Genomic DNA, 56,631 nt, shown 5'->3' with positions numbered 1-56,631 from the left:
CTCGGTTTCCTGGAAGCCGGCCGACTTGAGCGCCGTGACCTGCGTCTGCGTCAACCCACGATGAAGCGGCGGCGCCTTGCAACCTCCAAGCAGCATGCACAAAAGCAGCGCGCTGCCGACGCACAAGCGCCCAATGCCCACCGGATACGTGTTGTTCATCATTGACCCCTTCGATTGCACCCGCATCGCGAGCGCATTTTCAACCCACTGCCGCGGCCTCGCCCGCAGCGTGAAACGATGAACCTCAAGCCGCCCCCGCGACCCCTTCCGCCAGTTGCCACGAGCCTGGCCGGGCGCGCTTGGCGCGGTACATCGCGGCATCCGCCGCCCGCAGCAAGCCGCTCGCATCCGACGCGTGATCGGGATACAGCGCAACGCCGGCACTCATCATGGTGGCCACCACGCGGCCGTCGGACAGCTCGATCGACGGCGCCATGCCGGACAGGATCTCGTCCGCAATACGACACACGCTACCCGCTTCGCGCACGGCCGGCAGCATCACAGCAAATTCGTCGCCGCCCAGGCGGGCGACCAAGTCGGCTTCGCGCACCTGCGTGCGCAGCCGTGACGCGATGCCGATCAGCACCGCATCGCCGGCTTCGTGGCCGAGGCAGTCGTTGATTTCCTTGAAGCGGTCGCAGTCGAGATACAGGATCGCGACCCGCTGCCCCGTCACCCCGGCTTCGCCGAGGGCGATCGCGAGCCGCGATTCGAACTGCACGCGGTTGGGCAGCCCCGTGAGCGCATCGTGCGTCGCCTTGTGTTCGAGCGATGCGTTCTCGTCGCGCAGCGTGTTCTGCCAGTCTTCGAATTCGTCGAGCAGTGCATTGAAGTCGTCGCCCAGCTGGTTGAGCTCGGCAATCGCCACCGGCTCGACCCGCTGCGCGAACGCACGCTCGCGCCGCACCGCGTGGGCGACGCCGGCCAGCGCGCGCAACGGCGAAACGATGTTGCGCAGCAGGCGCTTCGAGCTGATATAGGCGCCGATCACGCTGACGGCCAGGCAACCGAGAATGCCGCCCACGCCGCCCAGCAGGAATCCGAAGAACTGATGGCCGCGGCCGCGCACGACGACGTGGCCGACGACGATGCCGTCATGCACCACCGGCGCCGTCACGGGCCCGGGCAGCGCAAGGTCGGCGACGACGCGCTCGAGCCGCGCGATCCCGCTGCCGGCGGGCAACTGCCACGTCGCGAACGGCTGGCCCTTGCTATCCGTGACCACGACCTGCGCGACGTCCTCGTCGCTGGCGATCAGCCCGATCGCCTCGGACGCCGCGACGCGGTCGCCAAACACGAGCGCCGCCTCGACCGTATAGCCGAGCGAGCGGGCCAGCAGGTTCAGGTTGTTGCCGGCATACGCACGCAACGCGATCACGGCCACCACGATCAACGACACGGCGGCCATCGCGACGGCGACGAACGCGAGGCGCAGGTGCGCGCGGCGCAGCACGCTTTGCAGCGTCGGGCGCGGCACGCGCGACAGGGAAACGGGCGGGGCGTGCCGTGTCATGGTGCCCCCGGCCGCCGCGCGAGATTGAGCACGTTCGGGTGCACGCGCACCCCGCTGCGGGCGACGGCGTCGAGATTGATGTCGAACGACACGCGTTCGCCGTCGACGTTGAGACAGAACATGCCGCCCGCGGTGCAGGATGGATCGTGTTCCGAAATCGTCAGCACCGGATGGCCGGCCACCGCAGCTCTCACGCGCGCTCTCTCATCTGCGCTCAGGTTGCCGAGATAGACGACGTCGCAGGCGATACCGAGCGCGGGATCGTCGAAGCGCACACGCTGCACGTCGAGCAGCGTCGAGCCGGCCTGCAGCGTGTCGGTCAGGCCGCGCGCATAGTCGGGCCGGCCCGTGACGCACAGATGCAGGCGAACGGGTGTCGTCGGCCAGTGGGTGAAGCTGACGATGCCCAGCACGACCTGACGCACGGCCGTGTCGTGTGACGCGTCAGCGGGATCGGCGGGGCTCGCGGCGGCAACGATGCGCACCGTGTCGACCGGATCGTCGGCGCCGGCGGAAGCGCCGGCGAGCATGGCCTGTGCCGCCCCCAGAACGCAAACGATTGCGACCAGGGCGTGGCGCAGCGGAGCGGTTCGGCCGGGGTAGCCGGGCGCCGTTCGCGCGGCGATTGCCGCCGCGCCCGCTGGCGTCGCTGCAGTCGCGAGACTGGCAGCCGACGCGCACACTTTCGCATCCATGATGGCAACATCCGCTGGCGTCGCTCCGGCGCTGCCTCCCGCCTCCCTCCATGCGCGTGCAGGCACCGAATTACGCGCATGATGGCTTCATCTTAGGTAAAAATTCGCATGACCAACCAGTGGGAAACACCCGCGAGAAGCGCTGGAAAGTATGCGGAATCGGCGCTGGGCGCGCGGACGTGTTTGCCGATGTCGATCCGGTGTCGACGGCGGGAAATTGATCAGCGGATTGGTGGCTCGTGCACGCCAAACTTCATACGTTCTGTCGCGCGATGTCACCGCCGCCCCATCGCAGTGAAGGCGTCGGGGACGTTGTTCGGGATGACGTGAAGACGCGGTGAACAACTACCGTTCGTCAGCGTCCTCGACGAAGATCTCGAACCACGCGTTCATCACGGCCCAGAAGTCCACGTGCTCAAGCTCGGTCGGACGTTCGTGCCACGCTATCCATCCCATCGGGTCGCCATCATCGGCCCCTTCGCTCGAATCGATGCACAGCCAATCGCCGCTGCCGTTATGAAACACGGCACGCACGAGATCCGGGTTCACGCCGAGCTTGCGCGTCTCGGCAGGTGTCAGGTCAAGCTTGTCCGTCAGCGCAGCCTGATCGGCGAGCGCCAGCGGTCCCATCGAATTCGCGGGAAAGAACGTCCAGCCGTCATGCACGTTTTGATGGAAAAGCCGCAGCGCTTCGGGCAGTGCGGCCCAGAACGGCGCATCAACCGGCGCCCGCTCGCGCAACGGCGCACGACCGATGAAGAAATTCAGGTCGTCGTGCTCGATCGTGTACGGATAGAGCAGCACGACGTCGCCGCCGTCGTAGCGGAACACGGCCGGACGCGCGAGCTTGTCGCGAAAGAACTGCGCGACGGCCGGCAATCGTTCGACGATGCCGGCCCACATCTGCACGAGCATGTCCGCCAGCACGTCGTCCGGCGCGGCGAGCAGCGCGCGCCACGCAGGCGGCACATCGACATCGGCCGGAATCTCGTGCGCCGCGAGCCAGACGCTGCCGCTCGCCCGGAAGCGCTTCAACTCCGCCGCATAAACCGGTGCGGTCAACTCGATCATCGCGTGTCACCCTCGAAGGCCGGAACCCGCGCATTCTACTGCCCGCGTCGTCGCATCGATCGCGAATCGTCGCGCCCAGGCCACCTGCCATGCGCGTCTTCTTGGTGCCCCACGCCGCCGCGAGTATGCTTGCAGTTCGCTAACCGTCATTCACCCCCACCGATGGATTTCGACGTCATCGTTCTCGGCGCAGGCATCGTCGGCGTATCGGCCGCGCTGCATCTGCAGGATCGCGGACGCAAGGTCGCCCTGGTCGATCGCGGCGCGCCCGGCGAAGGCACGAGCTTCGGCAACGCGGGGCTGATCGAGCGCTCGTCGGTCGAACCGTATCCGTTCCCGCGCAGCCCGTTCACGCTGATGCGCTACGCGCTGAACCGCTCGACCGATCTCTACTGGCACAGCGCGTCGCTGCCCGCATTCGCGCCCTGGCTGGCACGTTTCTGGTGGGAATCGGCGCCGCTGCGTCACGCGGCAGCGTCGCGCGACATGCTGCCGTTGATCGAGCGTTGCATCGTCGAGCACGACGCGCTGATCGCGCGGGCCGGCGCCGGCGAGCTCATCCGCGCAAACGGCTGGCTGGAAGCGTTCCGCACGCCGGCCGCATTCGAACGCGGCGTGGCCGACGCCGGACTCACCGCGCGCCGTCACGGGCTCGGCATCACGCCGCTCGATGCCGCCGCGCTGCTCGCGCACGAACCGAGCCTCGCGCCCGGCTTCTGCGGCGCGCTGCACTGGCTCGATCCGAAAAGCGTCGTCGACCCGTCCGCGCTCGTCAAAGCGTACGCCCACCTCTTCGTGCAAGGCGGCGGCACGCTGCTGACAGGCGATGCCGCGAGCCTCGATGCCCTGTCGCCGGGCTGGCAGGTCAGGACGCAGGACGGCATGGCCGCCGCGCCGGCCGTGGTCGTCGCGCTCGGCCCGTGGTCCGACACGGTGTTCGGCAAGTTCGGCTACAAGATCCCGCTGCGCGAGAAGCGCGGCTATCACATGCACTACGCGCCGTCCGCGCGCGGCGTGCCGTCGGCGCCGATCGTCGATCGCGAATACGGTTACGTGATCGCCCCGATGAAGCGCGGGCTGCGGCTGACGACCGGCGTCGAAATCGCGCGCCGCGGCGTACCGCCCACCGGCGTGCAGCTCGAACGCGCGGAACGCGTCGCGCGGCCGGTGTTCGGTTTCGGCGAGCGGCTCGACCCGCAACCGTGGCTCGGCTTCCGGCCGTGCACGCCCGACATGCGCCCGGTGATCGGCCCCGCGCCCGCGCATCGCGGGCTGTGGTTCGCGTTCGGGCACAACCATCACGGGCTGACGCTCGGCCCCGTCACGGGCCGCCTGCTGGCCGAGATGATGACGGGCGAAGCGCCATTCACGGATCCGACGCCGTATCGCGCCGATCGCTTCTGACCCGGCACCGCATCGACGCGCGCTCAGTCGAGCGCGCGGCCGAAGATGCGGATCACTTCGTCGAGATGTTCGGCCATCGCGCGGCGCGCGGCGTCCGGGTCGCGTGCGCGGATCGCATCGAGGATCGCGCGGTGTTCCTGTTCCGACCGGTGCGGCATGTCGTTCGGCATGTACAGCGACTGCAGCCGCTGGAACATCAGGTCGTACTTGTGCGCGAGCAACTGCTTGATCATCAGCGCATACGCGGCGTTGTCGCTCGCTTCCGCGATGCGGATATGAAACAGCCGGTCGCCCGGATGCGTGAGCGAGCCGCTGCGGTTGTCGTCCTGGTTGCGCAGGAACGCTTCGTGGATCCCTTCGATCTGCTCGTCCGAGCCATGCTTCGCGGCAAGCGACGCGGCTTCCGGCTCGATCAGCCGGCGCGCCTGCAACAGCGCGAACGGCGGGATTTCGGTATCGAGGTCGAGTGCGATGCCGAGTTCGGGATCGATCTCGATGATCGTGAACGGCGTGGCCTTCGCTGCGAGCTCGGGCGTGGGCTCGGGTGCGGCGGCCGTTTCGGGATGGCGCACCTTCACGCCGTCGCCGACACGCACGCTCACGAGGCCGCTCACTTCGAGCGCGATCAGCGCCTCGCGCACCGACGTGCGCGATACGCCGAACTGTTCGGCCAGTTCGCGCTCGGGCGGCAGATAGCTGCCCGGCGGAAAATCGCCGGACTCGATCATCGCACTGAGCTTGTCGGCGATCTGCTGGTAGAGACGGCGGTTCTGAATCGGCTGGATGGACATACGTTGATGCAGGTGATCGGTTTCGTTCCGGACGGTCTGACGAATCGAACAGACCGTTCGCGCCTATTTTATATGCCGCGCTTCACCGCGCCCGGCACCGCGTAGCAACGCGCCGCGGTACCGCCCCACAGCGCGTGGCGCTCGGCCGCCGACAGCCGCGATTCGGCCCAGCGTTCGACGATCGACGCGACTTCGTCATACGACGCGGCCAGCAGGCACACGGGCCAGTCCGACCCGAACATCAGCCGCTGCGGGCCGAACGCGTCGAGCGCCGCGTCGAGACACTGCTCGATATGCCGGACGTCCTTCCCGCGCAGGCCGCGCTTCCAGTCGGCTTCGGTCACGAGGCCCGACAGCTTGCACGCGACATGCGGCAGCGCGCCCAGCTCGCGCAACGCGGCGCGCCAGCGCGCGAGCGCGGTGTCGTCGCGCTCGAAATCGGCGAGCGCGGGCTTGCCGACATGATCGAGCACGAGCCAGTGCGCGTCGTGCCGCGCGCAGAATGCTTGCACGTCCGGCAACTGGCGCTCGAACACGAGCACGTCGTACACGTAGCCGTGCGCCTGCAGCCACGCGATGCCGCGGTTGAAGCCCGGCTCCGCGACGAACGCGCCGGCATCGGCTTCGTCCTGCACCTGGTGGCGGAAGCCACGCAGCTTCGGGCTGCGCCATTCGGCGATACGATCCGCGAGCTGGGGCGCGGCAAGATCCTCCCAGCCGACCACCGCCGCGATGCGCGCATCGTCGCGCGCGAGATCGAGCAGGAACGCCGTCTCGTCGCGCCCGGCGCGCGCCTGCACCGCGATCGACGCGCCGAGCGCCTGCGCATGCATCAGCGGCCATAGCGCGTCGGGCAGGTAGTCGTGCGCGAGCACCTCCATCCCGGTGCCGATCCACGGATAATCGGCGGCGCGATAGCGCCAGAAGTGCTGATGGGAATCGATACGCACTGCGCTCATGATGCCCTCGTGTCCGGTCGGCGCGGCGGCGGCGCGCGCCACCGCCGCTCGACGCAACGTTCAGTCGTACAACACCGCCGCGATCTTCGGATCGTCGATATTGGTCTTGTCGTACCAGTAGAAGCCGGTATCGATGACCTTCGGCAGCTTCTCGCCCTTGATCGCCTTCACGGCCGCCTCGACCGTCTTGTAGCCAATGCCGATCGGGTTCTGCGTGATCGCGCCGGCCATCAGCCCGCTGCGGATCGCGTCCTTCTGCTGCTTGCCGGAATCGTAACCGACGATCACGACCTTGCGCTTCATCTCGCGCACGCCGTTGACCACGCCGATCGCCGAGCCCTCGTTGGTGCCGAACAGCCCCTTGAGCTTCGGATACGCCTGCAGGATCGACTTCGTCACCTCGGTCGACTTCAGCTGGTCGCCTTCGCCGTACTGCACGGTCACGACCTGCACCTTCGGGTGCGCCGACTTCATCCGCTCGAGAAAGCCGTCGCGGCGGTCGATGCCGGTGCGGCTCGTCTGGTCGTGCGCGACCACGGCCACCTCGCCTTCGTCGCCGATCAGCGCAGCGAGCTTGTCGGCGGCGAGCGACGCGGCGGCCTTGTTGTTGGTCGCGGCCGTCGTGACCGGGATGTCGCTGTCCACGCCCGAGTCGAACGCGATCACCGGGATCTTCTCGGCCTGCGCCTTCTTCAGGAGCGGCAATGCGGCCTTGCTGTCGAGCGCCGCGAAGCCGAGCGCGGCCGGCTTCTTCGCGATCGCGGCCGACAGCATGTCGATCTGCTTGTCGACCATCGCCTCGGTTTCGGGCCCTTCGAAGGTCACCTTCACCTTGTAGTCCTTCGCGGCCTGCATCGCGCCCGCTTTCACGGCCTGCCAGAACTGATGCTGGAAGCCCTTCGAGATCAGCGGGATGTAGGTTTCCTGCGCCTGCGCGCCGGCCGTGACGCCGACGGCGAACGTCAGCCCGACGATTGCGTTCAACACCTTGCTCCTGATCACTTCGCGTCTCCTTTTTTCGTATCGACTGGAACGACTGGAACGCCGGCCGGAACCGGCGATGAAGCACATGCCTGCGTGAATGCGTGCGTCAGCGGCGCCGCCGGCGCAGGATGTCGACGTAGACGGCGAGGATGATGATCACGCCCGTCACGACCGTCTGCCATTCCTGCGCGACCGACATGATGCGCAGGCCGTTCGTCAGCACGCTCATGATGAACGCGCCGATGATCGTGCCGACGATGCTGCCCGCGCCGCCCGACAGCGACGTGCCGCCGATCACGACGGCCGCGATCGCATCGAGCTCGTAGCCCTGCCCGAGCGCGGGCTGCGCCGAATTCAGCCGCGACGCGATCAGCAGCCCGGCGATCCCGCACACCGCACCGCTGAACGTGTAGACCGCGATCTTCCACGCATCGACGTTCACGCCCGACAGCCGCAGCGCTTCCTCGTTGCTGCCGAGCGCGAACGTGTAGCGGCCGAAGATCGTGCGGTTCAGCACGATCGACGCGCCGATCGCGACGAGGAACAGGATCAGCACCGCGTTCGGAATCGGCAGCGCGGGAATCAGGTTGCCGATCAGCGAATCCTGCGCGATCGACGTGAAGCCCGGCGTGTCGTTGAAGTAGATCGGCCGCGTGCCCGAGATCACGAGCGACAGCCCCTTGAGCAGCATCATCATGCCGAGCGTCGCGATGAACGGCGGCACCTTCATCTTCGCGATCACGAAGCCCGATACGCTGCCCGACAGCGCGCCGAAGAAGAGCGCCGCCAGGATCCCGAGCGGCAGCGGCATGCCCCAGTTCGTCAGCACGACGCCGGCCATCACCGCGCAGAACGTCATCAGCGTGCCGACCGACAGGTCGATGCCCGACGTGATGATCACGTAGGTACACGCGACGGCCAGCACGCCGTTCACCGCGGTGGCCTGCAGGATCGCGACGAGGTTGTCGACTTCGAGGAAGTTCGGCGACGCGAAGCTGAAGAACACGATCAGCAGCACGAGGCTCGCGAACGCGAGCAGCTTCTGGCGCGCGGCCGGGTTGAAGAAGCGGGCTTTCAGGCTCGCTGCCGCGGCCGGCGTGTCGCCGGGCGCGAGAGGCGGAACGGGATGCGTATCGTTGGACATGATCGTAGGGGTTGAATCAGGACAATATGGTCGACTCGCGCTGCGTCGCGAGCTGCATGATCTTTTCCTGCGTGGCGTCGGCCGCGCGCAATTCACCGGTCACGCGCCCTTCGCACATCACGAGAATCCGGTGGCTCATGCGCAGCACTTCGGGCAACTCGGACGAGATCATCACGATCGCCTTGCCTTCGGCGGCGAGTGCGTCGAGCAGCTTGTAGATCTCGCTTTTCGCGCCGACGTCGATGCCGCGCGTCGGCTCGTCGAAGAACAGGATGTCGCAGTCGCGCAGCAGCCACTTCGCGATCACGATCTTCTGCTGGTTGCCGCCCGACAGCAGCCGCGCCGGCTGCGCGACCGACGGCGTGCGGATCGCGAGCTGCCGCACGTACGATTGCGCGGTGTCGCGCAGCGCGCGCGCATCGAGGAACACGCCGCGGCGCACGAAGCGGCGCAGGCTCGACAACGCGATGTTGTTCTGCACGTCCATCCCGACCGCGAGCCCGAAGTGCTTGCGATCCTCGGACAGGTAGCCGATGCCGTGCTTCACCGCATCGGCCGGCGTACGGATCGTCACGGTCTTGCCATGCACGCGGATCTCGCCCGCGTCGACCGGGTCCGCGCCGAACACCGCGCGCGCGACCTCGGTGCGGCCCGCGCCCATCAACCCGGCGAAGCCGAGAATCTCGCCGCGTCGCAGCGTGAAGCCGACATCGCGGATCGCCCGGCCGCGCGACAACCCGCGCACTTCGAGCGCGACGTCGTTCGCGGACGTATCGGGCGGCGTGCGGAATTCGGTCGCGAGCTGGCGGCCGACCATCATCGCGATGATCGTGTCCATCGACGTGTCCGCCATCGGCACGGTCGCCACGTACTTGCCGTCGCGCATCACGGTCACGCGATCGGCGATCTGGCGCAGCTCGTCCATCTTGTGCGAGATGTAGACGATGCCGACACCGTGCGCGCGCAGGTCGCCGATGATGCGGAACAGCTCGGCGATCTCCGCGTTGTTGAGCGCGGCGGTCGGTTCGTCCATGATCAGCACGCGCGAGTCGAACGACAGCGCCTTCGCGATCTCGACCATCTGCTGCTTTGCCACCGTGAGCCGGCCGACCGGCGTGCGCGGATCGAGATCGAGCCGCATCCGCTGGAAGATCACGGCCGCGTCGCGATTCAGCTTGTCTTCGTCGACGAACACGCCGAAGCGGCCGCGCGGCTCGCGGCCGATGAAGATGTTCTGCGCGACGCTCAGGTGGTTCATCAGGTTCAGTTCCTGATGGATGATGCCGATCCCGAGCGCCTGCGCGGCGCGCGGATCGGCGATCTCCACCGCGCGGCCGTCCATCCGGATCTCGCCTTCGTCGCGCTGGTAGACGCCCGCCAGGATCTTCATCAGCGTCGACTTGCCGGCGCCGTTCTCGCCCATCAACGCATGCACTTCGCCGGCACGCAGGTCGAAACGGCAGTCGTCGAGCGCCTGCACGCCGGGGAAGCGCTTGCCGATGCCGGTCAATGCGATCAGCGGCGGTGCGGGGTTCGGGCTCAGGTCGGGTTGCATGGATCGCCGCCCTCAGCTGATCGCACGATCGAGATGCGTATAGCCGCCGTCGACGAACAGCCACTGGCCCGTCGTGTGCGATGCACGTTCCGACAGCAGAAACACGGCCGTATCGGCGATTTCGTCGGCCGTCGTGAAACGCTTGCCGAACGGCACCTTGCCCGCGATGCCGGCCAGCTTCGCGTCGGGGTCGTCGAAACTGTCGAGCCATCTCCGGTACAGCGGCGTCATCACCTCGGCCGGGATCACCGCGTTCACGCGCACGCCGTCGTCGCGCAGCGCGACGGCCCATTCGCGCGTCAACGCAAGCTGCGCGCCCTTCGCTGCGCAATAGCCGCTCGTGTTGCCCTGCCCGGTCACGGCCGTCTTCGACGACAGGTTGACGATCGCGCCGCGCGTCGCCTTCAGGTGCGGCACGCAGTAGTGCGCCATCACGTAGTAGTGGATCAGGTTGCGTTCGAGCGACGCGACGAACGCATCGCGCCCGGCATCGAGCCCGATGCTGTCGTTGACGCCCGCATTGTTGACCAGGCCGTCGAGGCGGCCGAAACGCCCGATCGTTTCCGCAACCGCGTCGCGGCACCGCGCATCGTCCTGCAATTCGACGGACACGCACGTGGCCTGCGGCTGCTTCTGCACGAGTGCGCGCCAGAACGCATCGTCGGGCGCGTGGCGCGCGAACACCACCGGGATCGCACCTTCTTCGGCCAGCCGCATCGAGATCGCGGCGCCGATGCCCGACGCGCCGCCGGTCACGATCACGACCTTGTGTTGCAGATTCAAATCCACTTCGCGTCTCCGTCGTTCATGTTGTCGGCACGCATGACGCGCGTCGCGCGCGGTCGTGCTTCAGCCGCGGAACCGGTATTGCTCCAGCGATTCGGGCTTCATCTCGATCGAGAAGCCGGGCGCCGTCGGCGGCATGTACGCCGCGCCGCGCACCACGCACGGCTCGACGAAATGCTCGTGCAGGTGATCGACGTACTCGGTCACGCGCCCTTCCTTCGTGCCGGAAATGCACACATAGTCGATCATCGACAGATGCTGCACGTACTCGCACAGCCCGACGCCGCCCGCATGCGGGCACACGGGCAGCCCGTACTTCGCCGCCATCAGCATCACCGCGAGAATCTCGTTCACGCCGCCGAGCCGGCACGCATCGATCTGCACCACGTCGATCGCGCCGCGCGCGATGAATTGCTTGAACAGCACGCGGTTCTGGCACATCTCGCCGGTCGCGACCTGCACCGGCGCGATCGCCTCGCGGATCTTGCGATGCCCTTCGACGTCGTCGGGGCTCGTCGGCTCCTCGATGAACCAGGGCCGCGCGAACGCCAGCTCGCGCACCCAGTCGATCGCCTCGTCCACTTCCCACACCTGGTTCGCATCGATCATCAGCTTGCGATCCGGGCCGATCACCTCGCGCGCGATCGTCACGCGGCGGATGTCGTCTTCCAGGTTCGCGCCGACTTTCAGCTTCACGTACTCGAACCCGGCTTCGACGGCTTCGCGGCACAGCCGCCGCAGCTTGTCGTCGCTGTAGCCGAGCCAGCCGGCCGACGTCGTGTAGCACGGGTAGCCGTCGCGCTCGAGCAGCGCGATCCGTTCGGCCTTGTCCGGCGCCTGCCGGCGCAGCAGGTCGAGCGCTTCGTCCGGCGTCAGGCAGTCGGTCAGGTAGCGGAAGTCGATCGCGCGCACCAGCTCCTCGGGGTGCATCTCGGCCACGAGCCGCCACAGCGGCTTGCGTTCGGCTTTCGCCCATAGATCCCAGACCGCATTGACGACGGCGCCCGTCGCCAGATGGATCGCCCCCTTGTCGGGGCCGATCCAGCGCAACTGGCTGTCCGACGTGACGTGGCGCCAGAAACGGCCCATGTCCGCACGGATCCAGTCGAGGTCGAGGCCGACGACGAGGTGACGCATCGCGTCGATCGCCGCGCAGCAGATCTCGTTGCCGCGCCCGATGGTGAACGTGAGCCCGTGACCTTCGAGCCCGTCGCGGTCGGTTTCGAGCACGACGTAGGCCGCCGAATAATCGGGGTCCGGATTCATCGCATCGGAGCCGTCGAGCTGGCGCGAGGTCGGGAAGCGCACGTCGAGGACGCGCATCGATCGAATGATAGGCATGACGAATCGTCCGCGAAAGGAAATCAGGCCTGCACGGTGCGCTGGCGTTGCTCGCCGAGCCCGTCGATGCCGAGCGTGATCACCTGCCCGGCGCGCAGATAGACGGGCGGTTTCTGCCCGAGACCGACACCCGGTGGCGTGCCCGTCGAGATCACGTCGCCCGGCTGCAGGCTCATGAAGCGGCTCAGGTAGCTGATCAGGTGCGGCACGCGGAACACCATCGTCGCGGTCGTGCCGTTCTGGTAGCGATGGCCGTCGACGTCGAGCCACAGCCGCAGCCCATGCGGATCGGGCACGTCGTCGGCCGTCACGAGCCACGGGCCGAGCGGCCCGAACGTGTCGTTGCCCTTGCCCTTGTCCCACGTGCCGCCGCGTTCGAGCTGGAATTCGCGCTCCGACACGTCGTTCACGACGCAGTAGCCGGCGACGTGCGACAGCGCGTCGGCTTCCGCGATGTAGCGGCCGCCCTGGCCGATCACCACGCCGAGCTCGACTTCCCAGTCGGTCTTCTCCGAGCCGCGCGGGATCTCGACGTCGTCGTTCGGCCCCGAGATCGCACTCGTCCATTTGCCGAACACGACCGGCTCCTTCGGCACGTCCATTCCCGATTCGGCCGCGTGGTCGGAATAGTTGAGGCCGATGCAGATGAACTTGCCAACGCGGCCGACGCACGCGCCGAGCCGTGGCGTGCCTTCGACCAGCGGCAGCGACGACGGCGGAATGCCGCGCAGCCGCGCGAGCGCGGCCGGTAACAGCGCATCGCCGGCGATGTCGTCGATCACGCCGGACAGGTCGCGGATCTGGCCCTGCGCATCGAGCAAGCCCGGCTTCTCATGGTGTTTGTCGCCAAATCTCAGCAATTTCATGTCGTCTTGAGCGGAAACGGAAAGTGAAGGGGAAGGCGCGGTCAGTTTGACCAGCCGCCGTCGATCAGGTGGATCGCGCCGGTCGTGAACGACGCTTCGTCGGATGCGAGGTAGAGCGCGAGCGCGGCCACTTCTTCCGCGCTGCCGATGCGGCCGATCGGCTGGCGCGCAACGAACGCCTGGCGCACCTCGTCGGTCGACACGTGGCGCGTGCGCGCCTGATCCGCGATCCGCTGCTCCAACGACGGCGATTCGATCGTGCCCGGGCAGATCGCATTGCAGCGGATGCCCCGCTCGACGAAATCGGCGGCCACCGCCTTGGTCAGCCCGATCACGGCCGCCTTGGTGGTGCCATAGACGAAGCGGTTCGGCACGCCCTTCACGCTCGATGCGGCCGACGCCATGTTGACGATCGACGCGCCGCCGGCTGCGAGCATCGCGGGCAGCAGCGCGCGGATCAGCCGGTACATCGACGTGACGTTCAGGTTCAGCGAGAACGCCCATGCGTCGTCGTCGCAGTCGAGGATCGAGCCGTGGTGCACGAAGCCCGCGCAGTTGAACAGCACGTCGAACGCGCGCTCGCTCGCGGCGAGCGCCGCGACGTCGTTCGCATCGGTCACATCGAGCCGCCGCGTGGTCAGCCGGCCGCCCGCGCGTTCGGCGTCGGCCTCGAGCCGCACGAGCGCGGCTTCGTTGATGTCGGTCGCCAGCACGTCGGCGCCTTCGCTCGCGAACCGCAGCGCGGTCGCGCGGCCGATGCCCTGCCCGGCCGCCGTCACCAGCGCGCGTTTGCCCTGCAATCTCATGAGCAACTCTCCCGAAAAAGCCGGCCGCCCGTCGGCCGATTGGCACAAAGGACTAAAGGTCCAACCAATCATAGGAAGTGATTTCGCGTTTGTCACGGAATCGGAATTCGGTATTTACCCGACGTCGAGGTACGGTCAACCTGGCACTTTTTTCGTTCAGGCTGACAGGTCGGAATCTGTGTGCGCCAACGGCCCGACGATCCCGTTATCGCAATGGAAACGGGATGCCGGAAGGGATAGGCGGTGGCGTATGCCATGAGCCCGGACAGTTCGTCCGGATGTGCGTGATCACATTCTGCGGGTCAGGCAAACGCGCGTCGCCCAACGGCGGGCGCCCCGTCAGTCCATATGCCGGAGATACGACGACGCGATCGCGCGCAGGTCCGGTGACGTGAACACGCGCGGATGCAGGTAGGCTGCCGCTTCGGCCAGCACCGCATGGCGCGCGATCGGCCCGAACGATTCGATCCAGTGATCGCCGACGCTCACGATCCTCACCCGGCGTGTCGACGCCAGGTGCTGCCACACCGGATTCGTCTCGAAGCCGCGCCGGCCGCCGTCGTCGTAGACGAAAATCAGGTCGGGCTTCGCGAGCAACAGTGTCTCGAGGCTCATCTGGAACGCCGTGTTGTCGCGCTGCGCCGGCCGCGGATTGCCGCCGGCGATGTTGACGCCGCCCAGCGCATTCAGCAGCGAACACGTCATGTTCTCGTCGTAGAACGCCCACGGCGCGACGCCCGCCCCCCAGACGAACAGGTAACGCGGCGCGCGGCGCAATTCCGCACGCGCACGGAATGCCGCGAGCACGCCGGCAAACCGCCGGTTGAGCGCGGCGGCCGCGTCGGCGCGGCCAAGTGCGGCGCCGACGAGCGCAATGCTGCGGTCGCTGTCGTCGCCGGTCTCCAGGTCGAGCGCGAGATACGGCGCGATCTGCCGGAGCCGCGCCGCGTTCGCTTCGGTATAGCGGCGGATGGCGACGATGAGGTCGGCGTGCGCGCTCGCCAGCAACTCGAGGTTCGGGCTCGCGCGCTGCCCGAGGTCGATCACGCGATCCATCGTGTCCAGCAGATACGCGGGCCGCCGGCTGCGCACGAGAAACGTCGACGCGATCGGCTGCACGCCGAGCGCCAGCGCCGTATCGGCGCCGAAATACGAAATCGCCGCGAGCCGGCTCGGCGAGGCATCGAAGCGCAGCGTCACGCCGCGATCGTCGACGACATCGTACGGCCGCGCCGGCACCGCCGCGCGCACGGGCCGCGCGAGCACCGACGCCAGTGAGGCCGGCAACGCGAACGACAGCGCGCGGCGCTTGCGGTCAATCATGGCCGGCGGCGCCGAACGACGGCTCGATGTCGCGCACGCCCCGCACCGCATCGCCCGCCACGCTGCCGGGTGCGGCATAGCCGAGCGGGTGGCAGACGGGCACGCCGTCGCTCGCGCCAAAGAGCCGCTCGCTGCGCACATGGAATACGTCGGCGACGAAGGCTGGCGTCAGCACGTCGACCGGCGCGCCGTCGGCAACGAGCCGACCGGCGCGCATCACGATCGCGCGGTCGGCGAAACGCATGGCCTGATTCAGGTCGTGCAGCGACATCACGAGCGTCAGACCGAATTCGTCGTTGAGCCGCCGCAGCGTCTGCATCACGTCGAGTTGATGGCCGAGGTCGAGATAGGTCGTCGGCTCGTCGAGCAGCAGGATATCCGCGCGCTGCGCGAGCGCCATCGCAATCCATACGCGCTGGCGTTCGCCGCCCGACAGCGCGACGAGCGCACGTTCGCGCATCGCGACCAGTCCGGTCATCTCGAGTGCCCATTCGACGGCTTCACGATCGTCATCGGTTTCGCCGCGCAGCCAGCTCCGGTGCGCGAACCGTCCGTGACGGACGAGGTCCTGCACCGTCAGACCGGACGGAACGTCCTGTGTCTGGGCCAGGAACGCGATCCGTCGCGCAAGCTTGCGGCGCGGCCATTGCCGCAGCGAAACGTCGTCGAGCGCCGCATCGCCGCCGCGCGGTGCAAGCAGGCCGGCAAGCGCACGCAGCAGCGTGCTCTTGCCCGAACCGTTCGGGCCGAGCAGCACGGTGATCCGGCCGGGCTCGATCGACAGCGACAGGCTGTCGACGATGCGGCGCGGGCCATATCCGAGCGAGAGATCGCGGGCAACGAGTGTCATCGTGACGACCGGGACAGCAGATAGAGAAAGAGCGGCGCGCCGAACATCGCGGTGACCGCACCCACGGGAATTTCGGCCGGCGCGACGACGATGCGGCCGGTCAGATCCGCCAGCGCGGTGATCAGCGCCCCGCAGAGGAGTGCGAACGGTGCCTGCCGCACGAGCGGGCCGCCCACGGCGAGCCGCGCGAGATGCGGCGCGATCAGGCCGACGAACGCGACCGGGCCGGCAATCGCCACCGCGCATGCGGCAGCGAAACCGGCATAGACGATCGCCACGAGCCGCCAGCGCTCGACGTTCAGCCCGACGCTCGTCGCCGCATCGTCGCCGAGCGACAGCACCTGCACCGCCGGCAGGATGACCGGCAGCAGCGCGATCGTCGCCACGGTCCACGGCGCGAGCAACAGCACGTGCGGCCAGCCGCGCGCGTACAGGTTGCCCGCGAGCCACGTCAGCAGCACCTCGATGCGGCTCGAGCCCCAGCCGGCGAGGATCGTCATCGCAACCGCATACATCGCCGCGCTGACGGCGACGCCCATCAGGATCAGCCGGAACGGCACCGTGCCGTTGCGCCACGCCAGCGCGTAGACACCCAGCGCCGCACCGATGCCGCCCGCCTGCGCGACCAGCGGCATCCACGTGATGTCGTACGCGTCGAGCCGGCTGCCGTCGAGCGACCCGGCGAAATTCGCGACGAGCAGCAACAGCATCACGCCGAGCGTCGCGCCGGACGACACGCCGATCACGCCGGGCTCCGCGAGCGGATTGCGCAGCGCCGCCTGCAACACGAGCCCGCTCGCCGCGAGTTGCGCGCCGATCATCAGTGCGAGCAGCACGCGCGGCATGCGCAGCTCCCACATCACGAAAGCGACGTCGCGCGCGCCGTCGCGATGGAGCAGCGCCTGGACGGCCGACGTCAACGGGAAATCGGCCGCGCCGAAACGAACCGACAGCACGACCGTGAGCACCAGGATCGCGGCCCACCCCGCGCCACGCGCAAGCGTCCGCCTCCATGCGCCACCCTGTGCATTCGGCGCGCCGATCAGCCGGCCAGGAACGCGCCTCATGCCGATACACCTTCGTCGCGGCGAATCATCGCGATCAAGAGCGGTGTCGCGACCAGCGCGGTCAGGAAGCCGACCGGCAGTTCGCGCGGCGCGGCCACCGTGCGGGCGACGAGATCCGCGGCCGCGACGAGCAACGCACCCGCCAGCGCCGTCACGCCCAAGGTCCGCCGATAGCTGCCGCCGAGCGCGGCGCGCACGAGATGCGGCACGCATAGTCCGACGAAACCGACCGGCCCCGCGATCGACACCACCGACGCCGACAGCGCAACCGCGATGCCGCCGAGCATCAGGCGCCAGCGCATCAGGTCGAGGCCGACGCCCTGCGCCGCTTCGTCGCCGAGCGCGAGCGTGTCGAGTACGCGCGCGCCGGCCAGCGCGGCGCCGAGCCCCGCGACGGTCCACGGCGCGACCATCGCAACCTGCTGCCAGCCGACGCCCGCGAAGCCCCCGGCCAGCCAGTAGAACAGCGGCCCGGCTTGCGGCCCCGCCACGATCATCAACGAAATGACTCCCGCGCTGCCGAGCGCGGCGATCGTCGTACCGGCCAGCGACAGGCGCAACGGCGACAGCTGCGCGCGCCACGCGAGCGCGAACGTGAGCGTCGCCGCGATGCCGCCGCCGGCCAGCGCGGCGAACGGCAACAGGCCCGCGGACCAGCCAGGCACCAGCACGGTTACCGCAACGACTGCCAGCGCCGCACCGCTCACGACGCCCGTCAGCGTCGGATCGGCGAGCGGATTGCGCGTCATGCCCTGCATCAGCGCGCCGGCCACCGCGAGACTCGCGCCGACCATCAGCGCCGCGATCAGGCGGGGCAGCCGCAACGCATGAACGATCTGTGCGGCGGGCGTATCGCCGCCCGCCAGCGCATCGAGCGCAGCGACGGGGCTCAGCACGAGGTTGCCGGCGCACAGGCTCGCGAGCGCGATCGCAGCCAGCGCCGCGATCAGCACCAACACGAGCGCGCCGACCCGTGCGCGCCCGCCGGGTGCCGAACCCGGCATGGCAGCGCGCGGACGTTTCGCCGCAGCAGCGCGTGCGGTCATGATCGCGCCGCCGCACCGGCCTGTTTCGCCAGTGCCCCCAGCCGGTACTCGAACTTGCGCAGCAGCATCGTCGCGGTCGCGGCCAGCCCGATCGCGAGCCCGACCCAGATCCCGTAGATGCCGTAGCCGAGCGTCACGCCCGCCGCCCACGCGACCGGCAGCCCGATCATCCAGTAGCCGACGATCGAGATGCGGAACGAACTCTTCACGTCGCCGAGCCCGCGCAGGATGCCGACGCCGATGTTCTGGCTGCAATCGAAGATCTGCAGCAGCGCCGCGATCGTCAACAGCCCGGTCGCGAGCCGCAGCACGTCGGCGTTCGCCGCCGAGCCGCGCGCAAGGAACGGCGCAAGCACGCGCATCGGCGCGACGAGATACGGCAGCGCGACGATCAGCATCGTGCCGACGCCCAGCGCCAGCCCCGTATAGCCGAGCCGCCGCGCGCCGCGATAGTCGTGCTGCGCGCACGCATGGCTGATGCTGATCGACGATGCATGCGACAGCCCGACCGAAATCATGAACACGATGTAGATCACCTGGTTGACGACCGTCTGCGCCGCGAGCGCATCGGTGCCGAGCGTGCCGATCACGAGCGTGAGTACGGTGAAGAACGCGGCTTCCGAGCCGTAGGTCGCGGCAATCGGCACACCCATCTTCAACGTCTGCCTGAACGCATCGGCATCGGTACGCCAGCAGGCCAGCGAAAGGTGCTCACGCAGCGCCGCCCGGCGCTTCGCGATCGTCAGGAACGCGACGAACGACAGCAGGTACACCGCGCTCGTCGCGCAGGCGACGCCGGTCAGGCCGAGTTCGGGGAACCCGAAGCGGCCGAACATCAGCGCGTAGTCGAGCACCGCGTTGACCGCGATCGACACCACGGTGATCGCGAGCAACGGCCCCGGCTTGCGCAACCCGACGGTGTACTGGCGCAGCGACTGGAACCACAGGCACGGCAGCATGCCGGGCGCTGCCGCGGCGAGGTAAAACGCGGCCTGCCGCGCGACGCCCGGATCCTGGCCGAGCCACACGAGCGGCCGCTCGACGGCCAGCATCAGCAGCACGAACACGAGCGCGGCGAGCGTCGACAGCGCAAAGCTCGCCCGCACGAGGCGCATGATCCGCGCCGTGTCGCCCTGCCCGTTCGCAAACGCGATCAGGTTGCCGGTGCCCGTCACGAGGCCCGTGCCCATCGTGCGCAACTGGTTGAACAAGGTCAGCGCGAGCCCGCCGGCCGCGATTTCGCGCGGGCCGAGCATCCCCATCATCACGATGTCGGTGGTCGTCAGCGCGACCTGCGCGAGCTGGGTGAGGATGAGCGGCGCGGCAAGCGCGCCGATGTGCCGGGCGTCGAGCCAGAACTGTCCGTGAGGTTTCATGCGGGGGCGGAAAAAATCGGAATGCCAAGTGCGCGACAGGCCGGGCCGCTCATGCGCCGCAGCCTGCCGCGGTCCATCACAGGTCGGTCGACACCGACAGCCAGAACGTGCGCGGCGCGCCCGTGAACAGGTACCCGGTCGGGTTCGCCTGCCAGTAGTCGCGATTGAACAGGTTCGTCACGTTCGCGCGCAGCGTCACGTCGCGGCCGGCGACTTTCGTCGTGTAGCGGCCGCCGAGATCGAAGCGCGTCCAGCTCGGCACGTGCTGCGTGTTGTCCTGGCTCACGTAAGCCTTGCCCGTGTAGATCATCCGGCTCGTCAGCGTGACGCCCGGCACGAACGGCGTATCCCATTCCGCGCCGAGTGTGGCCTGCAGCGACGGTGCGCCGATCGCGTGATTGCCGTCGTAGGTGCCGCCCTGCGTGCGGCGCAGCCGCGCGTCGAGCCACGTGACACCGCCCAGCAGCCGCACGCCGCGCGTGACTTCGCCGAAGCCGGACAGCTCGAGACCGCGATTGCGCTGCAACCCGTTGAGGCTGTACAGCTTGCTGACCGGATCGACGATCCCGCTCGGCACGTCGATCTGGAACAGCCCGAGCGTCGCGCCGAACTTGCCGAGATCGAGCTTGGTCCCGACTTCGTACTGCTTCGACTTGAACGGCGCGAACACCTGGTTCGGGTTCGCCGCGTCGGGCGGCGGTGCCGAACCGGGCGTCAGCGCCTCGATGTAGTTCGCGTAGAACGACAACTGGTCGAGCGGACGCACGACGAGCGCGACGGATGGCGTGGTCGCGCCCTGGTCGTAATGCGAGGTTTCCGCGCCAGACGTATCGAAGTTGCGGCTACTCACTTGCTGGCGACGCACGCCGACGGTGAGTTGCACGAGCCCGCCGGCGGCCGACAGCGTATCGGCCACGCCGATGCTGCGCAGGATCTGTGCGCTGTCCTTCGCTTCCGGCGACACCGACACTGCTGCACCGGGCCCGGCGAGGCGGGTCGGCATGGTGATGTTCGTCGCGTAGCTGCCGTACGCGGTCTGACCGAACCACGTGGTCTGCTGCAGGTAGTCGCCGCTCACGACGAGCTGGTGATCGATCGGCCCAGTCTTGAAGCGCGTCCGCGCACCGGCCTCGGCCGACAGCGCATGCGATGCGCCCGACTGGTATCGCGACGTGGACTTCGCATCGCCTTGCGCATTGATGATCGTCGCGCCCGGGTCTTCCAGCTTGTCGTAGCCGAAGCGGTTCATGCCCACCGCGCCGAACAGCGTCACGTTCGACGACAGGTCGTATTCGGCGCGCCCCAATGCCGTCAGGCTATGGGAATTCGAATAGGAAAACGTCTGCGCGAGGTTGGTCCGCGAATCAGGCGCCGACGGCACCGCGATGCCGGCGATCGGCGTATAGCCGCGCACCGGCGCACGCATGAAGTCTTCCTGGTAGATCACGTCGCCCGACACGCGCAGGCGGCTGCCGCGGTAGTCGAGCCCGACCGACAGCGACGTATTGCGCCGCGACTGCTCGTCGATCGGCGTGTCGCCTTCGCGATGGGCCGCATTGACGCGCACGCCGAATTCGCCGTTCTGGCCGAAGCGCCGGCCGATATCTGCATGGCCACCGAACACCGAACTCGATGCGTATTCGGCGGTCAGCCGGTTGAGCGGCGTGTCGTCGGCGCGCTTCGTCACGACGTTCACGCTGCCGCCGACGCTGCCCTGCGGCATCATCCCGTTCAGCAACGCGCCAGGCCCCTTCAGGATCTCGACCCGTTCGACCGGATCGGCGCCCACGCGATAGGCCGGCACGAGCCCGTAGAGACCGTTGAGCGCGATCTCGCTGTTCTCGACGCGCAGCCCGCGGATCGTGATCGCGTCGTAGCGGTTGGTGCTGTCGATCGCCGCGCGAACCGACGGGTCCGTGGTGGTCAGCAGGTCCGCGACGCTGGTCGCCTGCTGGTCGCGGATCAGCTTTTCCGTGTAGCTCGACATGCTGAACGGCGTGTCCATGTAATCGCGATTGCCGAGCATGCCGACCTTCGCACCCTGCGCGACCTGGCCGCCCGCATACGCTTCGGGAATGGCGTCGCCGACCCGCTTGCCGAGCACGTTCACGGCAGGCAGCACGCCCGCTTCCGCGCCTGCCGCAGCCGACGCCGGGCGCAGCGAGAAACTGCCATCGGATTGCCGCACCGGCTCCAGGCCCGTGCCGTTCAGCAGCGCCTGGAATGCACCCTGCACCGAGTAGGTGCCGTGAACACCCGCACTGGTTTTCCCGGCCGTCAGGTCACCCGGCACGCTGAGCATCACGTCGGCCTGATCGGCAAGACGGTTCAGCGATGCCGACAGCGGGCCGGCCGGGATGTCGTATCGCCGGGTGGCGGCCTGCGCGGCTGCGCCGCCACCCGATTGGGCCGACGCCGCCTGCCACGCGCCGCTCCCGGCGAGTGCGAGGCCGAGCACGGCGCACCGAACGGCGTGCGCGGCAGGACGATGCGCCGTGCGCAGCGCACGGGACATCCGCGCGCTGCTGCGCGCGGACAACGAAAAATCGGAATTCGACGAGAACGACGGGCGACGCATGGACGGCATTCCTTGAGAATGAAGTGAGCAAGGGGAGGTCCATCGCGCGTCTAACAGAGCCGGATACCTTGGCTTGATAGCGGCTGCGCCCGGTCATTCGGGCAGCGCCATGCTGGCTGCGACTGTCGCCATTGCGACGACACCTGCTTCCGGACGGAAACGGATGTCGGCAAGCCGGGGCAGATGCCCCGCCTCATGGCGCCGGGTCGGCATTCAGAGCACTGATTGATCTCCGAATGGTCCTCTTTCATCTGTTAATCGGATGACGTCCGGAAATGCGAACCAGAATCGGAAAATTTTTTGCAGCCGCGTCGGACACCCTGCGAAACCTCGTCCTGGCGAGGCATCACGCCGGCTGCCGAGCCTCGATCGTGACCCACCACGGCAACGTGCGGCGTACCCGGATCGGCAGGTCGCGCTCGAGCATCGCGAGCATTTGCTCGGGGTGGTCGGCCGGAAAGCGGCCGACCACGCGCAGGCCGGCAACTGCGGGATCGACGCCGATGTGCCCGTGCTGATAGCGATCCAGCTCGGCAATCAACACATCGAGCGTGACGTCGTCAGCCAGGATCACGCCGCGCGACCACGCTTCGCGCGCGGGATCGGCGCGCTCCGGAGCGTAGATCGCATCCGCCGTGAACTGCCGCTGCTGACCGGCCGGCACGATTTCGACGTGACCGGCCCGGTTGCGAATCTCGACACGGCCGCCGAACACGGCCAGCAGTGTGTGCGTGCCGGACTGACGGACGGTGAACCGGGTGCCCAGCGCCTGCATCCGGCCGTTCGGCGTGTCGACGAAGAACGGCCGTCCCTGCGTGTCCTTCGCCGTATCGATGAGGATTTCCCCCATCGTCAGTGTCAGAAGGCGCCGAATGTCGTCGTAGTGCACGTCGAACGCGCTGTCCGTATTCACCCAGACGCGCGTGCCGTCGGCGAGCTGCACGTCGCGCCGCTCGCCGATCCCGGTGCGGTAGTCCGATCGCCATGCAATCACGCGATCCGCCAGTGGCGTGAAACGCCACGCGAACCAGCCGGCGAGGCCGGTGCCGGCCAGCGCCGCGAGACTGCCCAGCACATGGCGCCGGCTCGCCGCACGCGTCGCGGACACGTGCACGGCCGCCGCCGCGGCATTGCGCTCGCCTGCGCTCTCCCCCCTCAGCGGCTCGAAGCGCCGGCTGACCGCTTCGACATGCGCCCACGCGCGCCGGTGTTCAGGCCGCTCGGCCAGCCACTGCGCCCACGCGTGGCGATGCTCGCCACTTCCGCCATCGGCATACAGCAGCGCATACCAGTTGGCAGCCTGTTCGAGACTTTCGAAATCCGCCTGGACGCCGGATTCGGCGGCGGACGAGGACGACGAGACAGCCATCGGTCAGTGCTTGAGGCCGGCGTCGAGCAAGGCGAGCTGCAGCATCGCCTGGGCGAGATACTTCTGCACCATTCGGTCGGAGACCCCCAGTTCGCCCGCGATCTCGCGGGTGGACAGGCCATGAATCTGCGCCATGACGAATGCGCCCCGTGCCTTGTCCGAAAGCCGGCTGATAAGCGCGCCGATTTCCATCAGCGTTTCGATGACGATCGCGCGATCTTCAGGCGAAGGCGCGCAGGGCTCCGGCTGGGCGGCGAGTGCGTCGAGCCAGGCCTGCTCGACCTGGCGCCGGCGAAACAGGTCGATGCACATGCCCTGCGCCATCGTCCGCAAGTAGGCGCGCGCCTCGGCGTCGCTGTCGAAACCCTTCGGTGCTGGCTTGAGGATCAGGCGAAGAAACGCGTCCTGCGCTAGATCCGCCGCGTCGAAAGCATTGCCCAGCCGCCGGCGCAGCCATCCCTGCAACCAGCCATGGTGGTCGCGATAGAGCGCCTGCACTTCCTGATGCACGGCAAATTGAGCGGCGGACATGGAACAACCCCTTCTGCTTTAAAGGCGCGAGACGAAAAGACAAATAAGAATCATTCCGGTTTATAAACCAATTCAATTGGTTTACGCAATATTTTGCAATTAGGGGCCGCATTGAATTGCCCGCATCGACGCCCGCTCATTCATCAGATGATTTTGGCGAATCCGGAGGTTGCCGGCCGCGGTTCGCCGCATGCCATCGTGCGAGCGGAAATCACCCACCCTTCGCCTGACATGCCGGACACGCTCCGGAAATCACCAGGGACGCGGCGTGACAGGTGTAACGGTGCCGGGAAGCGACGTGTTCGAGTTGCGCAGTCAGTTCAAACGGATCGCCGCCCGTGCACCGGTTTGCACGGCATCGACGGCAACGCGGGTGAAACGGACGGCGCGGCGTGATACCCACCCGACCGGCGGCCGGGTGGTCACCCAGGGAACAAGCGTCGGCACGCGAGGCAACCCTGCGACCTGATGCAGGGCAATGCTTGCAGCCCGCCCGCCGTCGATTACGAGTCGAGCGACGTCATGCCGGACTGCAGGTAGTTCTGGATCCCGACCTTCTGCACCAGCTCCAGTTGCGTCTCGAGCCAGTCAATGTGCTCCTCCGTATCGTCGAGAATGTTCTCGAGGATTTCGCGCGACACGTAGTCCTGCACCGATTCACAGTACGCAATCCCTTCCTTGCAGGTGGCCTGGGCGATGCGTTCGAGTTTCAGATCGCATTCAAGGATCTCTTCCGTATGCTCGCCGATGAGGAGCTTGTGCAGATCCTGAAGATTCGGCAGCCCGTCGAGCATGAAGATGCGTGCGATGAGCGCATCCGCATGCTTCATCTCGCCGATCGATTCCTCGTATTCGTGCTTGCCGAGCTTGTCGAGCTGCCAGTGACGATACATACGGGCATGCAGGAAATACTGGTTGATCGCCGTCAGCTCGTTCTTCAGCTGAGCATTCAGGTATTCGATGACTTTCTTGTCGCCTTTCATCGCGGTTCTCCCGTTCGGCCCGTGCATCCGCACGCCACACCCAGAACCAACAATAGTCGGCAGCCAGTCGAATCGCAAACGACTTCCCGATGCGGCAGACAACCTCGAAAAAACACGGAATGCGTTCGAATCCGGCGCGGGGCAGATGCAATCATCCTGTAGTGCGAATGATTTCAATTTCCATTTTTTTCCGCGAATGCCGTTGCGACGCCGATGGTCCGCCGCCATTTTCCGGGCGGCGCCCCACACCCTGCTGATCCAAATCGGAATGGAGCGCCGCAATGGAGCCGACTCATTTACCACCGATGCGTATAACTGGCCGTCAGCACCGCCCCCGCCGCGGGCAAGCGGCTCGTGTTGTTGCTGTTGCGCATGAGCTGGCTGTAGAGCGGCAGGTAGTAGCGATTCAGCAGGTTTTCGACGCCGACAGTCACGCGATCCTTCTTCGTGATCTGGTAGCGCGAGATCAGGTCCACCGTCGTGTAGCTGCCCACGTCCATGCGGCCGAACCCGATCTTGTCGTTGAGCCGGTAATCGCGCGCTGCGTAAAACGTCGCCTGCAGCCGATTGCTCCAGCGCGGGTTCGGCCGGTATTCGAGATAGCCGGTCAGCTTGAGCGGCGGGATGCGATATCCCGTCATGTTCTGGAAGTTCGCGCTGTTCTGCGGCCGCTCGCGCCCCTGCATGTAGGTGATCGTGCCGCCTGCGCCCCACTTGTCGTCGTCGGATGCGTAGTCGACGGTCGCTTCGATGCCGGCGATGCGCTCGGCCGTGCGCGTGAGGATCAGGCCGTTGTTGAAGCTCTGTACGTCGCCGAGTTCCGACGTCGTGTAGAAGAGCGCGAGCGTGCCGTCCGCGTGACTACCCAGGCTGCCGCGCCAGCCGATCTCGTAGTTGTTGGTCTTCACGGGTTCGAGGCTCGACGAATGGATGTCGAAGCCGGCGGTCGCGTTACGCAATTGCAACCCGACGTCCGGCAACTGGAACCCCTGGCTGAACGATGCGTAGATTTCCTGGCTCGGCACCGGCGCATAGGCAACGCCCGCATTGAACAGCCACGCGCCGTAGCCGGTCGATCCGCCCGGCACCGTGTACTTTTTCGCTAGACGCAGCTGTGAAAGCGGCACGAAACTGTCGAAGCTCGCACTCGCATGTTCGTAACGCACACCGGCTTCCGCCGACCATTTGTCGCTGAACTTGTGCTGGAGTTGCGCGAAGCCGCCGACACTGGTCGTGGTCAGTGTCGGCAGGTACGTCAGCGTGCCGGTCTTGCGATAGACGAGGCCACCGCTGGCGTCATACGCCGCCGGCGAGAAAATATCGTCCGGCATGTCGCTGCGCTCCTGGTTGAAGTCGGCGCCCCACTGGATCTTCGTGCGGCCGGCGCGATCGAGCGGTGTCGTGATCGTCAGGCGGCTGCCGAACACCTTCGAATCCTGCATGACCTGATCGACGTAGTTGCCGCGCGTCGCCACCGCTCGCGCGTCGAACGGCGCGAAACGCGTGAAGTAGTTCCGGTAGTAGAGCTGGGCCGCCACCTCGCTGCCGAGCACGTCCTTGTTGCTGTACTGCAGGTTGAGTTGCGTGTTGCGGATGCGGTTCCGGTCGTCGAGCTGGAGCCCGTCTTTCGCACGCGCGACGGTCGTGCCCGGCGGCAGTTTCGCGACCGACGGATCGCTTCCGTAGTGCGTATCCTGTTTCGCGTCGTAGTGGCTCGCCGAGAACACGATGCGCTGATTCGCATCGATCCGGAATCCGAGCTTGCCTTCGACGTTGTAGACGTTCGAGTCGAACAGGTCGCCCTGACTGGGCTCCGGTGCGACGCGATGGCCACGCGCGTCATACGAGCTGCCGATGTGCTGCGCATCGACGTTGAATTCGTACTCGACGGGGCCGTGGCTGCCCGCGAAGAACTGCTGCACGGTGCCGCCGAGGCCGCCGCTACCCAGATGCGACAGCGGCGAAGTCATCGAGAACGTCGTCTCGGCGCGCGGCGCGCCGCCCGGCTGACGCGTCGTGATCGACACGATCCCGCCCGTTGCGCCTGCCCCGTAAACGGCGCTGCTGCCGCGCAGCACTTCGACTTTCTCGATGTTGTTCGGGTCGACGTTCGCGAGGTTGCGCGCCGAATCGCGATTCGTATTCAGCGGTACGCCGTCGACCAGTACGAGTATGTTCCGGCCGCGCAGGGTCTGGCCGTAGTCCGTCATCGTGTGGCTCGAATCAGCCATCCCCGGCACGGCCTTGCTCAGTACCGTCGCCAGATTGTTCGATCCGGCTTCGAGGTCGCGCAACGTGTCGCGACCGACCACGGTGATCTGCCGGGTCGGTCGAACGAGATCGCTGTGAGTCCGGTCGCCCGATACCTCAATGGCCGCGAGTTCCACCGGCTCCGTGGCACGACTCGCGCTCGCACCGGCACTCGCATTCGCACTCGCACCGGCAACCACGCCTGCACTCGCCGCCGCACCCGTATCGATCTTCGGCGCCGCTGCGGGTGCTCCGCGCTCAACCGTGAACGTGTTCCTTCCCGTCGCACGGGCATGCAACCCCGAACCCGACAACAGTTGCGCCAGTGCCGCTGCCGCGGTCAGCCTGCCCTTGACGGCCTGGCTTGCCCGTTGTTCGGCGCTGGACGTCGAAAACAGAAGCTGCGCGCCGGATTGACGCGCGAATGCATTCAGCGCGCGGTCCAGACGCTGCGCGGGAATGTCGAATGACGACACGTCACCGCCTTGCCCCCACGCGGCAGCCGACAGACAGCCCGCAACCGCGACACACACGACGCGCCCCACACCGGCTTGGTGCCCAGTAACCCCCATACCACCGCTCCTCGTTTGAATCGTTATGAATCGATGACGCTTACGAGGATTGCCGGACGAACCGGCCGGTTTGTTGACGTCCGGGTGGAAATTTCTTTAGTGGAGATTCAGCGGTGCGCGACGAGGACCGTGCCGTCCGCGTCCCGCTTCACGTTGAGCGGCAGCACGCCGGGCAGCATGTCCAGCAGCGTGTCGACGTTGTCGGTATTGAATTGCCCGGACAAGCGCAGGTTGGCGGCGCGCGGGTCGAGCTTGACCGGTGCGCGCCGGTAGCGGCGAATTTCCGCGATCGCCACGCTCAACGGCGTCCCGTCGAAGACGAGCCGCCCTTCGCGCCAGCTCAACGTGGCAGCTGGATCGAACGGCTGGAGCGCGCCGATTCGATCGCCTTTGACGACGACGGATTGCTCGGGACGGAGCATCACCGCCGGGCGTTGCGCCACGGCGACTTCCACGGCTCCCGACACGACGCCGACCTGCACGTCCTGCGCATCGCGGCGCACGGTGAAGCTCGTCCCGATATCGTGGATCGTCACATCGCCTGCGCGTGTGACGAATGGCCGGAACGGCGAGTGCGCGATCTCGATCGATGCCTCGCCCTGTTCGATCAGCATGCGTCGCGAGCGCACATGCCACTCGACGCGCGCCGACGATCCGGTATTCAGCACGAGCCGGCTACCGTCGGCGAGGGGCCACTCGCGGTGCTCGCCTACTGCCGTCGCGAGCGTGTCGACCCGGTACGCGGGATCGGCATGCCAGACCATCAGCGTCGCCGCGACACTCAGCATCGATGCGCCGACGACACGCCGGACGGTTCGTCGCCGCGCCGCGCCGCGCACCACCGCGTCGAGCGGATAACGCGCGCGCAACGTGTCCTTGAAAGGACCGAGCGAGTCGTCTTGAGAAGAAGTCGAATCGTGACTACGGGGAGACTCAGGCAGCATCGGCATTTGCCGTCTTGGTGTGCAGGGTGTTCTGCAAGATCGGGGTGAGGTCCGTCATCGCGCGGGCCATGTGTTTGGCGACCATGTTACGTGATATGCGCAACTGCGCCGCCACTTCTTCCTGCGACAGGTCGTGCAGCTTGTGGAGGATGAACACCTCGCGACAGCGCGCGGGCAGCGCGTCGATGGCCCGTTCGAGTTCCTGCACGGTCTGCCGGTAGCTCAATGCCTGCTCGCCGTCGATATCGTCCGACCGCAAGTCCGGAACGTCGACCCCGGCCGGCTCCATGCGGCTCGCGTGCAATTCGTCCCCCCTCCATCGGTCGATGGCGCGGTGTATCGACAGATGACGCAGAAAGGCCAGCGGAGTATGGACCGGTTCGCCCGGCGGACGCTGAAGGAGTTGAACGCCGACATCCTGGACGACGTCGCACGCGAATGCGCGATCGCCGAAGCGATGCCGGACGTGATTGACGAGTTCCTCGTAGTGCTTGATGAACGCAGCGATCAGCGGAGAGTGGGAAGAGTCACGGGGCGAGCCGGTCACATTGCTACGGGATGAGCGAGCATCACGCCCAAAATGATAATAATTCTCATTATTGTGATTGATTACAAAACTGTCAACAGACGCCGTGCAGAGCCAAACTGACAAAAAAGTCATGTTCGCGTCAGGGTCTCAACGGGATGCGCGCGCCATCATGGCGTACCGGACTGCGCTTCAGGTCCATCGCCACCCCGCCCGCGTTCGATCCCTGCGGGCACCTCCGTCCCCCGGCGATGGGCTCCGTGACTGGGCGAGCAGACACGGCGCGCAGGCCGATTTTCCGCCCCGGACTTCGTGTCCGGGGCGTTTTTGTCTGTGGTTTCCCAAGAAAATAAGCGTGGATTGTTTCTAAATCGGCAAAAGGTAATTTGAGCCAGACAGGATGTTTTTTCCGGTCACAGACGCTTACATTTAGCGCACCACTCATGGAAACCGCTACGGATTCGCCATCGGGTAGTGACATCCACTGCCACGGCCGAACCGCACGAGCTTTAGGAAACGGCAAAATGAAGGCCTCCAAATCCCTGCCTGCGCTCGATCCCGCCGACGTCCACGTCGAAATCCTCGAACGTTCCGATACGCTGCTCGTCGTCCGCTGGGTCGAGCCCGGCCGCTGTCACTACGGTGAACAGCGCTGGCGCCGCCGCTTCGCGCAACGCACCGGCACCTGCGCGCTGTCGCGTCAGGTGATCCAGCGCGGCGACGAAGTCTTCCGCCCGGCCGAGCGCCCGGCGCCCGCGAACGCGGCCGCGATGATCTCCGCCGCCGAAGTGCTCGCACTGGCCGGCGGCAGGTAAATCCTGCCGGCCGCGCGTCACGGCACGCGGCACCCTACGATGCGCCAGCGCTAGAAGCGCCGGTCTAATTCCCCCGCTTGTCTGCCACGCCCGCGCGCACTATCGTTACACCACTCAATGTAACGATTACGCGCCGCGGCCGCCCGGTCGCGCCGATGGAGGCAGACATGCATGCATGGAGCGCGCGCCACGTCCCGGCGCAAGGCGGCAAGGTCGCGGTCGTGACCGGCGCCAACAGCGGGCTCGGCTGGCAACTCGCGGAAACGCTGGCCGCGAAAGGCGCGACGGTCGTGATGGGCTGCCGCGACGCCGCCCGCGCCGCGCAGGCGGCCGACGCGATCCGCCGGCTCCATCCCGATGCCCGCGTCGAAGTCGACGCGCTCGACCTCGCCGATCTCGCGTCGATCGCACGCTTCGCGGCCGATGTGGCCGAACGCCATGGCCGCGTCGACATCCTCTGCAACAACGCCGGCGTGATGTTCCTGCCGCGGCGCCAGACGCACGACGGCTTCGAGATGCAGTTCGGCACCAACCACCTCGGCCATTTCGCGCTGACCGGCCATCTGCTGCCCGCGCTGCGCGCCGCCCGCCGGGCGCGCGTCGTGACGATGTCGAGCGGCTTCAACCGCGGCGGACGGATCCGCGTCGACGACCTGCGCGCCGAGCACCGCTACAACCGTTATCTCGCCTATTGCGACAGCAAGCTCGCGAACCTCGTGTTCGCGATCGAACTGCAGCGCCGGTTCGAGCGCGCGGCATTCGCCGGGATCAGCGTGGCCGCGCACCCCGGCTACGCGGCGACCAACCTGCAGTTTGCCGGCCCGGCGATGGACAGCTCGCCCGCCCGTGCCGCGCTGATGCGGGCCGCGAACCGTTATCTCGCCCAACCAGCCGACCAGGGTGCGCTACCCGCGATTCATGCGGCAACCGCGCCCGATCTCGCGGGCGGCGCGTATCTCGGGCCGTCCGGCTGGTTCGAGTCGCGCGGGCTGCCGGCGCCCGCGAGCGTGCCGCGTGCGGCGCGCGACGTGGCCTCGGCGGCGTTGTTGTGGGAAGCGTCGGAAGCCGCGACGGGCGTGCGTTTCCTCAGTTCGGGCGCGCCGGCCGGACGCGCGCCGGGACGACCGTTCGACACGACGGCCGAGGTGCGCTGAAACACGCATCGCCCTCCGTCACAATCTTCATACTTATTACATCACCCGAAAAGAAAGCCGGTTGAAAGCCTGATTTGACGCGCTACTGTTACCACCCAGGAAACAATCTATCGTCAAAATCAGCGTTTACCCTGAACCCTCCGATGACTAAGATTTGATCAATCGCTTAAGACATGGTGTCGCGAGCGAACTCAATAAAACACCGGAGGTCATCATGAAATCGCTCGTTTCCGCAGTCGTTGCCGCTGCCGCCCTGTCCGCTTCGTTTGGCGCATTCGCTCAAAGCACCGTGACCCGCGCTCAAGTGCGCAACGAACTGGTTCAGCTCGAAAAGGCCGGCTACAAGCCGGGTCTGGCTAGCCCGTACTACCCGAACGACATCCAGAGCGCCGAAGCGCGTGTTCATGGTGCCGACACCAGCGGCTACGGCGCGCAACCGGCTCCGGCCGTCCACTCGGGCGCCCCGGCTGCAGCGTCGTCGAACGCTCGCGACTCGATCTTCTTCGGCCAGTAAGCCGATGCGCCCTCGGCGGGCGCCGCGCGTCGCGCGATGAAGAAATATCCGGACGAGCCCCCTTGCGGGGCTCGTCCTTTTTTATGAAACGCATACCTCCGCCGCCCGGCAACGGGTGGCTTCGCCCGGGCGCCTCGCGTCCGGGCGCTTTTTCATTTCCGAGGGATGCGTGCTAGCAGGATGAAGCCGCGCGCGCCCGTCAATGTGGCACGGCCGCGGCGGGCGCCGAACGCGACAACACGCGCCACCGCGACAGCAGTTCATCACGATCGATGTAGCAGCCCTGCAGGTGCCGGCGGCCGGTGGACGGATCGAACTCCGTGCGCGCATGCATCACGCGCCGGTTGTCGAACGCCCACATGTCGCCCGCCCGCAGCCGGCGCTGCACGCGAAAACGCGGCTCGCGTGCAAGCGCGAGGAACCGCCGGTACGCACGATAGACGGCCGCGACCGAACCGGCCGGTGCATCGAGCGGCCCGCGCAGGAAGTTCGCGACGCGCACCTCGGTGACGTTGCCGCGCGCATCGAGCCCGATCACCGGCGCCGAGCAGCGGTAGTCGCTGTGCGCACTCTTGTTCCAGAACTCGAACGGCGTCGACGCGAGTTGATCAAAATCGGCCGGATGCTCGCGCCGCAGCGCATCCGCGAGCGCGAAGCCGTCGAGGAACACGCTGTCGCCGCCGGTCGCGTCGTTCGCGAGGCAATGCAGGAACTGCACGCCCGGCTGCAATTCGCGGGTCGGCAGATCGGTATGCGGCGGCAGGTTCAGCGACGTATACGCATTGCTGTCCGGACGCGGCTTCGACTCGACGTCGAACAGCACGCCGAAATTGCTCTCGCGAATCAGGCCGATGCGGCGCGCGATCTCGTCGACGCGGCCGCGCTCGGCCGGCACGCCTTCGACGAGCGTCAGCCCGGTGCGTTGCAACGCGGCGAGCCACGCGAGCAACGCGCCGTCGTCCTCCATCACGTCGCGCCACGCGAACACGCCGATGGCCGTCGCGTCGTCGCCGGCCCACACGTGCCGGCCGTGCGCGGCCTGGCGCTCCGCGCGCGACGCGTCGTCATACGCATGCGCGCGCAACCAGCCCGGCGACCACGCGCTGCGATGCCCGTCGTTCCACTCGACATGCAGCGCGCCGTCGGTTTCGACGTGCACCGTGAGCGCGGCGAGATCCTCGCGCGCGTCGGCGATCTCGAACACCTGTTCACGCGTGACGGCATGCACGCACGCGGAACACGCGCAGTTGTCGCGCAGCCAGTCGAAATGAAACGGCGATCGTCGCGTGTCGCTCCACTCGACGTCCACCGCGCCATCGGCGATCGTCGCCGCTGCAATGGCCGCGTCGGCCGAAAACGTCCGCCAGTCCTCGATACGGTGTTGCGCTGCCTGCATCGTTGCCTCCCGGAAACGCCCGCTACGCGTGTGGTGCGAGCAGAAACCCGCCGACCGTCCGGTGCAGCCGCGCCGCCTGCGGGCTCGTTCCGAGCGCGCGCCAGCAGCCGTGCACCAGCCCCTCTCCCATCCAGTAGTGCGCGGCACCGCCGGCCGCGCGAATCCGTTCGACGTACACGCACGCATCGTCGCGCAGCGGATCGTGTTCCGCGCCGATCGCGAGCACGGGCGGCAGGCCGTCGAAACGCGCCGCCGCGAGCGGCACCGATGCGCGCAACAGCGGGTTGCCGTCTCCCAGCGCATCGAGCAAGCCGCCTTCCCAGTACAGCGCGCGATAGCGATGGACGTCGTCGAGCGTCAGCATCGGCGCGTGCGCTTCCGTTTCGCGCGCGGGCGATTGCGGTTCGAACCCGAGCATCGGATAGACGAGCGCGATGCCGTCGACACCGCCTTCTCCCGCATCGCGCAACGCGGTGGCCACGGCCGCCGCGAGCATGCCGCCCGCGCTGTCGCCCGCGAGCGTCAGCGGCTGCGCGCACGGCCCGAACGGCCAGCGCGCATCGCGCGCGGCGCGCGTGACGTCCAGACAATCTTCGAGCGCGGCCGGCGCGCGATGCTCGGGCGCCAGCCGGTAATCGACTGCGATCACGTCGAGCCCCGTATCGGCCGCCAGTTGCGCGGTGATCAGCGCATGACTGTCGAGCGAGCCGACGACGAAGCCGCCGCCATGAAAGAACAGCACGGTGCCGCGCGGCGCACCGTGCGCGGACGTGTAGCGCCGCAGCGCGATCGCGCGGCCGTCCGGTGCCTGCCAGACGGCGTCCTGCTGCACGATCCCGGCCGGCAGCGCGGCCGGGGTCCATTCGGCCGCGAAGCGGTCGTAGAGGCGGCGCTGCTCGCCGGCCGAGCGTGCCGCCGCGTCGGCCGGATACCACGCGTCGACGGCTGCGACGAACGTCGCGATTTCCGGTTCGAGCATCGTGTGCGTTCCGCGGTCGAAGGTTCGCGCCGGCTAGCGGCGCGGCGGCAGCCCGATCACGCGGCCCGCATACGCGGGTGCCGCGCAATCGCGCTGCAACGCATGCAGCTCGGCCACACGTGCGGCCACGTCGTCGTCGAACGGCGCCGACTTCGTGCCGTCGCGCGTATCGACGTGCAGCAGCATCTGCTCGCTCGCCGATACCGCGCCGTCATGCCCGGCCACGAACAGTTCGAGATACAGGTGCAGCCGCTTCGCGTCGTGCGCGAGCACACGCGCATCGACGCGCACCTGCGTGCCTTCCTTGATCTCCTGCAGGTAGTTCACATGCGCTTCGAGCGTGTAGACCGAGCGGCCCCGCTCGCGACGCGCGGCGTCATCGAGGCCGATGCGATCCAGCAGCGCATCGGTCGCGAAGCTGAAGATCAGCAGGTAAAACGCATCGCGCAGGTGGCCGTTGTAGTCGACCCATTCGGGTCGCACGACGTCGCGGTAAATCGTCAGCGGGGTATCGCCGGTCATCGTCTCTCGTCCTCAGTCTTCGAATCGCATCCCGTGCCGCGCCTTCACCGCGGCGATCGACTTCAGCACCTCGGTGATGCACTCGTCGCGATAGCGTTCGAGTTCCTTGATGCTGCGCGTGCCTTGCTGTTCGGTCGTACCTTCGACGACGCTGTCGATCAATGCATCGGTAAGCGTGGGCGCGACCAGCTTCGTCCACGGCAGTTCGAGCGCGGGGCCGAACTGCTGCATGAAGTGTCGCATGCCCGCGTCGCCACCGGCGAGCGTGTAGGTCAGGAACGTGCCCATGAACGACCAGCGAATGCCCGCGCCGAAGCGGATCGCGTCGTCGATCTCGCCGGTCGTCGCGACGCCTTCGTTGACGAGGTGCAGCGCCTCGCGCCACAACGCTTCGAGCAGGCGATCGGCGATGAAGCCCGGCACTTCCTTGCGCACGTGCAGCGGCCGCATGCCGAGCTTGCGATAGATCTCCATCGCGCCTTCGACCGCTTCCGGCGATGTGCGCGCGCCGCCGAGCACCTCGACGAGCGGCAGCAGGTAGACGGGATTGAACGGATGGCCGACCACGCAGCGCTCCGGATGCGTCGCCCGCGCGTAGAAATCCGTCGGCAGCAAGCCCGACGTCGACGACGCGATGATCGCGTCGGGCTTCGCCGCGCGGCTGATCTGCTCGTGCAGTTCGAGCTTCAGCGCCTCGCGCTCGGGCGCGCTTTCCTGGATGAAATCCGCATCGGCGACGCATGCCTCGATCGTCGATACGAAACGCAGCCGTGCAGGATCGGCGCCCGGCGCCAGGCCGACGCGTTCGAGCGCGGGCCACGCGTTCGCGACGTTCGCGCGCAGCCGCTCTTCCGCGCCCGGTGCCGGGTCCCAGACGACCACGTCGAGACCGTGCGCGAGCGCGCGGGAAATCCATCCGCTGCCGATCACGCCGGTGCCGATGGCAGCGAACGTCTTGATGTCGGTCTTCACAGCCATGTCAACGCATCCTTCAAATCAGGGGAAATCGGTGGGCGGCCGCGCCTGTGCGTGCCGCCGCGTCATGTCAATCAGTCGGCGAAACCGCTCACGCGAACTCGGCGATCGCACGGCGTTCGAGCGGACGCTCGCCGCGCGCCGGCAAGCCGAGCTTGCGGCGGCCTTCGGCCGGCGTCAGCACGCGGCCGCCGAGCCGTTCGACGATCTCTCGCGCGCGCTCGACGAGCGTGCCGTTGGTCGCATGCACGCCACGATCGAGCCAGATGTTGTCTTCGAGGCCGACGCGCACGTGACCGCCGAGCAGCATCGCCTGCGCGACCATCGGCATCTGCATGCGGCCGATCCCGAAGCCGGCCCAGTGCGCGCCCGGCGGCAGGTTGTCGACCATCGCCTTCATCGTGCCCGTGTCGGCCGGTGCCCCCCACGGGATGCCGAGGCACAGCTGGAACAGCGGCGGATCGTCGAGCAGCCCTTCCTTCAGCAGTTGCTTCGCGAACCACAGATGGCCCGTGTCGAAGATCTCCAGCTCCGGCTTCACGCCGAGTTCCTGGATGCGCTTCGCGCCGGCGCGCAACTGCGCGGGCGTCGATACGTAGATGTAGTCGCCGTCGCCGAAATTCAGCGTGCCGCAATCGAGCGTGCAGATCTCGGGCAGCAGCTCCTCGACGTGCGCGAGACGCGTGAGGCCGCCGACCAGGTCGGTGCCCTTGCCGAAACGCATCGGGTCCTCGCCCGGGCCGATCTCGAGATCGCCGCCCATGCCGGCCGTCAGGTTGATGATCACGTCGACGTCGGCCGAGCGGATGCGGTCGACCACTTCGCGGTACAGGTTCGGGTCGCGGCTACCACGCCCCGTCTGCGGATCGCGCACGTGGCAATGCGCCACCGTCGCACCGGCCTTCGCGGCCTCGATCGCGGCGGCCGCGATCTCCTTCGGCGTGACCGGAATCGCCGGATGCTTGCCGACCGTATCGCCCGCGCCGGTGACGGCGCAGGTGATGATGACTTCATGGTTCATGCTGGTTGCCTCGCTTGAATCAGGTTGTGTCGCAATGCGGATGTTTCGTCAGGGCGCGCCGGGTGCGGCGCGCAAGCCGTCACAGGCCGAGATATGCCTTCACGGCCGGCAGCCCGTCCTTGCCGTCGAACGTCTTGACGCCCGCGAGCCACGGATCGAGCACCTGCGGGTTCTTCTTCAGGTACGCCTTCGCGGCATCGGCCGGCTTCGTCTTGTTCATCACCGACTGCATCAGCTGGTTCTCGAGCTGCGTCGAGAAGCGCAGGTTCGTGACGAGCTTGCCGGCGTTCGGGCAACGCGAGATGAAATCGGGCGCGGTGAGCGTGTACACGCGCGCTTCGCCGTAGTTCGGCCCGAACGACGCGTCGCCGCCAGAGAGATAGTTCATGCTGAGCTGGATGTTCATCGGATGCGGTTCCCAGCCGAGGAAGACCACCCACTTCTTCTCGCGGATCGCGCGCTCGACCGTCACCAGCATCCCGGCCTCGCTCGATTCGACCAGCTTGAAGCCGCCGAGCCCGTACTGGTTCGTGTCGATCATTTTCTGGATCGTCGCGTTCGCGCTGCTGCCCGGCTCGATCCCGTAGATCTTGCCGTCGAGTTCCGCGCGATGCTTCGCGATGTCCTCGAAGGTCTTCAGGCCGGCCTGGTATTCGTAGCTCGGCACCGCGAGCGTCGCCTTCGCGCCCGACAGGTTCGGCGGTTCGACGACGTTGATCGACTTGTTGTCGAGGAACGGCTGGAGCTGCTTCTGCTGCACGGGCCACCAGTAGCCGAGCGACACGTCGAGCTGCTTGCTCTTCAGGCCGGCGAACGAGATCGGCACCGACGCGATCGTCGTGGTCGGCTTGTAGCCGAGCGCCTCGAACACGGTCGAAGCAAGCGCCGTGGTCGACGTGATGTCGGTCCAGCCGATATCCGCGAAACGCACGGTACGGCACGTCGCGGCATCCGTTTCGGCCTGCGCCGCTTGCGTGAACGCGCCGGTCGCCAGCACGGCCGCGGCAAGCGCGGCGATCTTCGTCGACTTCATGGTTCGGTTCCTCCCGGTTGGACTCGCGGCAGCCGGTGCGCGGGGTGTGCCCGGCCTGCATCGTGGGAGTAAAAGTAACGAGCCATATTGGCCGCGAGAAGACCGGCGGCGACCTGTTCTTGACTATTTGCGACTATGAGTGGAAACCACTAGGTTTCTTGAGAAGCTTGATGGACGGGGTTTTCATGGGAATGACAGATGGATTCAGCTTGTCCACGTGCGGCGCGACATATTCCCTTCTGCCGGGCAGGAACGGCGTGCCGGTGCAGCGTCGGGCCCCGGGCGCGCGCGCCGCACCGACGAACGGGTGTCATGGGCGCGTGTGAAGCTGGCCCGGCCTCCAGCAGCCGAAAGCGCGTTTCGTATTGCGGAATCTACGTCGAATTCCCGCGCCGCCGCCTTTTCGTCGCTTGAAAACTTGTTTTGCATTGCAAAAATCGCAACGTATCTCATTGAAAAACAAGAAAAAATAATGTCTTATGTCTTATATAAGACATCGCCCAAAGCCCGACGGGCGGCGTTACTATTTATCCCATGCAGTTCGCTTCGACAGACGTAGCGGGCACGCTCAACCAGTTACCCAAACGCGCTTTGCTCTCAGGAGATTGACATGGCCCAGTATCAAGACGACATCAAGGCAGTTGCCGGTTTGAAAGAAAACCACGGCAGCGCGTGGAATGCGATCAGCCCCGAGTACGCCGCCCGCATGCGTGCCCAGAACAAGTTCAAGACGGGCCTGGACATCGCCAAGTACACCGCCAAGATCATGCGTGCCGACATGGCCGCCTACGACGCCGATCCGGCCAAGTACACGCAGTCGCTGGGTTGCTGGCACGGCTTCATCGGCCAGCAGAAGATGATCTCGATCAAGAAGCACTTCAACAGCACCGAACGCCGCTACCTGTACCTGTCGGGCTGGATGGTCGCTGCGCTGCGCTCCGAGTTCGGCCCGCTGCCGGACCAGTCGATGCACGAAAAGACCTCGGTCAGCGCGCTGATTCGCGAGCTGTACACGTTCCTGCGCCAGGCCGACGCCCGTGAACTCGGCGGCCTGTTCCGCGCACTCGATGCCGCCACGGACGCTACCGCGAAGGCCGAGATCCAGGACAAGATCGACAACCACGTCACGCACGTCGTGCCGATCATCGCCGACATCGACGCCGGTTTCGGCAACGCGGAAGCCACGTACCTGCTGGCCAAGCAGTTCATCGAAGCAGGCGCCTGCTGCATCCAGATCGAAAACCAGGTGTCCGACGAGAAGCAGTGCGGCCACCAGGACGGCAAGGTCACCGTGCCGCACGAGGACTTCCTCGCGAAGATCCGCGCGATCCGCTACGCATTCCTGGAACTGGGCGTGGACGACGGCATCATCGTGGCCCGTACCGACTCGCTGGGCGCCGGCCTGACCAAGCAGATCGCCGTGACCAGCACGCCGGGCGACCTGGGCGACCAGTACAACGCGTTCCTCGACTGCGAAGAACTGTCGGCCGATGCACTGGGCAACGGTGACGTCGTCATCAAGCGCGACGGCAAGCTGCTGCGTCCGAAGCGCCTGCCGAGCAACCTGTTCCAGTTCCGCGCCGGCACGGGCGAAGCACGCTGCGTGCTCGACTGCATCACGTCGCTGCAGAACGGTGCCGACCTGCTGTGGATCGAAACCGAAAAACCGCATATCGCACAGATCGGCGGCATGGTCAGCGAGATCCGCAAGGTCATCCCGAACGCGAAGCTGGTGTACAACAACAGCCCGTCGTTCAACTGGACGCTGAACTTCCGTCAGCAGGCGTATGACGCGCTGAAGGCAGCAGGCAAGGACGTGTCGGCCTACGACCGTGCGCAGCTGATGAGCGTGGAATACGACGAGACGGAACTGGCCAAGCTGGCCGACGAGAAGATCCGTACGTTCCAGGCCGACGCATCGCGTGAAGCAGGCATCTTCCATCACCTGATCACGCTGCCGACGTACCACACGGCTGCACTGTCGACCGACAACCTGGCCAAGGAATACTTCGGCGACCAGGGCATGCTCGGCTACGTGGCCGGCGTGCAGCGCAAGGAAATCCGCCAGGGTATCGCCTGCGTGAAGCACCAGAACATGTCCGGCTCGGACATCGGTGACGATCACAAGGAATACTTCAGCGGCGACGCAGCGCTGAAGGCGGCAGGCAAGGACAACACGATGAACCAGTTCTGATACCGGTCATCTCCAGGCGAAACGCCAACCCTTCGGGGTTGGCGTTTTTTTTATCCGGCGCAATCGCGCGCGGCGTGCTCGTCAACCATCGACCTGCGTCCTTTCCGCGACCACCCGCACGAACACATCCGCCAGCACCGTCGGCTCGACCGGCACCACCAGCGCGCACACCGCCCTTGCGTCTTCATCCGCAATCGGCACGAAGACGACCCCGTCGATCCCGAGGCTCGCCATCCGTTCCGGCACGATCGCCACGCCATACCCGGCCGCGACGAGATTCAGCATCGACGTCTTCGGCGACACGATTCGGGCGGCAGCCGGGACGAATCCCCGCTTCAGGCAAAGATCGATCACGACGCGCGCGAGCCCGCCCCGCTCCCGATACACGGCCGATACGAACGGCTCGTGCCGCAGCCGCGAGATCGCCGTGCGCTTGCGGCCGGCCAGCGGATGCTCGGCCGGCACCGCCACGCACAAACGCTCGGCCGCGAGCTCGACGAAGCGCACGCGCGGATCGCGGCGCAGCACCGGCAAACGAACGATCCCGATATCGGCGTTACCGTTCGCGATCTCCAGGACCTGATCCTCGGACGATGCGCGGTCGAGATCGATCCGCGCGCCCGGACACGCGCTCATGAAGCGCTCGAGCACCGTCATCAGGCTGCCGACGGGAACGGTGCTGGAATGCAGGAGCCGCAATACGCCCGCTTCGCCGCGCGACAACTGCACGCCCTCGTCGGCCGCGGCGGTCAGGGTCGCCGGAATCGACGCCACGCGGTCGCGATAGATCGCGCCGGCCGGCGTGAGCCGCACACCCCTCGGCTCCCGGTCGAACAGCAGGAACCCCAGTTCGTCTTCCAGTTGACCGATCTGCCGGCTGAGCGCCGACTGCGCGACGTGAAGCGCGCCCGCGGCCGGCGTGAAGCCGCCGAGATCGGCCACGGTCAGGAAATACTGGATTTGCCTCAGCGATGGCATGCCGAAAAGAGATGGATAAGCGCCCGATTTGATATTTGCGTTATACCGTCGCGCTTCCCAGAATGGAAGCCTGCCGTGCCGGACCCACCGTCACCGCCACCTCGCCGGAGCCTCCCTCGTCGTGACTACTCTCCTGTCCTATCTGCTGGTCGTTGCCGCCGGTGTCAGCGTGGCATTGCAACAGGTGCTCAACGCCAACCTCCGCGCGCAGCTCGGCTCGCCGTGGTGGGCCGGCTCGGTCAGCTACCTCGTCGGCCTGGCCGCGATGCTCGCCGTCGCGCTCCTGTCCCCGCATCCGCGTCTGAGCGGCACCGTCACCGGTGCCGGGTCGTGGTTCAGCTGGACCGGCGGATTGTTCGGCGCGGTGTTCGTGGGCATCGCGATCCTGATGGTGCCGCGACTGGGCGCCGCGACGACGCTCGCGCTGATCGTCGTCGGGCAGATGACCGGCGCGCTCGCGTTCGACCACTTCGGCGTGCTCGGCATCCAGCAGCATTCGGCCAGCCCGATCCGCATGGCCGGCGCGGCGTGCCTCATTCTCGGGGTGGTGCTGGTTCGCGCGTGACGCGTCCGCGCGCGATCAGAAGTTGTGCCTCAACCCGGCCGTCACCGCCAGTTGCCGACGGCTGGTCGAGTTCGGCAGGTTCGGAATCTGCGCGTAGTTCGCCGCCCCACCCGTCACAGGATCGGTGCCGATGCCGTGCCCCGCCGCCTGCTGGAAGACGCCGACCGTATAGAGCGTCGTCTGCTTCGACAGGTTGTAGGTCATGCCCAGGTTCGCCTGATGAAACTTCGGCGAACCGCTCGCGTCGGTCTTCATCGCGTTGTAGATATACGCGGCGCCCAGCGTAAGCGCCGGCGTGACGGAGAAAGTCGCGTTGACCTCGACGATGTCGAAGCGCGCGTCGACGCCATGCGGATGCGTGGTATCGGCGAAGTACAGGCTGTCGTCGAGCGTCGTATGCGTATAGACGACGCCGAGCGTCGCCGGCCCGATCGCATACGACCCGCCCGCGCCGATCGCCCTCAGCGAGCGCGCGTTCTGCAGCTGGCAATACATGGCTGCCGGATTCGAACACGCGAAATCGCCGATATATGCTTGCGCGCCGCCCAGCGCCGCATCGAGCGGATGATTCAGGTCGAGCACGCCGACGCCGAACGAGAACGGCGCGTGGTTGTAGCTCGCCGCCAGCGCCCAGCCGCGTTGCCGCGAAAAATCCCCGGCGACGCCACCGAACGAAAACGTGCCGCTGAACGCAAACCCCGCCACGGTGGGGCTCGTGTACTGCACCGCGCTGTTCAGGTTCAGCGCCGCATTGAGGTTGTCGACGTCGCCGATATGCGCGCCATACAGCGTCGCCCACGGAATGCTCGACGCATACGGCGCGAGCGTCGTCGTGTAGGAATCGAACTGGCGGCCGATCGTCAGCGTGCCGTAGCGATCGTTGGCCAACGCGATCCACGCATTCTGGTTGAACAGCGTGCCGGCCTGCAGAAGATTGCCGTTGTTCATCCAGAAGCTGTTCTCCAGCTTGAACGCGACAGCCGTGCCGCCGCCGAGATCCTCGTTGCCGGTCAGACCGATGCGCGGCGGCGCGAGGTTGCCGCCCGTCACCTGAACGTTGCGGCCGCCGCGTACCGCACCATCGGCGCCCGTCGTCTGCTGGTTGTTCGTGATCGTGATGCCGGCGTCTACATCGCCATACAGCGTGACGCTGCTCAACGCATGTGCCCCCTGCGTGACGGCGAGCGCCGCCACCGCCGCCGCGATCCTGCGCGGCGTCGTCAGATCCTTCATCGGTCGTCTCCCCCTGATACGTCGTATCCGTGTCGCGGCGCATGCCGGAATCGGAATGCGCCGGCCCGTCAGCATGCGTGCGCGGCCGAAGTACCGGCCACGCACGCACCCGCCGCTACGCTCATGCGTAGTTCATCATCACCGACTTGCTTTCCGTGTACTGGTCGATCACCGCGCGCCCCAGTTCGCGACCGAAACCCGACTGCTTCATCCCGCCGAACGGCATCGCGTTGTCGAGCAGCGGGAAAATTTCGTTCGTCTCCATCTTCGATCTTCCTCGAGTTCCTGAATGGGTCGGTCAGTAGCGATCGGCGACGCCGTCGATCCCGCGTGCCTGCAACGCGCGAACGAGGCCGGCGCGCACGGTCGCGACGTCGGAAAAGGCGGGACGGCGGTGCGCGGCGACTTCGGCGGCCGTATAAGGCTTGAAGTCGCGCGGCAGCGCGTCGCGGTTCAGGGTCGTGAGTACCCAGTTGAGCACGTCGGCCAGATCCTGGTCCGACAGCGCCGAGTTAGACGCGCCGGGCACGCGCATCACGTACTCGCGCCCGGCCGGCAGATGCGTGAAATAACCGAGCGAGTTCGCGAGCGGCGGTACCTTGCCGGGGATACCGCCGCCTGTCGCCGTGTGGCAGCCCATGCAGTTGAGCACCCAGTGCTGGCGCGCGAGCGCCGCGTCGGCCGCGCCTTCGGCATGCACGGGTGCTGCGGCCAAACCGACCACCGCCCCGGCCAGCATCAGCAGCGAAGACAGGCGACACGACACACTGCCGAGCCACGACGACTCCGCGCACCGCGTGAGCGATGCGGCGTCGCCAACACGAGGCGCGCGGGCGAGCCTCACAGGCCAAGCCCCTTGATGACGACTTCGCGTTGCGCATGAACGGCCGTGCCGTCCATCGCCTTCGCGCGCGCCGCGCGGATATCGGCCGCCGTGAACGGCTTCGCGTCGCCATGCTGCGCGTTGAGATCGAACACGACGTAGTTGAGCACGTGCGCGATATCGTCGTCGCTCGCGCTCGCAAACGACGGCATCTTGAAGTTGTAATGCTTGTCGCGCACCTTGATCTCGCCGAACATCCCGTGCAGCAGCGTCGCGACCAGTTGCGCGCGCCCCGCCTCGGCCGTCGCGTACTTGCCCGGATACTCGGTCAGCGGCGGCGCGAGGCCGTCCTGCCCCTTGCCGCCCGCCTGATGGCACACCGCGCACTGCGCGTCGAACACGCTCTTGCCGGCCGGGTAATGCACGGTTTCCTGCGCACCGGCCGCGCCCGCCAACGCGAAGCCCGCCACGGCCGTCATGCATGCGACGGCGATCTTTCCAGCTTGCTCCCCTTTCATTGCTTCGCCGCTCCCAGCAGAACCGAAACCGAACAGTGATAGTTCGAATTACCGTTGGCCATGCACCAGTTGATGTCGTTGTTCAACGACAGCTTGTACAGCGGCTTCTCGCGCTCGTTGCGGTTGCAGAAGCACTTGCCGCACGAGGTCTTGCCGCAGCAATCGTTGTACGACACGATGTAGTCCGAACCGTCGTGCGGATTGCGGCACGTGCCGATCCACGTGATCGGCGAAGGCGTCGTGCCCGGCGGGCAACTGCTTGACGTGCCGCCGCAGCAACTGCACAGCCAGCCGTCGATCGCGCAGTATTTCCAGTAGTCGCAGCTCATCGGGTCATCGCTTGCCCCCGTTGCGGCACCGCCCGATGCGGCCGACGCACCCGACGCCGCATCGGCCGCATATGCGGTGCGATCGACCGGCAGCAGCGGCAGCATCGCCGACCCCACCAGCACCTTGCCGAGCTTCGCCATCGCGCTGCGCCGCGAACTGTGCTGCGCGACGCCGCGCGCCGACCGCTCGAACCATGAATCAAACAGGCCCATGTCGTTGTTCTCCCTTGACGTTGAAAGAGGGTCGGCCGGTCATGCGTGCTGCGCGTGCGCGTCGTGGTCGTGGCCGTGATCGCCATGCACGAACTGCTGCAGCGAGGCGACGCCGCGCTCCTTCGCCTCGAACAGGCTCTCGAGATGCTCGCGCGTGTTGACGAGCCCCTTCGCGCGCACCGTGCCGGTTTCATCGAGCAGCACCGCATACGGCAGCTTGCCGATCTGGTACGCGAGGCCGAGCTCCTGCGACAGCACGTACGGGAAGCGCCCGAGATCGTGCTTGCGCGCGAAGCGCGTGTGTTCGTCGACCTCGCCGTCGCTCGCGAGCACGATGTTCACCGGCGTCGCTTCGCTCGCCTGCAGCGAGGGCAGCAGCGGCAGCAGCTTCTTGCAGACGGGGCACGTCGGCGACAGGAAGAACAGCAGCGTCGCCTTGCCCGACGCCTCGAAGCCGCCGACCTTCACCTGCGAGCCGCGAATGTCGGTCAGTTCGAAGGTCGGCGCGATCGCGCCGACTGCCGGCCCCTTGTCGATCATCAGTGCGCCGGCCGGCATGATGCGTTCGTACAGGATGCCGATCTGGCGCACGAGCGCGAGACAGATCGCGCCGAGCGCGACGACGGCCACCCACAGCAGGGCGGTGGAAACGGTGAGAGCGGTTTGCATCATGAATTCCTCAGGTGGGAAAGGCGCGGGACGTTGGCGAGCAGCACGTCGACGGTGAGCAGCGCGCAGACGATCAGCAGCACGGAGAAGAACAGCGTCAGGTAGTCGAACCACACGACCGCGCGTGCGCCCGGTTCGACGAGCGCGGTCGCGGCCAGCGCGGCGAGCAGCAGCGCGCGTCCGACATGCAGCCAGCCGATGCCGCGCGGTGCATCCGTGCGCGCGGCCGCGAAGCCGGAACAGCCGCAGTCGATGTCGGTGTGGCCGCGCAGGAGATTGATCGCAATCGCAGCGGCGAACGCCAGCAGCAACGCGATCAGGCCGAGCGCGCCGGCCGTGCGCGTATCGGGAAACAGCAGCGCCGCGGCGCCGACGACTTCCGCGAGCGGAATCGCGAACGCGACGGGCGCGGTCAATGCATCGGGCAGCAGCCGGTAGCCGGCCAGCGCCTGGCTGAACGCGGCGGGCCGGCGCATCTTCGCGACGGCACCGAGCAGCACGACGACGGCAGCGCCGGCCTGCGCGCTGGTGGCAAGGACGGGATCGAGTGTCATCGCGGCCTCACGGGTTGACGAGCAGCGACGACGTATTGCCGATCTGCTTCTCGACGTGCTGCAGCTTGCCCGTGCGCGCATCCATCACGACGAGGTCGGACGTCGCCGTCAGTCCGTAGAACAGCGGCTTGTCGTCCTCGCTGACCTGGATCGACACGAGCGGATCGATCTTCTGCTGCGCGAGATCCCAGCGCGCGATGCGCTGTTTCGACTTCAGGTCGACCACCCACACCTGCGTGCCGGGATCCTTGTGCGAGCCGTCGCCGCCCTTGTGCATCAGCACGTAGTAGCGGTTCTGCCTGGCCTGCACGGCGGTCTGCTGCATGCCGCCCGGGCGCCAGCCTTCGGCGCGCTCGGCGTCCGTCAGCAGCGGCCACGGCTTGCCGAATACCGGCTTGTCGCCGCTGAAATCCGCGCTGCGCACATTGCCGCCGTAGGTCGTGAACAGGTAGTCGCCCTTGTAGCGCGACGCGTTCACGAACGCCGGATCCTGGTCGACGTCGATGAACGCCTCCGACATCGCGCGCTTCGTTTCCTTGCCGTTCGCATCGAGCGTGACGGTCAGCGCCTTGCCGCTTTCGCACAGCGCGGTGAAGCGATCGTTGCCCGACGGATACGCGAGCACGCAGGCCGCCGTGTCGATTTCCGACAGCACCTTCTTCGATACGGCGTCGATCACCGTCACCGATGCGGCCGGCGTGATGTTCGCGACGTACAGCCGCTTGCCGTCCGCGCTGAACGCCGTGTTGTACGGCGACGGCACATGCTGCGCATGCTTCGCCGGAATCACGATCTCGCCTGCGTGATCGAGCGTCGTGTTGTCGGTCATCTCGACGACGTCGGTGCGCGTGCCGTGCGAGCCGCGCGAAAAGTAGGTCGTCGCGACGAAGCTGGTCCGGTGATCGGGCGAAATCGCGAAGCCGGGGCCGAAGCCGCCGTCGATCTGGCCGAGCAGCTTCTTCGCATCGGCGTCGTACGCGTAGATGCGCCCGTCGGTCATCGACGGCATCGAGATGTCGACGATATAGACCTCGTGCGGATGCCACGGCGGCATCTTCTGCACGACCAGTTCCTCCGGTTGTTCCGTCGCGTTCGCGCTGCCGATCCATGTCGCCGCGAACGCCAGCGTCGCCGCGAGCACCGCGGTTCGTCGCCTTGTTCTCATGTCGCCTCCAGTTGGGGAATCACGTGATGTGGGGCGACTGTAGTTCGACAATAAATCCGGTCAGCACCCGGACCGGCACCGCGTGCGTGCCGATTCGGGATATTGGAAAACCGCCTGAAAGCCACGCCGGCTGGCGGCTTCCGACCCTCTGACGAATGTGCCCGGAATAGCGCTCCCCCTTATTGCGCCGACCGCACGGTCGGTTTAATCTTGCGCGGTCCTGATCGATGCACCTGGAGGCGCTGTGTTCGTGTTTCACGAGAGGTTCGACAACGCGGACCGGCATGCCGAGGCGCTGCGCGGCTGGAACCAGCGTTACGACCAGATCGGCTCCGGCCCGTATCGCAGCGCGATCAAGCATGCGGTGCTGGACGGCATGCAGCTGTTCCAGGAAGCCGCCAACGTTCGCATCATCCAGCGCGGACGATTGCCGCACGACCATACGGTGTTCGGCATGCCGCTCACCGGCTCGGGTGCGTTCGCATTCGGCGGCGTGCGCATCGAACACGGCACGATGGTGATGGCGCGCGGCGGTGCGCCGTTCGAGCTGCATTCGCCCGACGACATGTCGCTGATCGGCGTCGTCGCCGACGGCGAACTGATGCAGCAGGTCGAGGATGCGGCCGACGTCCACCTCGACGAAGCCACGTTGCGACGCGGCATCGTCGACATGCCCAACGCCGTGCTGATGCGCGCGAGTGTGCAGATCGCCACGCAACTCGAGCGCGTGCTGTCGGCACCCGATACCTACCGCGACGCACGCGCGCAGCGCGAACTGCGCGGCGAGATCGGCAACGTGCTCGTCGATCTCCTCACCTACCGGATTCCCGAACCGTCGAACCGTCTCACGCACGCCTGCCGCGCCGACATCGTGCGCCGCGTGCACGACTACGTGATCGGCCATCCCGAAGCACCGGTCGACGTGCTGAGCCTGTGCGCGCAATTGCGCGTGAGCCGGCGCACGATGCAGAACAGTTTCCAGTCGGTCGTGCAGACCAGCCCGCTGCACTACGTGCGCTCGCTGCGCCTGTCGCAAGTGCGGCGCATGCTGCTCGATACGCGGCAGGCCGACCTGCCGATCAGCGACGTAGCCGCGCGCTGGGGCTTCATCCATCTCGGCCATTTCGCGAACGCGTACAAGGCGCAGTTCGGCGAGTTGCCGTCGACCACCGCGCGCCGTTCCGTGCGCGGCGCAAAAACGCGCTGACGCCGCGCAAAACCCGCGATAATCTCCCGCTGACCGTTCGGCGCGCGCGAGCCGGCCGCAACGCATGCCCATCCGCTCGCCGCCCCGTGCGATGCGCGACGACCACCGGATTCCATCCCCTGCCCCGATGCCCGAGGATTTTCACTTCCTGCTGCTGCCCGGCTTCTCCGCGCTCGGCTTCATGTCCGCGGTCGAACCGCTGCGCGTCGCGAACCGCTTTCGCACCGAGCTCTATCGCTGGCACGTGATCAGCGCCGACGGCGCGCCCGTCGCCGCGAGCAACGGCATTCCGGTCGCCGCCGAAGCCGCGTGCGCGGAGGTCGACAAGGTCGAGACGGTGTTCGTCGTCGCAGGCTTCGATCCCCTGACGTGCTATACGCGCGCGATCGGCGACTGGCTGCGCCGCCAGCACCGTCATGGTGCAACGCTCGGCGGCATCGACACCGGCAGCTTCGTGCTCGCGGAAGCCGGGCTGTTCGACGCGTCGCAGCCGCTCACGCTGCACTGGGAAGCGCTGGCCGCGTTCCGTGAACGCTACCCCGGCCTGAACGCGACGCAGGAGCTGTTCGAGATCGACGAGCGGCGCATCACGTGCGCGGGCGGGACCGCGTCGATCGACATGATGCTCGACCTGATCGGGCGGCGGCACGGCGCCGATCTCGCGGCGGCGATCTCCGAGCAGTTCGTCGTCAGCCGGATCCGGCAGCGCTCGGACAGCCAGCGGCTCGAGATTGCCGCGCGCTACGGCGTGCACAACCGCAAGCTGATCCAGGTGATCGGCACGATGCAGCGGCACATGGAAAACCCGCTCGGCTCCGATGCGCTCGCGCAGGAGGTATCGATCACGCGGCGCCAGCTCGAACGGCTGTTCAGCGCGACGCTGAACGACACGCCGACGCATTTCTATCTGAACCTGCGCCTCGATCGCGCACGTGAACTGCTGCAGCAGACCGACATGAGCATCACCTCGGTATGCGTCGCCTGCGGGTTCGAATCGCCGTCGCATTTCTCGCGCACATATCGCGCGCGATTCGGTTTGAGCCCGCGCAGCGACCGGCGTGCGACGCGCTGATCGTCACGGGTTTCAAGCACAATCCGGCGCGGTATTGCGCGTTCCGGCAGCGTTTCCCGACGCTCGCTGAACAATGCCGGCGATTGATCGACGGACTGAAGCGGTCATCGAAAATAAATTGGAATGTCGCTGAAAATGTTCTGTAACATACCAAAAAAAGTTAGATAGGCAGCCTAACGACATGCGTGCCGCATCCCGACGCATGTCGAGCGCCGCGGGCTGCCAACCGATATCGATTCGATCCGAGGGGTATGACATGACGATGCACGATTCTCCGTCGCCGCACCTGCCTGCCGTTCGCTTCTTCGCGCGCTTCTCGGCCTGCTTCTCCCCCTCTTCGCCCGCCTGTTTCTTTTCGACCTGACATTTAGGGTTCCTTAGTCAGTCGACACCCCCAACACCGCTTCGCCGCACCGGCTCCATCGAGCCGGCGCGCGGGCCGTGTCGTGCCTGCGCGCCACGAACGCGCGGGCGTGTCCAACCGTTGAGATGAGGATCACGTATGCAGACATCACGCAAAGCACTGCCGCTCGCCCTGGGTCTCGCGCTCGGTTTCGGCATCGTCGGCGGCACCGCGGCCGATACGAAAGTATCGAATCCGCAAGCAACGAGCCTGCGCGAAAGCCTGACACGCGGCGTCACGCCGCCGGCCGCCAAGGCCGATACGGCCGCCGGGCAGTTCCGCGCGGACGGCGTCGCCGTCACGCTGTACGCCCCCGCGTATCGCGCGAAGAAAACCGCCACGACGCCCGCCGCTACCGCACGCGACTTCGTCGCGTCGCAGGCCACGCAGCTCGGGCTCGACGCGACCGCGCTCGCAAGCCTCGTCGTCACGTCGGAGCGCAGCGATACCGATTTCACCGTCGTGCGCCTGCAGCAGCAGGCAGCCGGATTGCCCGTGTACGGCAGCGATATCGCGGTGACGGTCGCGAAGGACGGTCGCATCCTGTACGTCGCGAGCAACACGATCAACGGCGTGGTCGCGACCTCGCGCAAGTCGCAGGCCGTCGACCAGCAACAGGCGCTCGACCGCGCCCGCGCGTATCTCGGCGTGAGCGGCTTCACGAACCTGGATGCGCAGCTCGTCGCCTTCGTCGACAAGGCCGGCACGCATACCGCGTGGAAAGTGCGCGGCCGTCCGAACGACGGCCCGAAAGGCGACTGGGAACTGCTGATCGACTCGGGCAGCGGCGAAGTGCTGCGCGCCGAGGACAAGGCGTTCTACGCGACCGACGGCACGGGCTTCGTGTTCCGGCCCGACCCGCTGTCGCCGACCAAAAGCAGCTACGGCAGCACGGGCTACAAGGACAACAACGACGCCGATTCGTCGCAGCTCACCGCCGCACGCGTGCGCGTGACCTTGAAGGATCTCGCGCAGTCGGGCGCGCGTTACTCGCTGTCGGGCCCGTATGCGGTATGCGTCGATTTCGATGCGCCGCTCGACAACGCGTGCCCCGTACAGTCGACGCCCGCGTTCGAATTCACGCGCGGCAACCTGTATTTCGAGGCCGTGAACGCGTACTACCACATCGACACGTTCCTGCGTTACGTGAACCAGACGCTCGGCATCAAGGCGATGCCGTACCAGTACACGGGCGGCGTGCAGTACGACCCGCACGGCGAATCGGGCGACGACAACTCGTCGTATTCGTCGAGCAGCGGCCGGCTGACCTTCGGGCAAGGCGGCGTCGACGATGCGGAGGACGCGGACGTCGTGATCCACGAGCTCGGGCACGGCATCCACGACTGGGTGACGAACGGCGGCCTGTCGCAGCAGGAAGGGTTGTCGGAAGGCACCGGCGACTATCTCGCCGCCGCGTACAGCCGTGACTTCAACCAGTGGAGCCCGTCGGATGCGCAGTACCACTGGGTCTACAACTGGGACGGCCACAACGAGTTCTGGGGCGGCCGCGTGACCAACTGGAATGTCGGGCGCACCTATGCGCAGGCGCGCGGCGCGGAGATCCATACGGCCGGCCAGTACTGGGCCTCATGCAACCTCGTCGCGCGCGACGCGATCGGTGCGCAGGCGATGGACAAGGCGTTCCTGAAGGGGTTGTCGATGACCAACGGCTCGACCAACCAGAAGGCCGCCGCGCAGGCCGTGCTGACGGCTGCGTCCGCGCTGGGCTACAGCAGCGCGCAGCTCACCGCGATCGGGAATGCGTACAACCAGAGTTGCACGTACGGCGTGACCGTACCGAAGAAGTCGTAATTCCGCAGCAGGCGGGGGCGCATCGCACAACCTGCGGCACGCCCTCTTCCTCGACATCGCCATCCTCACGAGATCGAACATGCCTACTCTGAAACTGACCCGCCTGAGCGCCGCGCTCGGCGGCATGCTGCTGACCGCCGCCGCGCACGCGACGCCGGTATGGATCACGCTCGGCGACGCGGCGTTCCGCCAGTTGCAACGCATCGATGCGAGCGCCACCGCGCAATACAGTACGACGCTCGATGCCGGCAAGACGGCCGACGGCGCCGCGCGCCGCGAAACCGTCCACGTCGTCGAGATCGACGACTCACGGCTCGGCGAGCTGGCCCATGCCGTCCACCCTACGCGCGGCCACGGGCCCGGCTATGTCGTGCACGACTCGTTCGACGAAGCACGCCAGGCACTGCAGCCGTTGCCGCCGACGCTCGCGAAGCAGGCTACTGCCTCCGTGTACAAGGTCTCGAACGCGCCGCAGATCGGCACGTGGATCCAGCAACTGCAGGCGAGCAACATCGTCGGCACGATCACGTCGCTGTCCGGCTTCACGAACCGCTACTACACGACGTCGCACGGCGTCGCCGCGTCGGACTGGCTCGCCTTGCAGTGGAAGCAACTGGCCGGTTCGCGCGCCGACATCGCCGTCGAACAATTTGCACACACGGGCTTTCCGCAGAAATCCGTGATCCTGACGATCCGCGGCAGCGATCCGGCCGCAGGCACCATCGTGCTGGGCGGCCACCTCGATTCGACGGTCGGCCGCACGACGGAGAACACGCGCTCGCCCGGCGCGGACGACGATGCGTCGGGTATCGCCAGCCTCACCGAAGCGCTGCGCGTGCTGCTGGCGAACAACTACCGGCCGAAGCGGACGATCAAGTTCGTCGGGTACGCGGCCGAGGAAGCCGGCCTGCTCGGCTCGAAAGCGATCGCGAAGCAGTTCCGCGCGCAGAATGCGAACGTGATCGGCGTGCTGCAACTCGACATGACGAACTACAAGGGCGATCCGAAGGATATCTACCTGATCACCGACTACACGAACGCGTCGCAGAATACCTACCTGACGAATCTGGCGAAGACCTACCTGCCGGAACTCGCGATCGGTACGTCGCAGTGCGGGTATGCGTGCTCGGATCACGCGTCGTGGAATGCGCAAGGGTATCCGGCGTCATTCCCGTTCGAGGCCGACCAGAACGACAGTCCGTATATCCATACCGTGAACGACACGCTGGAGAATTCGGACCGCCAGGCGAATCACGCGTTGAAGTTCGGCAAGCTGGCGCTGGCCTACGCGGTCGATCTCGGTGGCGATGGCGGCACCGCTGTGAAGCCCTGACCGCGTGCGGCCGGGAAGGAGGCGGCGGTATGTGCATCCTTCCCGGCGCCCCCGGACAGATTCAGATGATCTCGTCCAGCGTCCCGTAAAGACGCATGCCCACCGCCCGCGCAACTGCCGCGGAAGCCGGATTGTCGAGCTGGCACCGGTACTGCGGTTCCAGCCCTTCGCGACAGGCCACGACACTCATCGCGCGCACGACGCCGCGCGCGTGGCCGTTGCCCCTGAATTCGGGCAGCGTCAGCACGCCCATGTCGGCCAGGCAGGAATGCCACCACGCGTAGACGCTACCCGCGCATACCAGCCGATCCTGCTCGAATGCACCGAAGACGCGCCAATGATCGAGTTCGACGCTGGCCGTATCGAAGTCGTCCGCCGGCATCGCGGCGGTGAATGCGTCGAATGCCGGTCGATCCGCCGGCGTCAGCGCCCGGACCGTCGCGGGAATCGCGTGATTCGGCAGATCGGCCAGGGCCGGCGCGGAATAGTAGAAAAGATTGTCCGCGCCGCACAAACCGCCGCCCGAGGCCGACAGGCGATCGACGAACGCGGCCATCGTCCACGCATCCGCTTCCTCCAGGCGCAGCGTGTGCGCAACCTTCTCCTGCACGACGATCCGGTTTTTCCCGTCGGTCGGCACGAGGATCATGCCCTGCTCGTCGTCGAGCGCGGAACTGACAGCGATCTGCAGATCGTTGCCGTCATGAACGCATCGGTCTCCCGAAAACTTCTGCTGCCAGAACGCGTCTATCCATTCGTTAAACACTGCCCACCTCTCGATTGTTTGACCGGCTGCCTCGCGATACCGCGACAGGCTCACCGCCAGCTTCGTGTGCGCGTCCGGATAGAATCGGCGTTCGACCACTCCGCTTTCGAGGTTCCGCCATGACCGATACCAGCCGCTCCTTCGACGATCTGTCGCCCGCTCGCGTCACGACGGCTTTCGACCTGCCCGGCCACACGACCGTCCGCTCGCTCGGCGTCGCGCAAGGCATCATCGTGCGGTCGCGCTCGATCGTCGGCTCGTTCGGCGCATCGCTGCAGACGATCTTCGGCGGCAACATCACGCTCTATACGTCGCTGTGCGAGAAGGCCCGCCAGCACGCCTTCGACAAGATGCTCGCCGATGCGCGCAAGCTCGGCGCGAATGCGATCGTCGCGATGCGCTACGACTCGACCGAGATCGGGTCGGGGGTAACCGAAGTCATTTGCTACGGCACGGCCGTCGTCGTCGAACCGACATGATGCCGGACGCCGGCGAACCGCGTGACGCCGTTCCGCCGGACCGGCCGGCCGGGCGCCGCCCGCTGTCCCGAAATTGTTTCGACGCATCGCCGGCAGCACCCGATCGCACCCGGGCAACCTGCCGGCGCAGCCGCGTAAAACGCATGCGAAGTTTTCGATTGACGCGCCGCGCGGTTCCCTCTTAACATCGCACTCGTTTTCATTCATGGAGGCTTCTGTGCCTACCGATGCGAGTTGTAGTTGGTCCTGTACCAACCTGACTGCCGCCTGAGGAAGCTTCGCAGAGCCTTGTCTTCTGCCGCATCCCGGGATAGCAGGATGCGGTGTCTTTCAGGATCGGCGTGCCGTCGATCCGAAATTCCCGTACTCGACAATTCAATCGCCGCTCGACACTTGGGCGGTGTCCGTACGTGACCCGCGTCGCGTGCGCGTGTCCGGCTGCATGCTCGCGCGTGCGCAGCCCAGGTTCACGCACGTGTTGCGCAAATAGACAGGAGTTCGAAATGGACGACGACCCTAGCCGATTAAGCTGCGCCGGCGCGCGTTCGCACGCCATGCCGGCGAACACCCGACTCCCAGCCTCTTATCAGCCGATCGCGCCCGACGCGGCGCGGCGGGAAGCGCTCGTCCGTCGTTGACGTCGTGACGCTCCCGCCGTGTGCCGCCCGGCGCCTGGAGCACGCATGACACGACTCGATATCTCCGCTCAGCCGCACCGGCAACACCGGCTCGGCCACGACAGCCGCAAGGACGCTCATCCGCGTCGCCACCTCATACGTCATGTACGTCGAGCCGCCGCGGTTCCGTCACGCGCTCCGCGATGACGTCGACCGGATCGCACACACCACGCCCCGCCTTCTCATGTGCCGGCAACGCGGCAACGACCGCCGTTCGGCACCACGCCATGTCCGATGTACCGGGAGAACACCATGCAAAACCGTATGAAACTCCACGCCAGCCGGCTGATCCGCGACAGCTACGTGTACTTCAAGATGCCGTACGCACTGCTCATGCATTTCGACCGGCTCGCGGCAGCCTATGACCAGCTGGATCGCAAGCAAAAGCTCGCGTTCTCGTTTCCGGACCAGACCGACGGCTTCCTGCCGTTCGGGCTCGAATACTCGCATACGCCCGAGCGGCCGGATCTGTGCGACCGATTCTGCTACTGGGTCGCGCGCCGCGACGCGCATCGCGGCCTTCCGCTGGTGAAGTCCACGTTCTACCGCGAGTTGGCCGCCTACGAAGCCTGCATCAGCGCGATCGCACAGGATCTGCTCGACGCGGTATGCGACAACCTTGGCGGCACGCCGCAGCCGCCGGTCCGCCACAGCTCCTACCTGCAGTTCTGCGCGTACGACCAGCATCACGGCAGCCATGACCGCGCGTATCTGCAGGATCCGCACGAAGACGGCCACCTGCTGTCGTTCATCCGGCCGACCGCACCCGGCTTGATCCTGCTGCCGGATGCGTCGCCGATTTCCGCGCTGCCGCGGTCCGACGAAATGATCGTGCTGGCCGGCTCGCTGCTCGAAGCGCTCACCGACGGCGAAGTGCCGGCGATGCAGCATGCCGTCGAACGCCCGCGCACACGCACACCGCGCAAGTCGCTGATGTACTTCGTCAATCCCGACCTGTCGGCCGGGCACGCCAGCACGATCGTCAACCAGCGTCCGCTGGACTTGCGCTCGCTCGCGGAGCGCCGGCACGTCGCGTTCGGCAACCGCATGCTGTGCCGCCCGTGCGCAGCCTGACCCGGCTCATTCCGCCCACCTTTTCCCTGGAGAATCCATGCTTGGACGCTTCCTCCCCGTCGAAAACCGGTTTTTCGACCTCTTCGACACGCATGCGCAGCACATCGTCCTGGCCGCGTGCGAGGTTCAGATGCTTCTCGACAATCTCGACGATGCCGAGCTGGCCATGGCCAACGTCCAGACCACCGAACGAACCGGCGACAAGCTCGCGCACGATGCGATCGACCTGTTGCACAAGACCTTCATCACGCCGCTCGATCGCGACGAGATCCACAAGCTGGTCACGACGATGGACGACATCCTCGACCTGATGGAGGACGTCGCGACCACCGTCGTGGTCTACGACCTGAAGTCGGTCACCGCGGAAGCCAGCGAACTCGCGGACATCGTCGTGCAAGCGGCGCTGCAGGCGCAAATCGCGGTGAACCGGCTGTCCGACATGAAGCTGTCGGCGGAGATCCTCAAGGCATGCGAAGAGATCGACACGCTCGAAACCCGTGCCGACCGCGTGCTGCGATCCGCGATATCGAAACTCTTTCGCGACGACATCGACGTGAAGACGCTCATCAAGCTGAAGGGCGTCTACGACCTGCTCGAACGCATTACCGACAAATTCGAGGATGTCGCGAACATCATCGAAGGCATCGTGCTGGAAAACGCCTGAGCGAATCAACAAGATGCATTCGATACAACTCGCCCTGTGGATGGTCGCGACGCTGGTGCTCGTCGCGCTCGTATTCGACTTCATGAACGGCTTTCACGACGCGGCGAACTCGATCGCCACCGTCGTGTCCACCGGGGTGCTGAAACCCCAGCAGGCCGTCGTGT

At 66.7% G+C, this 56,631-nt stretch carries 54 protein-coding genes and 1 pseudogene (1 of these 55 only partly in view); 14 read left to right on the top strand and 41 right to left on the bottom strand.

The genetic code is table 11. From position 1 onward, the window contains the following. From G3N61_RS10290 to G3N61_RS10275, 4 genes are all read right to left on the bottom strand, one after another. Window positions 1-159 carry the 5' portion of an OmpA family protein gene (locus tag G3N61_RS10290; RefSeq protein ID WP_043181406.1) on the bottom strand. It extends 351 nt beyond the left edge of the window, so the window shows 159 of its 510 coding nt (coding positions 1-159); its start codon is at window positions 157-159; its stop codon lies off the left edge, out of view. Between the two features lie 85 nt (window positions 160-244). Beyond that, entirely contained in the window at window positions 245-1,513 is a 1,269-nt protein-coding gene (locus G3N61_RS10285; RefSeq protein ID WP_205822338.1) for a diguanylate cyclase, read from the bottom strand. Further along, complete coding sequence (locus G3N61_RS10280; protein WP_089452058.1) at window positions 1,510-2,208, bottom strand: YfiR family protein; 699 nt, start codon at window positions 2,206-2,208, stop codon at window positions 1,510-1,512. The genes G3N61_RS10285 and G3N61_RS10280 overlap by 4 nt, the downstream gene beginning before the upstream one ends. A gap of 345 nt (window positions 2,209-2,553) precedes the next feature. Beyond that, complete coding sequence (locus tag G3N61_RS10275) at window positions 2,554-3,279, bottom strand: SMI1/KNR4 family protein (protein WP_205822337.1); 726 nt, start codon at window positions 3,277-3,279, stop codon at window positions 2,554-2,556. A gap of 162 nt (window positions 3,280-3,441) precedes the next feature. On the opposite strand from G3N61_RS10275, the gene G3N61_RS10270 reads away from it, so the two are divergent. Further along, on the top strand, window positions 3,442-4,683 hold the full coding sequence (locus G3N61_RS10270; RefSeq protein WP_205822336.1) for an FAD-binding oxidoreductase: 1,242 nt from the start codon (window positions 3,442-3,444) through the stop codon (window positions 4,681-4,683). A gap of 23 nt (window positions 4,684-4,706) precedes the next feature. Here the strand turns inward: G3N61_RS10270 and G3N61_RS10265 are convergent, their stop codons facing one another. The 21 genes from G3N61_RS10265 to G3N61_RS10165 form a co-directional block, all read right to left on the bottom strand. Continuing rightward, window positions 4,707-5,474 (bottom strand): FadR/GntR family transcriptional regulator, encoded by a 768-nt coding sequence (locus tag G3N61_RS10265; protein ID WP_089452055.1) that lies wholly within the window; start codon window positions 5,472-5,474, stop codon window positions 4,707-4,709. Between the two features lie 68 nt (window positions 5,475-5,542). Then, window positions 5,543-6,433 carry an amidohydrolase family protein gene (locus G3N61_RS10260; protein WP_205822335.1) on the bottom strand — a complete coding sequence of 297 codons (891 nt, stop codon included), beginning with the start codon at window positions 6,431-6,433 and terminating at the stop codon, window positions 5,543-5,545. 60 nt (window positions 6,434-6,493) lie between these two features. Beyond that, window positions 6,494-7,435, bottom strand: coding sequence for an ABC transporter substrate-binding protein (locus tag G3N61_RS10255; RefSeq protein ID WP_011354234.1), 942 nt, complete (start codon window positions 7,433-7,435; stop codon window positions 6,494-6,496). Window positions 7,436-7,523: 88 nt separating this feature from the next. Then, window positions 7,524-8,561 (bottom strand): ABC transporter permease, encoded by a 1,038-nt coding sequence (locus G3N61_RS10250; protein ID WP_175012432.1) that lies wholly within the window; start codon window positions 8,559-8,561, stop codon window positions 7,524-7,526. A 16-nt stretch (window positions 8,562-8,577) separates the two neighbouring features. After that, on the bottom strand, window positions 8,578-10,116 hold the full coding sequence (locus tag G3N61_RS10245) for a sugar ABC transporter ATP-binding protein (protein WP_205822334.1): 1,539 nt from the start codon (window positions 10,114-10,116) through the stop codon (window positions 8,578-8,580). A 12-nt stretch (window positions 10,117-10,128) separates the two neighbouring features. After that, window positions 10,129-10,905 (bottom strand): SDR family oxidoreductase, encoded by a 777-nt coding sequence (locus tag G3N61_RS10240; RefSeq protein ID WP_205822333.1) that lies wholly within the window; start codon window positions 10,903-10,905, stop codon window positions 10,129-10,131. 60 nt (window positions 10,906-10,965) lie between these two features. After that, complete coding sequence (locus tag G3N61_RS10235; protein WP_089452052.1) at window positions 10,966-12,243, bottom strand: L-fuconate dehydratase; 1,278 nt, start codon at window positions 12,241-12,243, stop codon at window positions 10,966-10,968. 23 nt (window positions 12,244-12,266) lie between these two features. Next, the gene (locus tag G3N61_RS10230) at window positions 12,267-13,109 is read right to left on the bottom strand and encodes an ureidoglycolate lyase (protein WP_205822332.1); all 843 of its coding nucleotides are present in this window, start codon (window positions 13,107-13,109) and stop codon (window positions 12,267-12,269) included. A 41-nt stretch (window positions 13,110-13,150) separates the two neighbouring features. Beyond that, window positions 13,151-13,915 carry an SDR family oxidoreductase gene (locus G3N61_RS10225; RefSeq protein WP_205822331.1) on the bottom strand — a complete coding sequence of 255 codons (765 nt, stop codon included), beginning with the start codon at window positions 13,913-13,915 and terminating at the stop codon, window positions 13,151-13,153. 339 nt (window positions 13,916-14,254) lie between these two features. Further along, window positions 14,255-15,238, bottom strand: a complete 984-nt coding sequence (locus tag G3N61_RS10220) for an ABC transporter substrate-binding protein (protein ID WP_205822330.1) — start codon at window positions 15,236-15,238, stop codon at window positions 14,255-14,257. Beyond that, window positions 15,231-16,088, bottom strand: a complete 858-nt coding sequence (locus G3N61_RS10215; RefSeq protein WP_205822329.1) for an ABC transporter ATP-binding protein — start codon at window positions 16,086-16,088, stop codon at window positions 15,231-15,233. Before G3N61_RS10215 ends, G3N61_RS10220 begins: the two co-directional genes overlap by 8 nt. Beyond that, a complete protein-coding gene (locus G3N61_RS10210) occupies window positions 16,085-17,155 on the bottom strand; it encodes an iron ABC transporter permease (protein WP_089452047.1) in 1,071 nt (356 codons plus the stop codon). Before G3N61_RS10210 ends, G3N61_RS10215 begins: the two co-directional genes overlap by 4 nt. Further along, on the bottom strand, window positions 17,152-18,159 hold the full coding sequence (locus tag G3N61_RS10205) for an iron ABC transporter permease (RefSeq protein WP_089452444.1): 1,008 nt from the start codon (window positions 18,157-18,159) through the stop codon (window positions 17,152-17,154). The genes G3N61_RS10210 and G3N61_RS10205 overlap by 4 nt, the downstream gene beginning before the upstream one ends. A gap of 38 nt (window positions 18,160-18,197) precedes the next feature. Further along, window positions 18,198-19,577 carry an MATE family efflux transporter gene (locus tag G3N61_RS10200; protein WP_089452046.1) on the bottom strand — a complete coding sequence of 460 codons (1,380 nt, stop codon included), beginning with the start codon at window positions 19,575-19,577 and terminating at the stop codon, window positions 18,198-18,200. 76 nt (window positions 19,578-19,653) lie between these two features. Further along, on the bottom strand, window positions 19,654-22,155 hold the full coding sequence (locus G3N61_RS10195; protein ID WP_241017667.1) for a TonB-dependent receptor: 2,502 nt from the start codon (window positions 22,153-22,155) through the stop codon (window positions 19,654-19,656). 346 nt (window positions 22,156-22,501) lie between these two features. Continuing rightward, the gene (locus G3N61_RS10190) at window positions 22,502-23,524 is read right to left on the bottom strand and encodes a FecR domain-containing protein (protein ID WP_205822328.1); all 1,023 of its coding nucleotides are present in this window, start codon (window positions 23,522-23,524) and stop codon (window positions 22,502-22,504) included. Between the two features lie 3 nt (window positions 23,525-23,527). Beyond that, the gene (locus G3N61_RS10185; RefSeq protein ID WP_205822327.1) at window positions 23,528-24,055 is read right to left on the bottom strand and encodes a sigma-70 family RNA polymerase sigma factor; all 528 of its coding nucleotides are present in this window, start codon (window positions 24,053-24,055) and stop codon (window positions 23,528-23,530) included. Between the two features lie 503 nt (window positions 24,056-24,558). After that, window positions 24,559-25,038, bottom strand: coding sequence for a bacterioferritin (bfr, locus tag G3N61_RS10180; RefSeq protein WP_205822326.1), 480 nt, complete (start codon window positions 25,036-25,038; stop codon window positions 24,559-24,561). A gap of 296 nt (window positions 25,039-25,334) precedes the next feature. Further along, complete coding sequence (locus G3N61_RS10175) at window positions 25,335-27,860, bottom strand: TonB-dependent siderophore receptor (RefSeq protein WP_205822325.1); 2,526 nt, start codon at window positions 27,858-27,860, stop codon at window positions 25,335-25,337. Window positions 27,861-27,967: 107 nt separating this feature from the next. Next, window positions 27,968-28,810: a FecR domain-containing protein gene (locus G3N61_RS10170; RefSeq protein WP_205822324.1), complete on the bottom strand. Its 843-nt coding sequence runs from the start codon at window positions 28,808-28,810 to the stop codon at window positions 27,968-27,970. Then, complete coding sequence (locus G3N61_RS10165) at window positions 28,794-29,465, bottom strand: RNA polymerase sigma factor (protein WP_205822323.1); 672 nt, start codon at window positions 29,463-29,465, stop codon at window positions 28,794-28,796. The genes G3N61_RS10170 and G3N61_RS10165 overlap by 17 nt, the downstream gene beginning before the upstream one ends. A gap of 389 nt (window positions 29,466-29,854) precedes the next feature. Between G3N61_RS10165 and G3N61_RS10160 the strand changes: the two genes are divergently transcribed. From G3N61_RS10160 to G3N61_RS10150, 3 genes are all read left to right on the top strand, one after another. Next, window positions 29,855-30,145 (top strand): DUF3331 domain-containing protein, encoded by a 291-nt coding sequence (locus G3N61_RS10160; RefSeq protein ID WP_043180367.1) that lies wholly within the window; start codon window positions 29,855-29,857, stop codon window positions 30,143-30,145. A gap of 167 nt (window positions 30,146-30,312) precedes the next feature. After that, complete coding sequence (locus tag G3N61_RS10155) at window positions 30,313-31,299, top strand: oxidoreductase (protein ID WP_089452039.1); 987 nt, start codon at window positions 30,313-30,315, stop codon at window positions 31,297-31,299. Window positions 31,300-31,513: 214 nt separating this feature from the next. Further along, window positions 31,514-31,813 (top strand): DUF4148 domain-containing protein, encoded by a 300-nt coding sequence (locus G3N61_RS10150; RefSeq protein ID WP_043180371.1) that lies wholly within the window; start codon window positions 31,514-31,516, stop codon window positions 31,811-31,813. 199 nt (window positions 31,814-32,012) lie between these two features. On the opposite strand, the gene G3N61_RS10145 is transcribed toward G3N61_RS10150, so the two are convergent. The 6 genes from G3N61_RS10145 to G3N61_RS10120 all read right to left on the bottom strand — a co-directional run bounded on the left by G3N61_RS10145 (window position 32,013) and on the right by G3N61_RS10120 (window position 37,739). Beyond that, entirely contained in the window at window positions 32,013-33,209 is a 1,197-nt protein-coding gene (locus tag G3N61_RS10145) for a TauD/TfdA family dioxygenase (protein WP_043180372.1), read from the bottom strand. 22 nt (window positions 33,210-33,231) lie between these two features. Beyond that, window positions 33,232-34,188: an alpha/beta hydrolase gene (locus G3N61_RS10140; protein WP_089452037.1), complete on the bottom strand. Its 957-nt coding sequence runs from the start codon at window positions 34,186-34,188 to the stop codon at window positions 33,232-33,234. Window positions 34,189-34,221: 33 nt separating this feature from the next. Next, window positions 34,222-34,710, bottom strand: coding sequence for a thioesterase family protein (locus tag G3N61_RS10135; RefSeq protein ID WP_089452036.1), 489 nt, complete (start codon window positions 34,708-34,710; stop codon window positions 34,222-34,224). A 12-nt stretch (window positions 34,711-34,722) separates the two neighbouring features. Continuing rightward, entirely contained in the window at window positions 34,723-35,688 is a 966-nt protein-coding gene (locus tag G3N61_RS10130; protein WP_011354221.1) for an L-carnitine dehydrogenase, read from the bottom strand. A gap of 88 nt (window positions 35,689-35,776) precedes the next feature. Then, window positions 35,777-36,706, bottom strand: a complete 930-nt coding sequence (locus G3N61_RS10125; RefSeq protein ID WP_043180376.1) for a 3-keto-5-aminohexanoate cleavage protein — start codon at window positions 36,704-36,706, stop codon at window positions 35,777-35,779. Window positions 36,707-36,785: 79 nt separating this feature from the next. Next, entirely contained in the window at window positions 36,786-37,739 is a 954-nt protein-coding gene (locus G3N61_RS10120; protein ID WP_043180377.1) for a choline ABC transporter substrate-binding protein, read from the bottom strand. A gap of 610 nt (window positions 37,740-38,349) precedes the next feature. Between G3N61_RS10120 and G3N61_RS10115 the strand changes: the two genes are divergently transcribed. Then, on the top strand, window positions 38,350-39,933 hold the full coding sequence (locus G3N61_RS10115; protein ID WP_205822322.1) for an isocitrate lyase: 1,584 nt from the start codon (window positions 38,350-38,352) through the stop codon (window positions 39,931-39,933). Window positions 39,934-40,014: 81 nt separating this feature from the next. Here G3N61_RS10115 and G3N61_RS10110 read toward each other — a convergent pair whose 3' ends face one another. Continuing rightward, window positions 40,015-40,911, bottom strand: a complete 897-nt coding sequence (locus G3N61_RS10110) for a LysR substrate-binding domain-containing protein (protein ID WP_089452035.1) — start codon at window positions 40,909-40,911, stop codon at window positions 40,015-40,017. A 121-nt stretch (window positions 40,912-41,032) separates the two neighbouring features. Here G3N61_RS10110 and G3N61_RS10105 point away from each other — a divergent pair, with 121 nt between their 5' ends. Further along, entirely contained in the window at window positions 41,033-41,476 is a 444-nt protein-coding gene (locus tag G3N61_RS10105; RefSeq protein ID WP_205822321.1) for a DMT family transporter, read from the top strand. Between the two features lie 15 nt (window positions 41,477-41,491). Here G3N61_RS10105 and G3N61_RS10100 read toward each other — a convergent pair whose 3' ends face one another. The 8 genes from G3N61_RS10100 to G3N61_RS10065 form a co-directional block, all read right to left on the bottom strand. Continuing rightward, entirely contained in the window at window positions 41,492-42,709 is a 1,218-nt protein-coding gene (locus tag G3N61_RS10100) for a porin (RefSeq protein ID WP_205822320.1), read from the bottom strand. A 121-nt stretch (window positions 42,710-42,830) separates the two neighbouring features. Then, complete coding sequence (locus G3N61_RS10095; RefSeq protein ID WP_346778565.1) at window positions 42,831-42,959, bottom strand: aldehyde dehydrogenase family protein; 129 nt, start codon at window positions 42,957-42,959, stop codon at window positions 42,831-42,833. Window positions 42,960-43,007: 48 nt separating this feature from the next. Beyond that, window positions 43,008-43,448 (bottom strand): cytochrome c, encoded by a 441-nt coding sequence (locus G3N61_RS10090; protein ID WP_241017675.1) that lies wholly within the window; start codon window positions 43,446-43,448, stop codon window positions 43,008-43,010. Between the two features lie 101 nt (window positions 43,449-43,549). Continuing rightward, on the bottom strand, window positions 43,550-44,050 hold the full coding sequence (locus G3N61_RS10085) for a cytochrome c (RefSeq protein WP_205822318.1): 501 nt from the start codon (window positions 44,048-44,050) through the stop codon (window positions 43,550-43,552). After that, window positions 44,047-44,592, bottom strand: coding sequence for a methylamine dehydrogenase light chain (locus G3N61_RS10080; RefSeq protein ID WP_043180384.1), 546 nt, complete (start codon window positions 44,590-44,592; stop codon window positions 44,047-44,049). The genes G3N61_RS10085 and G3N61_RS10080 overlap by 4 nt, the downstream gene beginning before the upstream one ends. 39 nt (window positions 44,593-44,631) lie before the next feature. Then, on the bottom strand, window positions 44,632-45,264 hold the full coding sequence (gene mauD, locus G3N61_RS10075) for a methylamine dehydrogenase accessory protein MauD (RefSeq protein WP_205822317.1): 633 nt from the start codon (window positions 45,262-45,264) through the stop codon (window positions 44,632-44,634). Beyond that, window positions 45,261-45,815 (bottom strand): MauE/DoxX family redox-associated membrane protein, encoded by a 555-nt coding sequence (locus tag G3N61_RS10070; RefSeq protein WP_205822316.1) that lies wholly within the window; start codon window positions 45,813-45,815, stop codon window positions 45,261-45,263. Before G3N61_RS10070 ends, mauD begins: the two co-directional genes overlap by 4 nt. A gap of 7 nt (window positions 45,816-45,822) precedes the next feature. Next, window positions 45,823-46,980 (bottom strand): amine dehydrogenase large subunit, encoded by a 1,158-nt coding sequence (locus G3N61_RS10065; protein WP_205822315.1) that lies wholly within the window; start codon window positions 46,978-46,980, stop codon window positions 45,823-45,825. Window positions 46,981-47,224: 244 nt separating this feature from the next. Here G3N61_RS10065 and G3N61_RS10060 point away from each other — a divergent pair, with 244 nt between their 5' ends. The 4 genes from G3N61_RS10060 to G3N61_RS10045 all read left to right on the top strand — a co-directional run bounded on the left by G3N61_RS10060 (window position 47,225) and on the right by G3N61_RS10045 (window position 52,807). Further along, window positions 47,225-48,187, top strand: a complete 963-nt coding sequence (locus tag G3N61_RS10060) for a helix-turn-helix domain-containing protein (RefSeq protein ID WP_043180400.1) — start codon at window positions 47,225-47,227, stop codon at window positions 48,185-48,187. A 127-nt stretch (window positions 48,188-48,314) separates the two neighbouring features. Then, the gene (locus G3N61_RS10055; RefSeq protein WP_205822344.1) at window positions 48,315-49,259 is read left to right on the top strand and encodes a GlxA family transcriptional regulator; all 945 of its coding nucleotides are present in this window, start codon (window positions 48,315-48,317) and stop codon (window positions 49,257-49,259) included. A 502-nt stretch (window positions 49,260-49,761) separates the two neighbouring features. Continuing rightward, entirely contained in the window at window positions 49,762-51,474 is a 1,713-nt protein-coding gene (locus tag G3N61_RS10050) for a M36 family metallopeptidase (RefSeq protein ID WP_205822314.1), read from the top strand. 79 nt (window positions 51,475-51,553) lie between these two features. Then, a complete protein-coding gene (locus G3N61_RS10045) occupies window positions 51,554-52,807 on the top strand; it encodes a M20/M25/M40 family metallo-hydrolase (protein WP_205822313.1) in 1,254 nt (417 codons plus the stop codon). A gap of 61 nt (window positions 52,808-52,868) precedes the next feature. On the opposite strand, the gene G3N61_RS10040 is transcribed toward G3N61_RS10045, so the two are convergent. Beyond that, the gene (locus G3N61_RS10040; protein ID WP_205822312.1) at window positions 52,869-53,672 is read right to left on the bottom strand and encodes a GNAT family N-acetyltransferase; all 804 of its coding nucleotides are present in this window, start codon (window positions 53,670-53,672) and stop codon (window positions 52,869-52,871) included. Window positions 53,673-53,692: 20 nt separating this feature from the next. On the opposite strand from G3N61_RS10040, the gene G3N61_RS10035 reads away from it, so the two are divergent. The 4 genes and pseudogenes from G3N61_RS10035 to G3N61_RS10020 form a co-directional block, all read left to right on the top strand. Then, complete coding sequence (locus tag G3N61_RS10035) at window positions 53,693-54,052, top strand: YbjQ family protein (RefSeq protein WP_043180408.1); 360 nt, start codon at window positions 53,693-53,695, stop codon at window positions 54,050-54,052. A 941-nt stretch (window positions 54,053-54,993) separates the two neighbouring features. Further along, complete coding sequence (locus G3N61_RS10030) at window positions 54,994-55,803, top strand: 2OG-Fe(II) oxygenase family protein (RefSeq protein WP_205822311.1); 810 nt, start codon at window positions 54,994-54,996, stop codon at window positions 55,801-55,803. Between the two features lie 37 nt (window positions 55,804-55,840). Further along, the gene (locus G3N61_RS10025) at window positions 55,841-56,467 is read left to right on the top strand and encodes a DUF47 family protein (protein WP_043180410.1); all 627 of its coding nucleotides are present in this window, start codon (window positions 55,841-55,843) and stop codon (window positions 56,465-56,467) included. A gap of 13 nt (window positions 56,468-56,480) precedes the next feature. Then, window positions 56,481-56,631 (top strand): annotated as a pseudogene (locus G3N61_RS10020) (inorganic phosphate transporter); the annotation flags it as partial.

The organism is Burkholderia sp. Ac-20349, assembly GCF_017104865.1.
Lineage (GTDB): Bacteria > Pseudomonadota > Gammaproteobacteria > Burkholderiales > Burkholderiaceae > Burkholderia > Burkholderia aenigmatica.
Note: the sequence above shows the minus strand (reverse complement) of the source record. Positions and strands in the feature narration are given on the sequence as shown.

What these genes read in the sequence shown, in the direction of transcription:
- G3N61_RS10205 (WP_089452444.1), bottom strand. Translation starts at nt 18,159, where the DNA reads ATGCCGGGTTCGGCACCCGGCGGGCGCGCACGGGTCGGCGCGCTCGTG.
- G3N61_RS10145 (WP_043180372.1), bottom strand. Translation starts at nt 33,209, where the DNA reads ATGCAGGCAGCGCAACACCGTATCGAGGACTGGCGGACGTTTTCGGCC.
- mauD (WP_205822317.1), bottom strand. Translation starts at nt 45,264, where the DNA reads ATGATGCAAACCGCTCTCACCGTTTCCACCGCCCTGCTGTGGGTGGCC.
- G3N61_RS10090 (WP_241017675.1), bottom strand. Translation starts at nt 43,448, where the DNA reads ATGCTGGCCGGGGCGGTGGTCGGTTTGGCCGCAGCACCCGTGCATGCC.
- G3N61_RS10080 (WP_043180384.1), bottom strand. Translation starts at nt 44,592, where the DNA reads ATGGGCCTGTTTGATTCATGGTTCGAGCGGTCGGCGCGCGGCGTCGCG.
- G3N61_RS10135 (WP_089452036.1), bottom strand. Translation starts at nt 34,710, where the DNA reads ATGACCGGCGATACCCCGCTGACGATTTACCGCGACGTCGTGCGACCC.
- G3N61_RS10225 (WP_205822331.1), bottom strand. Translation starts at nt 13,915, where the DNA reads ATGAGATTGCAGGGCAAACGCGCGCTGGTGACGGCGGCCGGGCAGGGC.
- G3N61_RS10200 (WP_089452046.1), bottom strand. Translation starts at nt 19,577, where the DNA reads ATGAAACCTCACGGACAGTTCTGGCTCGACGCCCGGCACATCGGCGCG.
- G3N61_RS10130 (WP_011354221.1), bottom strand. Translation starts at nt 35,688, where the DNA reads ATGGCTGTGAAGACCGACATCAAGACGTTCGCTGCCATCGGCACCGGC.
- G3N61_RS10270 (WP_205822336.1), top strand. Translation starts at nt 3,442, where the DNA reads ATGGATTTCGACGTCATCGTTCTCGGCGCAGGCATCGTCGGCGTATCG.
- G3N61_RS10125 (WP_043180376.1), bottom strand. Translation starts at nt 36,706, where the DNA reads ATGAACCATGAAGTCATCATCACCTGCGCCGTCACCGGCGCGGGCGAT.
- G3N61_RS10110 (WP_089452035.1), bottom strand. Translation starts at nt 40,911, where the DNA reads ATGCCATCGCTGAGGCAAATCCAGTATTTCCTGACCGTGGCCGATCTC.
- G3N61_RS10025 (WP_043180410.1), top strand. Translation starts at nt 55,841, where the DNA reads ATGCTTGGACGCTTCCTCCCCGTCGAAAACCGGTTTTTCGACCTCTTC.
- G3N61_RS10065 (WP_205822315.1), bottom strand. Translation starts at nt 46,980, where the DNA reads ATGAGAACAAGGCGACGAACCGCGGTGCTCGCGGCGACGCTGGCGTTC.
- G3N61_RS10265 (WP_089452055.1), bottom strand. Translation starts at nt 5,474, where the DNA reads ATGTCCATCCAGCCGATTCAGAACCGCCGTCTCTACCAGCAGATCGCC.
- G3N61_RS10050 (WP_205822314.1), top strand. Translation starts at nt 49,762, where the DNA reads ATGCAGACATCACGCAAAGCACTGCCGCTCGCCCTGGGTCTCGCGCTC.
- G3N61_RS10070 (WP_205822316.1), bottom strand. Translation starts at nt 45,815, where the DNA reads ATGACACTCGATCCCGTCCTTGCCACCAGCGCGCAGGCCGGCGCTGCC.
- G3N61_RS10030 (WP_205822311.1), top strand. Translation starts at nt 54,994, where the DNA reads ATGAAACTCCACGCCAGCCGGCTGATCCGCGACAGCTACGTGTACTTC.
- G3N61_RS10210 (WP_089452047.1), bottom strand. Translation starts at nt 17,155, where the DNA reads ATGAGGCGCGTTCCTGGCCGGCTGATCGGCGCGCCGAATGCACAGGGT.
- G3N61_RS10260 (WP_205822335.1), bottom strand. Translation starts at nt 6,433, where the DNA reads ATGAGCGCAGTGCGTATCGATTCCCATCAGCACTTCTGGCGCTATCGC.
- G3N61_RS10230 (WP_205822332.1), bottom strand. Translation starts at nt 13,109, where the DNA reads ATGAAATTGCTGAGATTTGGCGACAAACACCATGAGAAGCCGGGCTTG.
- G3N61_RS10275 (WP_205822337.1), bottom strand. Translation starts at nt 3,279, where the DNA reads ATGATCGAGTTGACCGCACCGGTTTATGCGGCGGAGTTGAAGCGCTTC.
- G3N61_RS10085 (WP_205822318.1), bottom strand. Translation starts at nt 44,050, where the DNA reads ATGAAAGGGGAGCAAGCTGGAAAGATCGCCGTCGCATGCATGACGGCC.
- G3N61_RS10035 (WP_043180408.1), top strand. Translation starts at nt 53,693, where the DNA reads ATGACCGATACCAGCCGCTCCTTCGACGATCTGTCGCCCGCTCGCGTC.
- G3N61_RS10045 (WP_205822313.1), top strand. Translation starts at nt 51,554, where the DNA reads ATGCCTACTCTGAAACTGACCCGCCTGAGCGCCGCGCTCGGCGGCATG.
- G3N61_RS10100 (WP_205822320.1), bottom strand. Translation starts at nt 42,709, where the DNA reads ATGAAGGATCTGACGACGCCGCGCAGGATCGCGGCGGCGGTGGCGGCG.
- G3N61_RS10285 (WP_205822338.1), bottom strand. Translation starts at nt 1,513, where the DNA reads ATGACACGGCACGCCCCGCCCGTTTCCCTGTCGCGCGTGCCGCGCCCG.
- G3N61_RS10055 (WP_205822344.1), top strand. Translation starts at nt 48,315, where the DNA reads ATGCCCGAGGATTTTCACTTCCTGCTGCTGCCCGGCTTCTCCGCGCTC.
- G3N61_RS10115 (WP_205822322.1), top strand. Translation starts at nt 38,350, where the DNA reads ATGGCCCAGTATCAAGACGACATCAAGGCAGTTGCCGGTTTGAAAGAA.
- G3N61_RS10185 (WP_205822327.1), bottom strand. Translation starts at nt 24,055, where the DNA reads ATGTCCGCCGCTCAATTTGCCGTGCATCAGGAAGTGCAGGCGCTCTAT.
- G3N61_RS10280 (WP_089452058.1), bottom strand. Translation starts at nt 2,208, where the DNA reads ATGGATGCGAAAGTGTGCGCGTCGGCTGCCAGTCTCGCGACTGCAGCG.
- G3N61_RS10220 (WP_205822330.1), bottom strand. Translation starts at nt 15,238, where the DNA reads ATGATTGACCGCAAGCGCCGCGCGCTGTCGTTCGCGTTGCCGGCCTCA.
- G3N61_RS10195 (WP_241017667.1), bottom strand. Translation starts at nt 22,155, where the DNA reads ATGCGTCGCCCGTCGTTCTCGTCGAATTCCGATTTTTCGTTGTCCGCG.
- G3N61_RS10245 (WP_205822334.1), bottom strand. Translation starts at nt 10,116, where the DNA reads ATGCAACCCGACCTGAGCCCGAACCCCGCACCGCCGCTGATCGCATTG.
- G3N61_RS10165 (WP_205822323.1), bottom strand. Translation starts at nt 29,465, where the DNA reads ATGACTTTTTTGTCAGTTTGGCTCTGCACGGCGTCTGTTGACAGTTTT.
- G3N61_RS10140 (WP_089452037.1), bottom strand. Translation starts at nt 34,188, where the DNA reads ATGCTCGAACCGGAAATCGCGACGTTCGTCGCAGCCGTCGACGCGTGG.
- G3N61_RS10190 (WP_205822328.1), bottom strand. Translation starts at nt 23,524, where the DNA reads ATGGCTGTCTCGTCGTCCTCGTCCGCCGCCGAATCCGGCGTCCAGGCG.
- G3N61_RS10170 (WP_205822324.1), bottom strand. Translation starts at nt 28,810, where the DNA reads ATGCCGATGCTGCCTGAGTCTCCCCGTAGTCACGATTCGACTTCTTCT.
- G3N61_RS10235 (WP_089452052.1), bottom strand. Translation starts at nt 12,243, where the DNA reads ATGCCTATCATTCGATCGATGCGCGTCCTCGACGTGCGCTTCCCGACC.
- G3N61_RS10155 (WP_089452039.1), top strand. Translation starts at nt 30,313, where the DNA reads ATGCATGCATGGAGCGCGCGCCACGTCCCGGCGCAAGGCGGCAAGGTC.
- G3N61_RS10175 (WP_205822325.1), bottom strand. Translation starts at nt 27,860, where the DNA reads ATGGGGGTTACTGGGCACCAAGCCGGTGTGGGGCGCGTCGTGTGTGTC.
- G3N61_RS10160 (WP_043180367.1), top strand. Translation starts at nt 29,855, where the DNA reads ATGAAGGCCTCCAAATCCCTGCCTGCGCTCGATCCCGCCGACGTCCAC.
- G3N61_RS10150 (WP_043180371.1), top strand. Translation starts at nt 31,514, where the DNA reads ATGAAATCGCTCGTTTCCGCAGTCGTTGCCGCTGCCGCCCTGTCCGCT.
- G3N61_RS10215 (WP_205822329.1), bottom strand. Translation starts at nt 16,088, where the DNA reads ATGACACTCGTTGCCCGCGATCTCTCGCTCGGATATGGCCCGCGCCGC.
- G3N61_RS10120 (WP_043180377.1), bottom strand. Translation starts at nt 37,739, where the DNA reads ATGAAGTCGACGAAGATCGCCGCGCTTGCCGCGGCCGTGCTGGCGACC.
- G3N61_RS10250 (WP_175012432.1), bottom strand. Translation starts at nt 8,561, where the DNA reads ATGTCCAACGATACGCATCCCGTTCCGCCTCTCGCGCCCGGCGACACG.
- bfr (WP_205822326.1), bottom strand. Translation starts at nt 25,038, where the DNA reads ATGAAAGGCGACAAGAAAGTCATCGAATACCTGAATGCTCAGCTGAAG.